This is a genomic window from Marinomonas algicola, from assembly GCF_014805825.1.
GTDB classification, from domain to species: domain Bacteria; phylum Pseudomonadota; class Gammaproteobacteria; order Pseudomonadales; family Marinomonadaceae; genus Marinomonas; species Marinomonas algicola.
On the sequence record NZ_CP061941.1, the window covers coordinates 4,267,692 to 4,325,362 of the forward strand.

The following is a 57,671-nucleotide window of genomic DNA, read 5'->3' on the forward strand; positions in this document are numbered from 1 at the left end:
AATAAGGTTAAATGGTTCGTACACCTCTTCCCATAGCTTCATGCCACCGCCATGGTAAATCCATGAATTGATTTCTTGTGCCGTTAAACCAAATGGTACAGCTGTAAAGAATTGAGCGGCGGGCGCTTTACCTTTCCAATAATAAGCGGCACTGTGTCCCATTTCAGCGGTACCACGAGAAACCGCATCAAATACTTCTAATGGCGGAACCAATTCACCGGCCGCATACACTTTAACATTCAAGCGACCGCCTGACATTTCCGTAATGTTTTTCGCTAAGTTTTCGGCTCCCGTTCCCAAACCAGGAAAGTTTTTAGGCCAAGTGGTAACCATTTTCCAATTAATAATTTCGGCTTTTTTTTCTACCTGTGCAGTGGCTTTTTCTTCAGATCCTCCGCATGCGACCAAAGTCGCTGCCGTCAAACCGACTAAAGCCAGTTTGCTCCATGTTGTTATTTTATTCATTCGTTATACCTCAGGAAGCTGTTACATTATTTTTATAATACTCAGCGAATAAGAAAAACATACAGGCCGTCATTTGGTAAAAATCAAATAAAGATCTGAAAACCACCCAATAAGGCCATTACTTCTTATACATAAGTACCCTAGATAGTATGAATTGCCGGCGCTTCTCTCAAGACCTTTTTTAGCTTTTCTGCTTGTTTCTTTCTATTTATTCATTAGGCATATCTTAAAAGCAGAAAAGCCCCTCCACACAAGTGGAGAGGCTTAACCAGTAAACGAATCTAACTGGTTATTTATTGGGTGGTGAAGCTACTCGCCAGATCGAGCATTAATGTATGCACGCTCAGAAATGTCATGCCACTCACTAACAGAGTCTAAAAACGTTTTGAATGAATCGTATACTCTTTGACTATCGGCGTCATTCGCCGCCATTTCTGCCAGAGTTTCATCCGATGCCTTTTTTAGCGCCGCTAGCAAGTCATTCGGGAACGCTTTCAAAATCACATTATGCTCGTTGACTAAGGTTTTTAAGGCTGAATTATTACTCGCCGTAAATTCATTGAGCATATCTTGGTTTGCCTGCTGTACAGCCGCACGCACTATATACTGTAAATCTTCAGGCAGAGCATTAAAGGCCTCTTTATTAAACAATGCTTCAATTGCAGAGCCTGGCTCCTGCCAACCAGGGTAATAATAATATTTAGCCGCTTTATATAAACCAAATGCTAAGTCGTTATAAGGCCCAACCCACTCAGTTGCATCAATTGTTCCTGTTTGCAGAGCTGTAAAGATTTCGCTTCCAGGTAAATTGATCGGTGTGGCGCCCACTTTTTTCAGAACTTCTCCACCAATACCCGGCATACGCATTTTCAAGCCTTTAAAGTCCTCTAAAGAGTTAATTTCTTTATTAAACCATCCCCCCATTTGTACACCAGGATTTCCAGCAGGCATTGGAACCAAATTGAATGGAGCATAAATTTCTTCCCATAATTGCAAACCGCCGCCATAGTAAATCCAAGAGTTAAACTCTTGCGATGTTAGGCCAAATGGGACCGTTGTGAAAAACTGCGCCGCGGGCACCTTACCTTTCCAATAATACGACGCTCCATGGCCCATTTCTGCGGTTCCGCGAGATACGGCATCGAAAACTTCTAAAGGGGGAACCAGCTCACCAGCCGCATACACTTTTACATTCAATCGACCGCCAGACATAATAGTAATGTTTTGCGCAAGCGTTTCCGCCCCCGTCCCCAGCCCTGGGAAGTTTTTCGGCCAGGTTGTCACCATTTTCCAATTAATGATTTCTGCCTTTGGTTGGATTGTTTCCTCTACTTTCTCTGATCCACCGCAGGCGACCAAAGACATTGCTAACAAACCAGCCACGGCTAATTTGATCCATAAAATTAGGTTTCGCATTTTTTTCCCTCAGGAAGTTAGTTATTCGATTAGTTAGAGTCTGTCAGTGAAATGGAAAGCGATGAAGTACATCGCAAAACATAGAAATTGATCTGATATTGAAAGCACTACAGAGTACGTTCAATAGCCTATTTTTATTGTAGGATCGGACAGAGATTCACTCGCTTTGATAAAAGAACATCAAAAGAGCGCAAGATAATAAGAAGTTCAGGCTCTTAGCTCAACCACTTTTTAATCGCCATAAAACATTATCCTGTAAATGAGCAACAACTATTGTCTTTCTAAAGCGCCTAAACAGAAACCGTATATTCCCAATTTAGGCGCTGACCTTCTATTGAGGACTGTTCAGCCAAGCATAAACCATAAATTAACTGACAAGCTTGCACCATGGATACAGGTGACTCACTCTGACCAAGAATAGCGCGTCTTAGCTGAGCATAAAATTGACCATAATCTCCCGCGCTCGTATTCTCAGAAATGCTTTCAATAGAATTCTGATTAGGAGCCACATAGCGAGTAATCGTTTGCTGACCACCTAATGATGGAAAATCTACATTGAACGGCATTTGGCCTGCTCGCAACGCATCTTCTTGAGGATCAAGCCCTATACATTGCCAACTCCCTTTAGTAAATCGGGCATTAAAACGACGCATTTCACCCGCTTCAAATGGGGTCGACCCCAGTCGAATACGTTTATCTTTATAACCTAATTCTAGCTCAAACCAATCCGCTGTCGTGCTTCCTTCACGCAAAGCATCAATACTCGCATGAAGCCAATTGGGAATACCAAATAAGCTAATTGCTTGATCGAGAATATGTGGGCCTAAATCCCAAAATATGCCCGTACCGACCCCAGGTTGTTCGCGCCAGCGAGATTGAGCCATCGGGCGAAAACGATCAAAGCGAGAATCCATATGCTTTAACTCACCCAACTCACCACTGTTTATCAGTGCTTTTAACCTTAAAAAATCTCCATCAAAACGACGATTTTGATAAACACAAAGCACTAAACCTTTTTGCTTAGCAAGAGAGCAAAGAGATTCAATTTCTATTACACTGGTGACGGACGGTTTTTCTAAAAGAACGTGTTTACCTTGCTCCAATGCCTCTTTCGCTTGAGCAAAGTGACATTCGTTTGGAGTGGTAATCACAACTAAATCAACATCACTCGCTCTGAAAACCTCATTTACTTCGGTAACAACTCGGGTATTCGGTAAAATACCTTTCACCACGTCAGCTTTGCTCGAACAAACACACACCAATTCCATTTGCGGATCATTAAGAATAAAAGGCACATGAAATATTCGACCTGATAACCCAAAACCAATCAGGCCTACTCGAATAACCGACATAGTTCTCTCCTCTTTATTTTATGTTTATATAGGATACACATGAAAAAAATCAATGTAAGTATAATAGAGTATAACAATCACCGCTCAGGATAAGGAATTAGACCTTTTACAACATCTATTGCCATTTTTCTAAACCATTCTACGGCCGGGTCATGTTCCATGGTTCTTAACCAACACAAATAATAATTTGTATCAGGAAAATCTAAAGGTAACTCCTTCATGATCAATCCAAACTGCTCTTTAAAACGTTCTCCCAACAATCCACTCGTACTCAGTAACAAAGAGGTTTGACCAACTGTTTCAAGTGCCGATAAAAAATAAGGCGTACGGAATACAAAACGCCGTTCTTGAGCTCGTTCACCTAATAACATATCACTCATGATCCTCCCCGACCCTCCCATATTGACTAAAACATGAGCGCAAGATAAATAGTCTTCTAAGGTCAATCTAGGCTTATCTGCCAAAGGATGATTTTTTGACATAATACAACGAAACTTTTCTCGCCCTAATAACGCTTTGCGAAAACTATTCGGGACTTGAATGTATTCACTGCATAAAACGACATCAATTATTTGATCAGACTGACTCAGTAGACTTGTTTCGGTCATGGTAGAGGTTTCTAAAGAAGCAAAAGGTGCTTCGCGATAAAATCGCTCGGCAATGGCCGGTACATAAGCCTGTGCCTGATAATGCGTTGTTTTAAGCCGAAACGTTCTCTGACTAGTCTGAGGTAAGAAGTCAGAAGACTGCTCTAGAGCAGACATATGCTCCAGCATGTATTTTACCGGAGACTCTAACTCTAACGCTCTATAAGTGGGTTCCATGCCTACTGAAGTACGAATAAAAAGAGGGTCTCCAAACGCATCACGTAAGCGGTTTAATAACCGACTCATGGCAGATTGGCTTAAAGATAACCGCTCAGCCGCTCTACCTACATGCCTTTCTTCTAATAAATACAAAAGCCCTGTAAGCGATTTCAAATCAAGTTGCTGCAAAGCATTCGATATCATCCTATCAAAATCCTATTTTCGCATAATTGTTAGAACCATTATGCATTGGATTAATTATAAGAGGAACAGCATGATCGAACTTATTAACTTTTTAAGAGAGTACGTCATGACAGCGTCCCGAACCTTTTTTTTATATGGGCTTTTTTTTAGTAGCGTAGCCGTTCTCTTCTGGGGAATGCTTCCAATTGCATTAAAACTCTCTACCCATTTTTCTGATCCTATAACACTAACCTGGTTGCGTTTTTTTGTTGCTGCGTTTGTATTAGGGCTTTGGCAGTGGCACAGAGGGAAATTAGTACAATTTAAAGCGCTCACAAGAAAGGACTGGGGCTACCTACTTGCTGCAGGTAGTTTTTTAATTGTGAATTACACAACCTTCGTTTGGAGCCTTAGCTTCTTGCTACCTGGTTCAGCACAGTTAAGCTTCCAAACCGCACCGATTTTTTTAACACTTGGAGGCTTATTTTTTTTGAAAGAGAAAATAAACTGGCAACAATGCTTCTTTTTTGTATTCATAGTCGTCGGTATTTTAATTTTTTTTCATCCCGTTTTTCATCAAAACAATCAATCAAGTGTTTGGGTTGGCTTCATCATTGTTCAGTTATCTGCTGTGGCTTGGTCTATGTATGCGTTATTACAAAAATCGTTATTCAGTCGCTTAGATCCATCAAATATTTTATTCGCTATCTATATCTATGCTACTTTTGTTATGCTGCCATTTAGTGACCCTAGCCGCTTATTAACCATATCAACTCAAGACTCTATGATTGCGTTATTTTGCTGTATTAATACTCTTATCGCTTATGGCTCATTCGCTCAAGCCATGCGTTATTGGCAAACGGTTCAAGTAAGTGCATCTATAGCGCTCACCCCCATAGCCTCTTACATTTTAACCGAGGTATGTGTTATAAATTTGTGGTGGAGCGATAGCATTTATTCATCCCATGCAGATTCTTTTAGCTTATTTGGTATGCTTCTCGTAATTGTAAGCGCTATCGCAATACAATTTATTAGCTCGTCTGTTCAACGCAAAAAAAAAGTACTACAAACTACCTAAAATGGTAACAGCCATATCGCCTTAAAAGCCAACCAAAGCTCAGCTCGGGATTCTATCTAGTAAGTGAGTTGTTTGAAATGTAGGTCGGCATTTATGCCGACAGCGAGGCGATCTTCTTGATGATTGTTGCGCTAAAGCACAACCTTTTCGCTTGATTTAACCTGACAAGGCGCACATTTTTCCGTCCTGTAGGTCACATTTATGCCGACAACGAGGCGATATCCTTGATGATTGTTGCGCTAAAGCACAACCGACTTTTCGCTTGATTTAACCTGACAAGACGCATATTTTGCCGTCCATATATGACCTACAGACGAAAAAAAGCCCTGACGGCGTGAGCCATCAGGGCTTTCTAATTGAAACTTGACGACGACCTACTCTCACATGGCGAATGCCACACTACCATTGGCGATGACGCTTTTCACTTCTGAGTTCGGGATGGGATCAGGTGGTTCAACGTCTCTATGATCGTCAAGCAAACCGGTTGCGTTCGTTCTGAGTGCCTGCGTTAAGCCCTTAGGCTTAATCCAGCTTCTTCACTCACAACACGCCAGTACGTGCTTGAATCTTTAACAATGCTTTTTTGAAATAGCGATAACCAAGTATCAAACCAGCCACATCATCGCTGATGCGCGTCGTAATCTGTGTCTCTATGATCTTTTCATGATGCGTTTGACCCTTCTCTTTTCGAGTTTTCTCAGTCTCTCTTTATCACTTAAAACCACTTTGGTGTTATATGGTCAAGCCTCACGAGCAATTAGTATTGGTTAGCTCAATGCCTCACAGCACTTACACACCCAACCTATCAACGTCGTAGTCTTCAACGGCTCTTTAGGGGACTTATGTCCCAGTGAGATCTCATCTTGAGGGAGGCTTCCCGCTTAGATGCTTTCAGCGGTTATCCCGTCCGAACATAGCTACCCGGCAATGCCACTGGCGTGACAACCGGAACACCAGAGGTTCGTCCACTCCGGTCCTCTCGTACTAGGAGCAGCTCCTCTCAAATCTCAAACGTCCACGGCAGATAGGGACCGAACTGTCTCACGACGTTCTAAACCCAGCTCGCGTACCACTTTAAATGGCGAACAGCCATACCCTTGGGACCGGCTTCAGCCCCAGGATGTGATGAGCCGACATCGAGGTGCCAAACACCGCCGTCGATGTGAACTCTTGGGCGGTATCAGCCTGTTATCCCCGGAGTACCTTTTATCCGTTGAGCGATGGCCCTTCCATACAGAACCACCGGATCACTAAGACCTACTTTCGTACCTGCTCGACGTGTCTGTCTCGCAGTTAAGCGCGCTTTTGCCTTTACACTCTTCGCATGATTTCCGACCATGCTGAGCACACCTTCGTGCTCCTCCGTTACTCTTTGGGAGGAGACCGCCCCAGTCAAACTACCCACCACACAGTGTCCTCGATCCCGATAAGGGACCTGAGTTAGAACCTCAAACATACCAGGGTGGTATTTCAAGTTTGGCTCCACTAGAACTGGCGTCCTAGTTTCAAAGCCTCCCACCTATCCTACACAAGTAGGTTCAAAGTTCACTGTGAAGCTATAGTAAAGGTTCACGGGGTCTTTCCGTCTAGCCGCGGATACACAGCATCTTCACTGCGATTTCAATTTCACTGAGTCTCGGGTGGAGACAGTGTGGCCATCGTTACGCCATTCGTGCAGGTCGGAACTTACCCGACAAGGAATTTCGCTACCTTAGGACCGTTATAGTTACGGCCGCCGTTTACTGGGGCTTCGATCAAGAGCTTCGCTTACGCTAACCCCATCAATTAACCTTCCAGCACCGGGCAGGCGTCACACCCTATACGTCCACTTTCGTGTTTGCAGAGTGCTGTGTTTTTAATAAACAGTCGCAGCCACCTGGTATCTTCGACCGATCAATGCTTACGGAGTAAATCCTTCACACTAACCGGCGCACCTTCTCCCGAAGTTACGGTGCCATTTTGCCTAGTTCCTTCACCCGAGTTCTCTCAAGCGCCTTGGTATTCTCTACCTGACCACCTGTGTCGGTTTGGGGTACGGTTCATGTATATCTGAAGCTTAGAAGTTTTTCCTGGAAGCATGGCATCAACTACTTCGTCCAAAAGAGGACTCGTCATCAGCTCTCGGTCTTAAGAAGGCCCGGATTTACCTAAGCCTTCAACCTACTACCTTAAACACGGACAACCATCGCCGTGCTAGCCTAGCCTTCTCCGTCTCTCCATCGCAATATACATAAGTACAGGAATATTAACCTGTTTCCCATCGACTACGCATTTCTGCCTCGCCTTAGGGGCCGACTCACCCTGCCCTGATTAGCATGGGACAGGAAACCTTGGTCTTCCGGCGGGGGAGTTTTTCACTCCCCTTATCGTTACTCATGTCAACATTCGCACTTCTGATACCTCCAGCCTGCCTTACAGCTTGACCTTCAACGGCTTACAGAACGCTCCTCTACCATGCAAGATAAATCTTGCATCCGTAGCTTCGGTGTACAGTTTTAGCCCCGTTATATCTTCCGCGCAGGCCGACTCGACTAGTGAGCTATTACGCTTTCTTTAAAGGATGGCTGCTTCTAAGCCAACCTCCTAGCTGTCTAAGCCTTCCCACATCGTTTCCCACTTAACTGTAACTTTGGGACCTTAGCTGACGGTCTGGGTTGTTTCCCTTTCCACGACGGACGTTAGCACCCGCCGTGTGTCTCCCGTAATTGCACTCATCGGTATTCGGAGTTTGCATGGGGTTGGTAAGTCGGGATGACCCCCTAGCCCAAACAGTGCTCTACCCCCAATGGTGAGATACGAGGCGCTACCTAAATAGCTTTCGAGGAGAACCAGCTATCTCCGAGCTTGATTAGCCTTTCACTCCTATCCACAAGTCATCCCCGGACTTTTCAACGTACGTGGGTTCGGTCCTCCAGTTAGTGTTACCCAACCTTCAACCTGCTCATGGATAGATCGCCCGGTTTCGGGTCTATTCCCAGCAACTAAACGCCCTATTAAGACTCGGTTTCCCTACGGCTCCCCTAAATGGTTAACCTTGCTACTGAAAATAAGTCGTTGACCCATTATACAAAAGGTACGCAGTCACGGAACTAAGTCCGCTCCCACTGCTTGTACGTACACGGTTTCAGGTTCTATTTCACTCCCCTCGCCGGGGTTCTTTTCGCCTTTCCCTCACGGTACTGGTACACTATCGGTCAGTCAGGAGTATTTAGCCTTGGAGGATGGTCCCCCCATATTCAGACAGGATACCACGTGTCCCGTCCTACTCGATTTCATTGATAAGGCGTTTTCGTATACGAGGCTTTCACTCTCTACGGCCAAGCTTTCCAGCTTGTTCTACTAACACCAAATCAACTTAAGGGCTAATCCCCTTTCGCTCGCCGCTACTTAGGGAATCTCGGTTGATTTCTTTTCCTTCGGGTACTTAGATGTTTCAGTTCCCCGAGTTCGCCTCATTAACCTATGTATTCAGTTAATGATACCCGCAAGCGGGTGGGTTTCCCCATTCGGAAATGTTCGGATCAAAGTTTGTTTATCAACTCCCCGAACCTTATCGCAGATTACCACGTCCTTCATCGCCTCTGACTGCCAAGGCATCCACCGTGCACGCTTGGTCACTTGACCATATAACCCAAAGTAGTTTTTTGATACCTAACGCTTCTTAAAGAAGAGCCAGTATCAAAACAACACTCAGATCACATACCAACGATGCTTTTGTGTCATCACTGGATTTTACGATTTTAGAAAGTCATCCAGGTTATTCTCAATAAAGAGAAAGATGCTTTCCACCGGTTTGACGCTTGATTATCGTCTATTTCAAAAAGTTACATTGTTAAAGAGCAAGTTTAGTGCAAAGCACTAAGTCAGACATTTATGAATAAGACAAACAATATGATGACAGGTCATCACACAATCACTTTCATCAACACCTTGCTTAGAACTCTATCCTAGTACAATTGCCGCTATAAAGTAGTCATCAGATAATTTGTGTGAACGCTCACCAGAGCTTCGTATCGTTTAAGGAGGTGATCCAGCCCCAGGTTCCCCTAGGGCTACCTTGTTACGACTTCACCCCAGTCATTGACCACTCCGTGGTAACCGCCCTCCTCGAAAGGTTAAGCTAGCTACTTCTGGAGCAATCAACTCCCATGGTGTGACGGGCGGTGTGTACAAGGCCCGGGAACGTATTCACCGTGACATTCTGATTCACGATTACTAGCGATTCCGACTTCATGGAGTCGAGTTGCAGACTCCAATCCGGACTACGACGCACTTTGTGGGATTCGCTTACTTTCGCAAGTTCGCCGCCCTCTGTATGCGCCATTGTAGCACGTGTGTAGCCCTACTCGTAAGGGCCATGATGACTTGACGTCGTCCCCACCTTCCTCCGGTTTGTCACCGGCAGTCTCCTTAAAGTTCCCACCCGAAGTGCTGGCAAATAAGGATAAGGGTTGCGCTCGTTACGGGACTTAACCCAACATTTCACAACACGAGCTGACGACAGCCATGCAGCACCTGTCTCAGAGTTCCCGAAGGCACTAAGCTATCTCTAGCGAATTCTCTGGATGTCAAGAGTAGGTAAGGTTCTTCGCGTTGCGTCGAATTAAACCACATGCTCCACCGCTTGTGCGGGCCCCCGTCAATTCATTTGAGTTTTAACCTTGCGGCCGTACTCCCCAGGCGGTCTACTTATTGCGTTAGCTTCGCCACTAAGTCATTACAACCCAACGGCTAGTAGACATCGTTTACGGCGTGGACTACCAGGGTATCTAATCCTGTTTGCTCCCCACGCTTTCGCACCTCAGTGTCAGTATCAATCCAGAGTGTCGCCTTCGCCACTGATGTTCCTTCCTATATCTACGCATTTCACCGCTACACAGGAAATTCCACACTCCTCTATCGTACTCTAGCCTGCCAGTATCGGGTGCCATTCCAAGGTTGAGCCCTGGGCTTTCACATCCGACTTAACAAACCACCTACGCGCGCTTTACGCCCAGTAATTCCGATTAACGCTTGCACCCTCTGTATTACCGCGGCTGCTGGCACAGAGTTAGCCGGTGCTTCTTCTGAGGGTAACGTCACAGCTATTGAGTATTAATCAATAACCTTTCCTCCCCTCTGAAAGTGCTTTACAACCCTAAGGCCTTCTTCACACACGCGGCATGGCTGGATCAGGCTTGCGCCCATTGTCCAATATTCCCCACTGCTGCCTCCCGTAGGAGTCTGGGCCGTGTCTCAGTCCCAGTGTGGCTGGTCATCCTCTCAGACCAGCTAGAGATCGTCGCCTTGGTGAGCCTTTACCTCACCAACAAGCTAATCTCACGCAGGCTCATCTAATAGCGAAAGGTCCGAAGATCCCCTCCTTTCCCCGTAGGGCTTATGCGGTATTAGCATGCGTTTCCACATGTTGTCCCCCACTACTAGGCAGATTCCTACGCGTTACTCACCCGTCCGCCGCTCGACGCCTGTAGCAAGCTACATCGTTTCCGCTCGACTTGCATGTGTTAAGCCTGCCGCCAGCGTTCAATCTGAGCCATGATCAAACTCTTCAGTTTAAGATCTTGTGCTGATAAATCAGCTTGCTTACTCAAATTTAACTCTAACTAAACTTAAATGTTTGTTTGATAAATCAAACAAACAAGAACGAATTGAAAGTGTTTGGACTCTCGTAAGACTTCAAATTTTTTCGAAGTCTCCAGCGAGCGCCCACACAAATTATCTGATTAACTATTTTAAAGAGCGTGCTGACTAAAGTAAGACAAGAAGAACACAGTATTTTGTTTCTTCTTGCTGGGCAGTCACTCGTTGTTCTGAGTGGTTGTCCGTGTCAGCGAGGGCGTATATTAAGGATCTACAGATTTAGTGCAACCCTTTTTTGGAATTTATTATAAAAAAAGGCAATTAAAGTGATCCAAGCAGGAAATCGTTCGTTTTCCACACAAAACCCATTGAGATCAGTACAATAAACATACAGAAACCAGCGAAACCACCTCAGCTCGCAAACAACAGACACAAAAAAGACGCCGAAGCGTCTTTTAACATCATTCAAGTCACAACACTTATAAAGCATGAGCCATTTTGGCCGCTGACACAATCTGCTTGCTTAATGACTGGCTTAGTAATGTTTTTATTCTCGATTGGTGCCAGAAAAGCGCAATGGCGACAGGTTTATCAGGTGTAAGAAGAACCAGTTCACCTGAGTCTAACATTTGCTGAACTTGCATTTTAGGAGCCATACCAAACCCCATGCCCAATTTTATCCATTCAATATAAGCCTCCGAAGATGGAATAAAGTGTTGTAACTGTTGGCTAGCATCAATGTCAAAATATTGTTGAAGATACAAAGATTGAAGCCGGTCTTTTTGATTAAAAACAACGGCTGGCGCTTTTTTAAAACGTTCTTTATTTATACCTTTAGAGAAATACTCTTTTTTAAAACTAGGGCTAACCACACAATGATAATGAACGACACCTAAAGATTCACTTACACACCCTTGAGAAGCTTGTTCTATAGAGCTAATACAACCAAGCACTTCACCTGTCTTAAGCAATTCATGTGTTTGATCTTGATCGTCGACTTTAAGATCTAATAGCACTTTATTCTCGGTGCACCAAGGCGCTAGGGTACCTAACAACCAAGTGGCCAATGTATCCGAGTTTGTTGCGATCGAAATTTTCAGCCAATCTAATTGTTGTTTTGGTGCAATTTCTCGAATCAACTCTCGTTCTATTTGCCCTAGGCTATGTGAGTACTTCAGAAGCGCATGCCCTGCTGCTGTTGCCTTTATTTGCGGGGACCGTATAACCAATGCTTTGCCAATGCTTTCCTCAAGATGCTTTAACCGTTGCGATACAGCGGATTGAGTAATGCATAATTGATTAGCAGCACGTTCAAAACTACTGTTTTCGATAACGGCTATAAAAGCAGATAATCCTTTAAAATCAATCATACGTTTACCTTTAATTAATTTTTCTAATGGAAGCTAAGAATCTTTAATTTTACTTATATATAACTTATCAGCATAGTGCACTTTCATTTAATGATACAGGGGATTGCAATGTGGGTTTTTCCGTTAGTAAAAGGCATGGCTATGGGTGGCAGCTTAATTATAGCCATTGGCTCGCAAAATGTGTTTGTCTTGAGTAACGCCATAAGAGGACAGCATGCTTTAGTGATTGGGACTCTTTGTATTCTGATCGACATCGTCCTAACCTTCAGCGGCGTATTAGGGTTAGGGGCGCTCATAAAAGAAACACCAATGCTGATCGATATCGCCAGTTACTTTGGCGCTGGATTTCTCGCTATCTATGGGGTCTTAGCTTTTCGTAGGGTTCTTTCTCCTCAGGGTTTAACCGTCAGTAAAGCAAAAAGAATGACCTTGTTAACGGCCATTACTACCACTCTCGCCATCAGCTTGTTAAACCCTCATGTCTATCTGGACACAGTGGTATTGCTTGGAAGTATTGGAGGTCAATTACCCGACCAGCAACCAATGTGGTTTGCATTGGGGGTCAGTATTTCTTCTATCATCTGGTTTTTAACGTTAGTGATCGGAGGCAAAGCCTTAGCACCTTGGTTTAAAAGCGATAAAAGCTGGCAAAAGCTCGATTTTATAACGGGTTGTACCATGTGGTTAATAGCAGGCACGTTATTGTACTCGGTATTATGAGAAAGCAATAAAATGCCTGAGGCAGAGCCTTTTTATTTTCACTTTGAATGCAACACTAATAAGTAGAGTTAGGAGAAATATCTGAGTTTATTTCTCCATCAACCTCATCAGGATCAATACCATTAATCAATAACGCCTCTCTTACCGTTTCTACATGCTTAAGAACCCATTGATACCTATCCCCATAATCATATTTATTCACTTCAATCGCTTTTGGCATATAAGTAAATGCGATTTTTAGTGCTTCTAGTGTGGCTTTTTTGTCTTCTTCTATCATAAGAATGCCTCGTTCTATACTAAGTATTTGATTTAGAAAGAGACTCTTTAGAAACCTGTAATAACGGTAACGCCCGGAGGGTTAACTCTATCTATATTAACAAGAGCCTCAATAGACTCTTCTAGAGTAATCGTACGCCCAAGCAGTCTCTCAGGACTTAATTTACCTGATTTGATCATCGCAAGCATAGCGTCATAGCGGAATGCTTGCATCCCATGACTGCCTATAATCTCTAATTCATGAGCAATGACTAAATTCATCGGAATGGCAGGTGTCGCTTGATTAGCAACAAGTAAACCAACTTGAATATGTTTACCTAACTTTTTTAAACTTTTAATAGAATTAACACAGGTTGTAGGGTGCCCTAATGCATCAAGAGAAACATGCACTCCACCACACGTTATTTCTTTAATGGCTTCAGCCACATCCGCTACTTTGGTTGCATTTATAGTGACATAAGCACCTAAAGACTTCGCCAAAGCCAATTTATCATCAGTCACATCGATAGCAATGACATTGGCCCCAATGCTGTTTGCAATCATAATCGCCGATAGGCCAACACCACCACACCCATGAACAGCAACCCATTGCCCAGCACTCACCTTACCTTGATCAACCACGGCTCTAAACGAGGTTACAAACCGACATCCAAGGCTTGCCGCTGTGGTAAAATCCATGGTTTCAGGTAAGTTTACTAAATTTACATCCGCGTGGTGAATCGCTACGTATTCAGCAAATGACCCCCAGTGCGTAAAGCCTGGCTGCGTTTGGTTACCGCAAACTTGATGGTTCCCTCCATGGCATTCTGGACAAGATCCACAACCACTAACAAAGGGTACGGTGACTCGATCCCCTATTTTAAAGCGCCTAACATCTTTGCCTACCGCTTCAATAATGCCTGCAAACTCATGGCCCGGCACATGAGGCAACTCAATATCAGGATCGTGCCCCATCCATCCATGCCAATCGCTGCGACAAACACCTGTTGCAGCGACCTTAATCACCACCCCATGATTTTCAGGTGCGGGGTCTTCTACATTCATAATTTTTGGAATTGAGGAAAAATTCTCATAAACAACTGCTTTCATAATTTGCTCCTTTAAGAGAGAGATACATTGAGTCATGTAGACTACTTAATGAGACAGAAATTACCTTGCTCTTTTCCTTGAATAACACAAAGACTAAGGAATACTATTTCATATAAATAATCAATTAGAGAAGATTCTTTCAATGGAAGCATTAGATAAGACAGACATTAATATTATTAGACGTATGCAGCAAGATGGAAAATTGACTAATGCAAAGTTAGCCAGTGAATTGTCATTAAGCGAAACACCTTGCTGGCGGCGACTTAAACGACTTGAAGAAGAAGGCATTATAACCGACTATCAAGCCAACCTTGACCGCCGTAGATTGGGCTTTGGTGTGATGGCGTTTGTACAGCTTACTTGCTATCAGCACGATGCCGAAACAACAAAAACCTTTGAAGAAATGATACAGCATTATGACAACGTTTTATCTTGTCACAACACAACGGGGGCTGCAGATTTCCTATTACAAGTTGTCGCAAAAGACCTAGACGACTACAGTCGATTTGTGGACCAGGAGCTCAGGAAGTTACCTGGAGTATCTGCCATTGTATCGAATATTTCATTAAGAGAACTGAAAGCATCAACGCGTTTGCCAATATAAACAACAATGAGCTTAGGTAAAAAAACAAGTCAGCCTATTATTTGATAACATCGTAATGTATTGATAATAGTAAGAGATTGAAATGAGCAATAATTTCTGTCTAACAATACCGCATAAAGAATAAACCACCACGTTTAAAAAAGGACTGATTCAGATGAACGACACGACTCAACCATTATCATTAGCCGAGCTATATCTTGATGAAATGCTGGCGGCCGAAAAAGCAAACGATTACGACGCGTGGATGCAACGCTTTGAAAAAGGCCATAATAACGGCCCAAGCAAAGAAGGGTTCCATAAAGACATACAAACTATGCAACAAGAGCTAGGCGCTTACCAAAGCCGAGAGTATTTTGGCTCAATCAAGATGTCTAATGAAAATAAATACCCGAATGGTCTAAGGTTTATTTGGAAAGGCATTTTTGAAAAGAAAGAAATATTAATCGTCGTTGGCACCCACAAAAAAAACGATGTCTGGTATGTAAATCATAATGTCTACAGCGGGTAAACAGGAATGACATGCAATGAAGAAATGTTAAGAAAAACTTGAAAACAAAAACTCAGTGTCTTTTATGCTTTTGATAACCTTGTAACGCGAGCAAAAAAGACACTATCATTTTTAGGTGTCACACTAAATGAGTATCACTATGAAGTAAAAGTCACAAAACCTCTAGTTTGGCAAACGCCAACACTAACCATTTCGTACCTTCATCATCAAAATTCACCTGCACTCGGGTTTGTGGGCCTTGTCCTTCACTGTTAATCACCAATCCCTCACCAAAAACAGGATGGTTCACTCTATCGCCCATACTGATGTCAATTACAGGCTTTTGCATACCGCTTAGTACAGAAGAACTTGTAGGGCGATTCACCGTAGGACGTTGCATGGATACAGGTCGGCTGACTTGAGAGCGTAAACGCACTTCTTCAATGCAACTGGTCGGAATTTCACTGATAAAACGAGATGGGCTATTAAAAGACTCACTGCCGTATAAACGACGGGATTCAGCGTAGGTAATATACAGTTTTTCCATCGCTCGGGTGATGCCAACGTAACAAAGTCGTCTTTCTTCCTCTAAACGACCTGGTTCTTCAAAGGACATTTTACTAGGGAACAGATTCTCTTCTACACCGGTTAAAAAGACCAGCTGAAACTCTAGGCCCTTCGCAGCATGTAAGGTCATAAGCTGGATAGAGTCTTGGTATTCATCCGCTTGAGCTTCACCCGCATCGAGCACGGCTTTGTCCAAAAAAGCCATGAGAGGAGAGCTAAATTCTTCATCATCAGCGCTCCAACTAAAGCTACTGGCAGCGCCTACCAGTTCTTTTAAGTTTTCAACACGCGCTTCGCCCTTTTCACCTTTTTCTTTTTCATGGAACGGAATTAAGCCCGCTTCCTGAATCAGTTGCTCGAAGACATCTCCTAAGCCAAGTTCTGGTTGTTGAATACAAGATGACATACCTTCAATTAACGCCAAAAAGCCCTTAATCGCATTACTGGCTCTGGCCGGTAATAACCCTTGTTGGACAACCACTTGTGCCGCTTTCCACATGGAATACCCTTGATCACGAGCCAATTCTCTCAAGGTACCGATACTGCGCTCACCGATCCCTCTAGGCGGTACATTAATGACTCTCTCCATCGCTCCATCGTCATTTGGGTCTATGGCCAATCGAGCGTAGGCTAATGCATTTTTAATTTCAAGTCGGTCATAAAATCTATGCCCGCCATAAATTCTATAAGGTACCTGTTCCCTAACTAAGCACTCCTCTAAAATACGAGATTGGGCATTAGAGCGATATAAAATCGCCATTTCACTCAGTTTAGAACCTTTATCCTGCCATTTTTTAATGATATCAGTAATAAAGCGTGCTTCATCCTGTTCATTAAACCCTGCATACAAAGAAATGGGTTCACCATCACCACTGTCAGTCCATAACTCTTTGCCTAAACGATCATCATTATTACTGATTAAGCCATTCGCCGCTTTTAGAATATGACCCGTTGAGCGGTAATTTTGTTCCAAGCGAATGGTGTTTACGTTAGCAAAATGTTTGGTGAAATTATGAATATTTTCAATTTTAGCCCCACGCCAACCATAAATGGATTGATCATCATCACCCACCGCCGTGATAGAGCCTTCTTCACCCACTAAAATACGTAACCATGCATATTGAATGCTGTTGGTATCTTGGAATTCGTCCACCAGCACATGCGCAAAACGCTCTCGATAATGTTTTAGTAATAGGGGGTTTCCAAACAAGAGTTCATGAGCCCTTAATAACAATTCTCCAAAGTCCAACAAGCCACCTTGCTCGCAAGATTCTTCATAATGATAATAAAGCTCTTTCATGCCTTTAGTAAAAGGGTCATGGCTGTCAGCCACGTGTGCGGCACGGCGACCCTCGTCTTTTTGAGCATTAATAAACCAGCAAACTTGCTTTGGTGGCCATCGAGTATCATCAATATTAAACGCCTTCATTATGCGTTTAATCAGACGTAGTTGGTCATCACTGTCCATTATTTGAAAGTTTTCTTTTAAACCCGCATCACGCCAATGGGAACGTAAAAGCCGATGAGCCAAACCGTGGAAGGTACCGACCCACATTCCTTGCGGTGGAACGCCTACAAGCTGCTCTATACGCGCTTGCATTTCTTTTGCGGCTTTATTCGTAAAGGTTACCGCCATTAAACTGTAAGGTGATAATTCATAAGCATGCATCAACCATGCGATACGATGAACCAGTACTCGGGTTTTACCACTGCCCGCTCCAGCTAAAATCAGGGTATTTTGTAACGGAGCTGCAACAGCGTCTCTCTGCTTGTCATTTAAATCATCTAAAATAAAAGAAACGTCCATTCATTGCCCACCGTATTTAAACTGTCATAAAAGTTACGTATAAAGATTATATTGCTTTAAAAAAACAGGTTGATTTTTGATCAATAATAGTGTTTTTTAATCATATTACTTGTTGTATGCCTATTTTGGCTTTTTTCACTGGTCGATGACAGTAATCAATACAATCTCTGTCATCTTGATAGGTTCAGAGAGGAAACGCGATGAGCAAGTCTACTGAAATGTTAAGCGAAGTTAAAACAAATATTCTTTATGCTTCTATGAGCATAGATAATGAAAAAAGTGAAAAGCATCAAAAAGAGGACAGTGTCCGAATGCTTAAAGCCAGACGATCGATTGAAGATTATTTGGAAGAAAAGCGCCTACATAAATGTATTTCAAATGGCTGGGATATAAATTAGTCATTTTAAATTACGTTAAATAAGGGTTACCCAAGACGTGATGCATTCTCTCTATGCCACCTTGCTTACATGGTGGGTAACCCTTGCGCGCCTTTGTTTCTACTGAGATGTGTGTTACTGAGATGTGTGTTGATGCCCTTCGTCCAAATTTTGCCCTATCCTTACCGTCCGCACTCAGATAACAATCTCTCAAGGTAGCAGTGTTAGACTGCATCGAGTAATATATGCGCGAGATTTTTAATCACCTCACTATCATAATAAAAAAACGGTAAATAACCCTATTGGGGAGTCACCATGTTTGCACACATACCAGCTGCTCCAGCTGATCCAATTCTTGGCTTAAACGACGCTTATAATAACGATAACAACCCACATAAAATCAATTTAGGGGTGGGTGTTTACAAAGATGAGCAAGGCAACACACCTATTTTGCAATCGGTAAAACAAGCAGAAGAACGTTTATTAACAGAAGAATCAACCAAAAGCTATTTGAGCATTGAAGGAACTGAAACGTACAGACAATGCGTTCAAGCACTGCTGTTTGGTGAAGATCATCCTATTCTCGCTAAGAAATTGGCACATACGGCACATACACCCGGAGGAACTGGGGCGTTACGAGTAGCCGCTGAATTCATTAAGAAACACTTACCCGAAGCGACGGTTTGGGTGAGTAACCCGACGTGGGCTAACCATCAAGCTATTTTCCAATCTGTTGGTTTAGAAGTAGGCAGCTACGCCTACTACGATGCGGCGACCAAAAGTCTTGATTTTGAATCTTTATTGGCGAGCCTATCGCAAATTCCTGAAGGTGATGTCGTTCTCTTTCACGGCTGTTGCCACAATCCCACAGGTATCGATCCAACCAAAGAGCAATGGCAGCAATTAGCAAAATTATGCGGCAAGCAAGGATTCTTACCCTTATTCGATTTTGCGTATCAAGGCTTCGGTGTCGGTTTAGAGGAAGACGCTCAAGGACTACGTACCTTTACAGCACAAGTGCCTGAGATGCTAATTGCCAGTTCATTTTCAAAAAACTTCGGTTTATACAATGAACGTGTTGGCGCATTAACCATTGTTTGTGAAACCTCTGATCATGCCAATGCGGCCTTCACTCAAATTAAACGTGCCGCGAGAACAAACTATTCTAATCCACCAGCACACGGTGCTTCTATTGTGTCCGAAATTCTGTCAAACAAAGTACTACGTAGTTTGTGGGAAATGGAATTACAAAGTATGCGAACCCGTATACATGATATGCGAGGGCTCTTTGTTAGTACATTACGCTCAAAAGGTGTTGAACAAGACTTCTCCTTTATTTCAAAACAACAAGGCATGTTTTCTTTTTCAGGCTTAAACCCTGAACAGGTATCTCAATTAAGAAAACAATTTGGTATTTATATTGTTGGCTCTGGACGTATCAACGTTGCAGGCATGACACATGAAAATATGGATCCTTTATGTTCAGCTATTGCGGAAATACTCAACCAGAGTTAGTCTGAATAAGTATCACTATTTTTATCAGAGGGGTAGATCGTTGATTTATCTCTCTAATTTCAAAATACTAATTTATTGAGAGCGAAGAATGTCAGCCACATTAATTTATTGTTATGACCCTATGTGTAGCTGGTGCTGGGGCTTTAAACCAACATGGACAGCACTGCAAAAAGCGCTGCAGCCAATGATTGAATCGAAAGAAATTTTAATCGATTACATGCTGGGAGGCTTAGCCGTTGATTCAAATGAACCAATGCCAATGCCTATGCAAACCATGTTACATGGCACTTGGGAGCGCATTTCAGATCAATTAGGAACCGAATTTAACTTTAATTTTTGGACGGAATGTCAACCAAGACGTTCAACTTATCCGGCATGCAGAGCCTGTTTTGTTGCAAGAGATCAAAACCTTGAGGCAGAAATGGTACTCGCTATACAAGAAGCCTATTATCTCAAAGCAAAGAACCCTTCGGATGTAGACACATTGAGTGATTGTGCTGAACACATTGGACTGAACCCAATTGAGTTTCAAAAAGCCATGCAACATACAAAAGACCAAGGTTTATTAGAAAAAGAGATCAGCAGTGCTCGTAGCTTAGGGCTGAACTCATTTCCATCTCTAGCGGTGTTAAAAGGCGACAAATTAACCCATATCCAAATTGATTATAAAGACCCAATGACTATGCTAAACAATATTAAAGCGGCGATACAACCCACACCCAGATAAGCCGTATCGTCACCCAGAGCCACTCTTTTTCAACGCCGTATAGTCCAAACAAGTAAGTTAACCAAAGTCATGATTAATAAGATCTAACATAGGGTTATAAACAGGCTCTATTTTTTCTTTTGACGATTCGGTCGTGGTGTTATCACTTTCTTTTTGTAACACGTCTTTTTGAATATCATCTGCAGGAGCCGCTAACGCTTGTTCAGGGGTTTCTTCTTCAGGTAAAACTGCGTTTTCCATAGAGTCTTGATGCAGCTCGAACCCTCTAACGCCTTCGATTAACCACAAGAGCGTTTTATCTACCTCATTACAGCTCACATTGACGCCTAGCCATTCACCTGCATCTGGCTCATAAAAGACTCTCTCTCCTAATAACAAACCGGCCTTAGCATCCACGTCGGTAAATAATGTTTGCAGAGCCTTGATTAAGGACGAATCGAATTGCAACCAGAGGAAATGTCCTCCTTTTGCTGGCATCAAGCTTACTCTATCTGTAAATTCAGCCTCTAATAGCGCTTTTATACTTTCTGACTTCCGCCAAATGGCACGAGTGAAACGATTCAATTTACGAGTAATGTTTTTTCCTAACCCGTAAGACAGTGCGGCTTGCACATTCAATGCAGGCGTCAAGTTAGACACAAAAAGGGCGTCTTTGCAGGCTGCAAACTGACTTCCTAAAAGTGACCACGCCACATCATTACCATAGGAATCAAAATGCTCAAATGCACCAATATAAAAAATACGCCCCTGAGTATCTAACGATTTATAGGTCATCGGGAACTTACCTTTATAGCTTAAGTAAGACACCATATCCCATTCAATCGCCAGCACATTCATTTCATCAAGTAGAGCAATACAGCGACGTAGGCTTAAATTGCTAATTAATTGGCCTGCAGGTAAAGCGAATTGCCCAGGTAAAACGACTAAATCAATTTTCTGTTCCTCGATACATTTTCTTACTAGATCTAAATCAACACCGTGGTCACCAGACGCAATAACAACCGGAATTCTACCAAGTGACAATACTGTTTGTGTAAGCCTATGATCACAAGGGGTTATAACCAGTACCTTATCTTGTCTCTGGGTTAATAGTTGAATCGCTTGAGTAAACATACCTAAGGCGCTATTACCCAGCCACAATGAATCCGAGTTTCCCTGAATTCCCAGCAAATGAAGATAATCTATCACCCCTTCTCGAGTGTCTCTTTCTCCTGGTCCAGTGCTCTTCTGTCCATTCGCAGTGAGAGTAAATAGATCCGCTTGCATTAAAGGTGGAAATTGACCCGTTAAAGACATCTGATCCTGCATTTTTGCCCGCATCGAAAGAGAAAATAACGTTGATAATGTTTGATAATTTTCCCCAAGTATAGGAATCGCAGTGCGCATTTTTGAGCGATGACGAACAAAGTATCCCGACTTCGGTCTAGACTCTATCCAACCATCTTTTGCGAGCAGTTCATAACCATGTATCGCCGTATTTAGACTGACGCCCTGCTCCTTTGCTACCGAACGCAATGACGGCATTTTATCACCCGCTGCCAAGGTCCCCTTTGTCAGTTGCTCTTGAAACCAATCGATTAGGCTTTGATAAAGAAACTCTGCCACAGTGTGTACCTTTTCATGCTATGAATTATATTTCTGTAACTAATAATGGTATTGAATCATAGAATTACCAAGCAAAATAAAAAATAAATAGCAAAAGTCTGCTTTTTTAAAGACTTAAGGTACAATTATAGTCACTAGGAGCAGTTAGCATGAGTCTATTTATGGCGTTTGATCCTCACACTATTCGACAAGAATTTTCTATTTTGCAGCAGCCTGCGTACGAGCATGAGCTTACGTACTTAGATAATGCCGCCACCACCCAAAAGCCTAATGTCGTCCTAGAACGTATTCTTGGGTATTACCAAACAGCCAATGCTAACGTTCATCGAGGAGCGCACTTTCTCAGTGACAGAGCCACCTCACAGTTTGAACACGCTCGCCAAACCGTATCTCGCTTTATTCAAACGCCTGAAGGCGGTCAAATCATTTGGACCAAAGGTACGACAGAAGCCATTAATATGGTGGCTTACGGTATAGAGCACTTAATAGACCCCGGCGATGAAATACTGATATCGAGCCTTGAACATCATGCAAACTTAGTGCCTTGGCAACAGCTGTCGTTTCGCACTGGGGCTCGATTAAGAGTGATTCCGTTTACGTCTGACGGAACATGGCAGGCTGAATACGCGAATTACTTTTCCGATAGAACCAAAGTGGTAGCCTGCACCCAAGTATCAAATGCCATTGGCGTACAATTACCTGTCAAAGAAGTGATTCAACACGCTAAAAACGTCGGGGCCCTGTCATTAATCGATGGCGCTCAAGCCATTGCTCATTACCCTATTGATGTCAGTGAACTGGATTGTGACTTCTTTGTTTTTTCTGGTCACAAAATGTATGGCCCAACAGGGATAGGCGTGCTTTATGGTAAAACAGATGCTTTAGAAAGTTTATTACCTTACCAGACAGGTGGAGAGATGGTGCTGCATGTCACCTATCAAGCCACTGAATTTAATACTCTTCCATTTAGACTCGAGGCTGGAACACCAAATATTGAAGGCGCCCTAGGGTTAGCGGCCGCCTGCGATTTTTTGCAACAGCAAAACCAAGAAGCCATGCTGCAATGGGAACAATCCCTAGCCGAAAAAGCCTACTCCATACTAGAGAATACCAGTGAGATTGAAATTTTTTCCCCAAAAAAGAACTCAACTTTGATTTCGCTGGCGGTAAAAAACATACACATTATGGATTTAAACGGTTACTTAGACAGTAAGGGCATCGCCGTTCGAGGAGGCAGTCATTGCGCGCACCCTTTGATGGCTCAATTAGGTGTATCAGGCACGTTAAGAGCATCGTTCGCTTGTTATAACACCATGCAAGAAGCGGAACACTTTGCTCATTCATTATTAGAAGCCATAGAGCTTTTATCAGAGGATTAAGCGCCACAATGCAAACTCAATCACACCTAGACATAACGTCTCAATTAGGTTCTTGCAGGAGTAAAGAAGAGACGTTCAAATCCCTAGTTTCCCTAAGTAAAACCTTACCCAGATTACAAACAGCAGAAAAAAATGATCACAATAAGATCAAAGGTTGTGAAAGCGCAGTATGGCTCATTATAGAAGAAGGTAATGGCATTCGTTACTTTAAAGCCGACAGCGACGCCAAACTAATGAGAGGCGTCTTAGCCGCTTTATTAAGCTTAGTACAAGGCAAAAGCGTTCAAGAGATACAGAATATGGATTTAAAAAGGGAGCTGGCGGAACTTAACCTATCCAGTTACCTTACTAGCTCAAGAACCAACGGGGTATTAGCGATACTAGACAAAATTTCTGGCCGATAGCATCAGGGTCACTTTCTCATAACAGCACAATCGTTGTTAAATTCAATCATCGACTGGGCAACATTACGAATGGTTTCTGTCAGGCTATACAAAGATTTATGTTGGCGAGTATTCGTCGGATACGCTAAACCATAAGGGTAAAAAATGGCGGGATCAAAAGGTCGAATGACCACATCATTTCCTTTCCAAACACGAGCGGCAAAAGGTTCCAGCACTCCAACAGCCATACCCGCTGCAATCATGGCATAACCTGTGTGGGATGTATCAATCATAATATTCTGTTTTATAAGAGATTTTACGGAGCTCAAAGCTCCGCCTAATTCGCTCCAGTAAATCGGAGAATTATCAACCACAGTTAACACAGATTCGCCTATCAAATCCTGTGCCGTAATGACTTCCTTTTTAGCAAGAGGATGATCAGATCTGGCCGCAAAAACAAAACGAGCATTGCCTATAAACTCCCTCTCAATACCTATCAATTGAGGCAGTTCTAAGCCAATCGCTAAATCCACCGAGTTAGTTTGCAACTTCATAACAAGCTCTGACATAGAATCAGTATGTATCGTCACACGTTCATCAGGAAAATATTTTTTATGCTCTTGCAACGCCAATGGTAACAAAGTGCTTGCGATGGCCGAGGTGCTGGCAATTTTAATCTCACTGGGCGTTCGAGTACGTATTTTTGCCGCCACGGACTCCAGTTTTTCTAAACCTAAAAAACTCTCTTCCACAGAGCGGAAAAATTCAGCCGCCTCATGAGTTGGGTATAAACGACCTTTACGACGATCAAACAAAGAAAAACCCAATGAATACTCTAGATCGCTCAATAAACGACTTACAGCAGGTTGAGAAACGTGCATTTCTGTCGCGGCGGCGGCGGTTGTTCCTCTTAGCATGATGTAACGAAAAGCCTCTATTTGCCTGAATTTCATACAGATAATCTCCTACTAAATAACATTTAGTTATCAACTATACGATAATATAAGTGGAAGTCATCGAATTAAATTAACATTATTGAAATAGGCAAAAAATAAGAACTTTTAAGCGATGGGATTTTTTTATAACAAACGCTTAATTAAACGGGCTTCGATTAGATTACAGTGCCTGTAACCAAACGCATCTTGATAGTAAGGATTATTTAGTGACAGACATTGCATCCTCCCCAATACTGACAGTCGAAAATCTTTCTGTGGAATTCGGTCATTCTCGCGTTATCGATAATCTCAATTTTTCAGTTATAGCGGGTCGAACACTTGCCATTGTTGGGGAATCAGGTTCAGGTAAATCCGTCACATCGCAGTCGATCATGCGACTCGCTGAAAGTGCAGGTGCTAGCTATCCATCAGGGCGCATTTTATTCTCCGGCGAACAAGGAGAAGTAGACCTACTGTCCCAGTCTCAAGAAGCCATGCGTTCGATTCGTGGTCAAGATATTGCCATGATTTTCCAAGAACCAATGACATCGCTTAACCCCGTTTTCACTATCGGTGACCAGATTTCGGAGTCTCTTTCTTTACACAAAAAATTAACTAAATCCGCAGCGCTCGATGAAAGCATGAAACTGTTAAAAATGGTTCGGCTACCAGATGCAGAAGATATGCTCAATCGCTACCCTCATCAGCTATCAGGCGGAATGAGACAAAGAGTCATGATAGCGATGGCCTTGGCCTGCCGTCCAAAGGTTCTTATTGCCGATGAGCCAACCACAGCATTAGACGTAACGATTCAAGCTCAAATTTTAACCATATTGAATGACCTTCAAAAAGAATTAAATATGGCCGTGATTTTTATCACTCACGATATGGGCGTTGTTGCCGAAATAGCCGACGACGTTGTGGTTATGTGGAAGGGTAAAAAAGTTGAACAGGGTCCTGTTAAAGAATTATTCGCACACCCTCAACACCCCTACACAAAAGCATTATTAGCCGCCGTTCCAAAACTGGGAAGTATGGCTGGAGAACCCTTCCCTAAGCGCTTTCCTATCACCGTAATGGATGGTGAAAGCACCCGCTTAGTCGGTGAAGAGAAAAGCCAAGCGACCGCTTGTTATGATAAAAGCCCTTTATTATCAGTACGAAACCTTGTCACTCGTTTCGATAGCAAAAAAAGCTTTTGGGGTCGTGTCACCCACAGAGTGCATGCCGTTGAAAATGTCAGCTTTGATATATATCACGGTGAAACACTGGCTCTTGTGGGTGAATCTGGCTCCGGTAAATCCACTATTGGTAGAACCATTCAACAATTACAGCAAGCAACGAGTGGCGAAATTAGCTTTGAGGGCAATCCTTTTTCCGATATGAGTAAAGCGGATAAACAGAGATTGCGTCAGGAAATTCAGTATATTTTTCAAGACCCTTTAGCTTCTTTAGACCCTAGAAAAACCATTGGATTCTCTATTTCTGAGCCAATAAAAACCCATAATTTAATTCGTGGTGAACACAAAATTCAGCAAAGAGTACATGAGTTATTAGAACGTGTTGGGTTAAGTGCTGAACATGCCGATCGCTATCCACATCAGTTTTCAGGTGGGCAACGTCAACGAATCTGTATCGCTAGAGCATTGGCATCTAATCCTAAATTAATTATTGCGGATGAAGCTTTATCCGCTTTAGATGTTTCTATTCAAGCCCAAATTATTAATCTCTTCATGGAGCTTCAAGAAGAACATGGCATTGCTTACTTATTTATTAGCCATGACATGGCTGTCGTTGAGAAAATGAGTCACCGAGTGGCTGTTTTGTACCTAGGTCAAGTCGCCGAACTAGGAACTCGTCAACAAGTTCTAGAAACACCATCCCACCCTTATACACAACGTTTACTAAGTGCGGTGCCAATTGCTGACCCAACGATTACCCGTAATCTTGGTCGACTAAGTGGAGAGATCCCTAGCCCTGTACGCCGTGTAGGAAATGAGCCCTGTATTGTTCCGCATCGAGAAATCGCTCCGGGACATTTTGTCGCAGATGCACCATAAGAAGAATAATTTTCACAACGATCACAAAAGAACGGAGAGTTGAAAGATGAACAAAAAAAACACCTTCAAAACAGCCTTAAAAACCTTTGCTGTAACCAGTAGTTTGGCCATGGCAAGCTTTAGCTTTGCTAGCACATTAACCGTCTCTTCCCCACAAGACCCTGGCAGTTGGGATCCTATTGATACTTTTTTGGTCAATTGGGCCGCTGTTGCCACTAATATGTACGATGGTTTGACCTATCGAGGTCCAGATTTAAAGTTACAACCAGGTTTGGCTACATCATGGGAGCCGTTAGATGAAGGTAAACGCATTCGCTTTACTTTACGAGAAGGCGTGACATTTCATAACGGTGAAGCATTTAACTCAGCGTCAGTAAAATTTACCTTTGATCGCTTAATGGGTGATGAAGGAAGAAAAGGCCCTCAACGATCTAACTATTCAGCCATAGATACCGTTGAAATTATTGATGATTACACGATCGACTTTCATTTAAAGGCGGCCGACCCCGTCTTGCTAACAAAGCTCGCTGGTTACGGCGCCATGATAGTGCCACCAAAATACATTCAGGAAAATGGTGAAGACTTCTTCAATACTCACCCAATGGGAACCGGTCCATTCAAATTTTCTTCTTATGAACCAAAAGTCGGAATTAAGCTAGAAGCATTTGGCAATCATTGGGGCGGAGCGCCAAAACTGACCAATCTTAATTATCGTTTTATTAGCGAGCCATCTACTGCCGTTGCAGAGCTTCAGTCTGGACGTGTCGACTTAGTCATTCCACCAACGATTCCAATAGGAATGATTACCACCATAGAAAAAGACCCAAACCTAACGATAGCCACAACGATCAGTCCAACGGTTTATGCTTTACGTTTCAATACCAGAGATGGCATCACCAAAGATGAACGTGTTCGTAAGGCGTTAATTTATGGCGTGGATCGCCAAGCCATTATAGATTCTATTTTAGGTGGACAAGCGGCACCTATTGCAAGCTTCCAAAGTGCTATTTCATTTGGCGAAGACCCTACCATGAAGCCGTTACCTTATGATCCGAGCAAAGCCATGCAGCTATTAAAAGCAGCAGGAATCCAGCCAGGAACCAAATTGCAAATAGATATTCGTGGTAATAACGCGACTTTTAATGAAGTATCTCAAGCCGTTGCAAGTTACCTACAAGTTATTGGCTTAAATGCGACCATCAAACCTTATGAAACCAATGTTTTATTAAATGACATTATCCCAGCGGGTAAAACGGGTGAGATGTTTCAACAATCCTGGGGAGGTTGGACGCTTGATTATGATAATACGGCTTACTTCATGTATCACACTGGAGAAAAGTGGAATCCATATGACAGCGATCCAGAGTTAGATGCATTGCTTGAGTCTCAACGCGCCATTACAGATAGAGATAAACGCGAAGAAATTTTGAAAAGTATTGCAAACTACACATCAAATCGTGCTTTAGAAATGCCTCTATATAACTTAAATGCCATTTTTGGTGTATCTAAAAGAGTTAAAAATTTCACGCCTGTACCTGATAGCCGCTTACGTTTAACAGATGTAACGGTTGAATAGGTCTATGTTCTAACTTTACTCAAATAAACCGCATTGCTCTATTCATTAGCTCTTTTATCAATAGAGCAATGCTAACTTTTTTGAAAGGCTATCTTTTTAAAGGAAAAAGTCATGGCGAACTTTTTAATAAAACGATTTCTGCAAGCTATTTTCGTACTGCTGGCAGTAACTTTAATCGTGGCTTTTGCAATACGTCTAACAGGGGATCCAGCCCTTATGCTGACTCAAGGAGCCGGCAGTGTTACCGAAGCGGACCTCATGATGATTCGTGAAGCATTAGGTATTAATAAACCCTTTTTCATTCAATATTATGAATTTTTAAAAGGCTTATTCGTTTTTGACTTTGGCCGTAGTTTTATGGGCGGAACACCCGTTGCTGACTTGATCAGTAAATCATTGCCAGCCACATTAATGTTGGCCGCATCCGTCATGTTTGTTTCTATCGTTATCTCCATTCCTTTAGGTATAAAAGCCGCGGTATCAAAGGGAAAATGGGGCGATCAAACCATCAGAATCCTCTCTCTAATTGGCTTATCCTTTCCCAATTTTTGGCTCGCTCTCATGTTGGTTTTAGTCTTTTCAATTGGACTTCAGTGGCTTCCACCAAGCGGCATGGACGGTTTCACTAGCTTCTTAATGCCCGCCTTTACCATGGCCATCATTCTAACGGCAACCAATGTTCGACTCGTCCGCTCTTCCATGCTGGAAACGTTACAGGCGCAATACATTATGGTAGCGAGAGCAAAAGGCTTGAGTGAAAACACCGTTCTGTATAAGCACGCATTACGAAACTGCGCCATCCCTCTTATTACCTACTTCGGTTTGCAATTTGGCGGGCTATTAGGGGGGATTGTTGTTATTGAACGTGTTTTCAATTGGCCAGGACTTGGCACTCTTGCTTTCGATGCCGTCAGTGGCCGTGATTACCCAGTACTACAAGCCGTTATTACCATTCTATCCATGCTTATTGTTGGCGTTAACCTCTTGGTTGATATTGCCTATGGCTTGATCGATCCACGCATTCGTACGGAGTAATAAGATGTCAGCGAATCGTTTTAGTGTAAATCTATCTAATTATAAGAGCCTTGAATTTATTCTTGGCGCTTTATTAACTGGCGGCATTTGCTTCTTAGTCGTCTTTTCCGATTTTTTATTTCAAGGAGCCGATAAAATTAATTTGTCCGCTCGTTTATTAGAGCCTTTTACTCATCCAGATCACTTCTTTGGAACAGACCCCCTTGGGCGAGATATTATTGCAAGAGTGGTTGCTGGCGGCAAAGTATCACTTCAAGTCGGGTTTTTATCGGTTGCTGGGGCGGTTGTCCTAGGTGTCATTATGGGGCTTATTTCTGGTTACTATCGTGGTTTCTGGGACGTCATTGTAATGCGGTTTGCCGATGTGCAATTAGCCATGCCATTTATTTTATTAGCCATTACTTTTATTGCTATTGTTGGAGGTGGATTAGCGAATATGATTTTTTTGTTGATCATTTCTCAATGGGTACAGTATGCAAGATTAGTTCGAGGGTCAGTACTGTCACTACGTGATCGTGAATTTATCCAATCCGCAGAGGTCATCGGAGTCAGCCATTTTAATATCCTCTTCCGTCATCTTTTACCAAATTTAATTGGGCCTGTTATTGTGCTTACAACACTTAATGTCGCCAATAATATTTTACTAGAAAGTAGCTTAACGTTTCTCGGTCTTGGCGTTGATCCATTAACTCCAAGCTGGGGTGGTATGTTAGCAGACGGACGCACTTATATTCAAAACGCTTGGTGGGTGAGTGTCTTTCCTGGATTAGCAATACTGTTAACCGTTCTGGGTTTAAACCTATTGGGTGACTGGCTTCGCGATAGCCTTGATCCTACAGGTAGGACAGCACGATGAGCCATATTTTTTCGACGACCATCGAACCAACAATACAGCAATTAATTGAGCAGTTTGGCAAAATAGACTATCAAGAACACCTAATAGAGGCGTGGGTATTTGGCGATAAAGCGCATCGTCAAATGGCTGAAGCCACTCTGTTAAAACAAGGAGTCAAAGCCAAATTACGCAGTGCTTATAAGCCCTTATTGCACTTTTTTATGGAAGATATCGACTTAGTCACTAATCAGATTAGTCGCATAGAAGTCCATTATCCGTTACATCCCGAAGCATCAGAAAAACGCTTTCTACTGGAAACCTACCCTCTTTCTGCTTTGCTTGGTAACGCTCAGGTTTATTACATTGCGAATACGCAAGCAACAGACTTTTACAATGTCATTCTCCGTTCAGAATCCGGAATCCAGACTCAATATAAAGTGTTTGCACCTAATAATCTCCATCTTGACCTGATTAAACAATCTCACCTATCCCCAACGGGTTGGCTGAAAGTCACTAATCCAGAAGGAAAAGTCACTCATAACGAACGACTGCTAACGGATTATGAGACCCTTTTTAGTCTAGGTATGGGCGCTATTTCTGAGCATTCATGGAAAGACACTGAACCTTACTTCGAAGAACTGAATATCAACGTTACCTTGCCTTGGCAAGATCAGCCTCTACCCTATAAGCACGAAGTACTCAGCCTGAGTGAAGCCCTACATGAAGACTTTTATTTTTCGATACAAGAATGGTTTAAGGTAAAAGCGGGGCATAACCCTAATGATCGCGAAGGCCAGCCAGGGCAAATCGTTCCAGAAATCCATTATCGAGATGATGCTAGTTTACGTATTACGATAGAAACCCGCTGTTATCAGACTCAAAACAGCCAAGGGAAACAAATCCTCGAATTTGCCAACTCCCCTCTGAGTATGGTTCAGGTTCAAACAGAGTTAGCAACCATTAGCGGGGCTCTATTTAATGCAAAAACGGTTACTGGAAGAACCATTAACGCGTGTTATCACCAAGGAGCAGACTTTCCTGTAATGATCAGCGGAGGACAACATGCAAATGAAACAACAGGCGTTATTGGAACCTTACGTGCCGCTCAACTATTACAGCAAAAGCAAGGTAGTCACTTTACTATTTCTCCTCTTGAAAACCCAGATGGCTATGCTCTGCATCAGCGGCTCATCTCAGATAACCCCCATCATATGCATCATGCGGCTCGATACACGGCATTAGGCGATGATTTAGAATACCGCTCTACAGAACCCTTCTATGAAAAAGACATTCGCTATCAAGCAAGAGCCATCAGCCAAGCGGATTTACATATCAACTTGCACGGTTATCCATCTCATGAATGGACTCGCCCTCTCTCAGGTTATGTGCCTAGAGGTTTTGACATGTGGACCATTCCCAAAGGTTTTTTCTTGATTTTACGTCACAGTGAAGAAGAGAAGTGGTCTCAATACGCGGAAGATTTCATCCATCTAGTGACCCAAAAGTTGATCAAAATCCCAGGGGTAATGGCGTTTAACAAAGAACAAATCGAGCTTTATCAGTTACATGCTGGGGAAGCAAATTTCCGTATTATCAATGGTTTTCCTTGCTTAATCTCACATGGAAAACCTGGGGACATCCCGATACAACTCATCACTGAATACCCAGATGAGACCCTTTACGGTAAACATTTTATCACTGGGCATAATGTTCAAACAGAGACAGTTCTGGCGGCTTATGAAGCACATCAAGTTTTGTCAGCACATTTAACACCTTACTACTTACCGCAGTAGAATATACTTTTAGGAATATGAAATTCTACTGCCACATCCCTTACCTCATTAATCGGCCAATTTTGTCAGTTTTTCTAACACTCGCCCTGCCGCTACTAGGCCGAAGGTAGCGGTGACGACGGTACTTGACCCAAAGCCTGAATCACAACCAAGTTTGGTGTCAGCACCCCAGTCAGGACGTTGTAGACTAATGCTTCCATCTTCATGCTGATATCTCAGCTGCTCCGTAGAGTACACACACTCAATTTCAAAGCGCCGCTTGGTATTCTTCGGAAAATTATTATGGCGTCTTAAAAAGTTCCTTAACTTAGCGGCCAATGGATCCCTTTCTGTACGGGATAAATCGGCAATTTGAACTTTTGTCGGGTCAATTTGACCGCCAGCACCACCGATCGTAATAATTTTAACTTTATTCCGACGGCACCATGAGACCATCGCGGCTTTGGGTTTTAGACTGTCGATTGCATCGATCACATAATCGTATTGATTGTTGAGCAATTCAGCGACATTCTCTGGTGTCACAAAATCTTCAACAAGGTGCACTTGGCAATCAGGATTAATCAACTTAATACGTTCCGCCATCACATCTACCTTTGCTTTACCAACGTTGCCATCTAAAGCGTGTATCTGACGATTGGTATTGGTAATACAAACATCATCCATATCAATCAATGTAATCTGACCGATTCCCGAGCGCGCCAACGCTTCTGCAGCCCAAGCTCCCACTCCGCCTATACCAACAACACAGACATGTGCTTGAGTAAAATATTCATACGCTTTGATTCCATATAAACGTCTGATTCCACCAAAACGTTGCTCTTCTGACACTTAACACACCCCAAACATAAATCTAGTACTCAGTTAATTAAAATGGTTTGTTTAAAGTAAAAATCGCATCTTTAAACTAACTTGATTAAAATCATAGGCTAGTGAATTCAAACAGTTTTGCTTCTAGGCAATCCCACCCATAAAAAGGTTTTAAACGGTATGATTCAACAAGCATTTGAACAACTTGGCTTAACACCACGAGAAACCCAATTGTACCAAACCTTATTGCAACTTGGTCATGCCTCTATTCGGGATATAGCAGAAAAAAGCGGTATCAATCGAGGCGCCGCCTACGAATCGCTTAAACAATTACAAGTAAAGGGGATTGTGAGCTATTTTCCGAAAGGCAAACGCCGCTTTTTCTCAGCAGAAAGTCCAGATATTCTTTTAAGACTAGCGGAAGAAAAACAACAACGATTAGAGAAAACCATAGAATCTCTGAAAACAACGATTATTCCCAGCCTACAACAACAACAGCCGGACTATAATCAAGCTAACGTTCGTTATTATGAAGGAGATGATGGTATTGAATGGGTACTAAGAGATATATTAGATGTGGTATCTCAACAAGAAAAAAAAGAATACTGTGTGTTTTCATCCAAACCAATACGGCCTTATTTGTACCGACCTTTTCCTACCTATACCAAGCATCGAGTGAAATTAGGCATTAATGTAAAAGTTATTGCTATCGGAGATGGTGGTGAAGAGGCTGAATTATCACAACGTAAATGGATTAAAACAGATGGCGCGGTAGATGCCAGCTACATTGCTATTTACCCACCTAAATGCGCCATTATTTCTTTGGCTAATAATAACTTCCCTTCTGCTGTTGTGCTTGAGTCAAAAGACATAGCCAAAGCCCAACAAATCATTTTTGATACTTTATGGAAACTGTTGTAAGCAAGGTTCACTCCTAGAACCATAAAAAAACCACCTAGGCTTTCACAAAGGTGGTTTTTTGGACTCGCAACGTTTAGAGAATTACTTATGACGTAATTGACTAATTGTACGTAAACGAGCAACAGCTTCAGCAAGTTCAGCCGATGCACGAGAAAAATCAATATCTGAGTTTTGTTGACTCAATAATTCTTCTGCATGTTTTTTAGCTTCTAGTGAAGCCGCTTCGTCCAGATCATGAGCACGAATAGCGGTATCTGCCAAAACAGTAATACGATGTGGTTGCACTTCTAGGAAACCACCCGACACGAAGATAATCTCTTCTTCACCATTTTGTTTAACCACGCGAACAGGGCCTGGAATCAGTGGAGTCAATAATGGCGCATGCCCAGGTTTAATACCTAGGTCACCAAAACTACCGGCTGCCACAAGAGTCTCTACCGATCCAGAGAAAATCTCTTGCTCAGCGCTTACGATATCGCAGTGTACTGTGATAGCCATAAGATGCCTCTCTTGTTCAGGCTTAACCGAAACTCATTTTAATGGGTTTCGGTTATGCATGGTTAAAGTTTTTTAGCTTTCTCAACGGCTTCGTCGATGCTGCCAATCATGTAGAACGCTTGCTCTGGTAAGTCATCAAACTCACCATCTAAGATGCCTTTAAAGCCACGAATAGTATCTTTCAAAGAAACATACTTACCAGGCGCACCTGTAAATACTTCCGCTACGAAGAAAGGCTGAGACAAGAAACGCTGGATTTTACGAGAACGGTTAACCGTCTGCTTATCTTCTTCAGATAACTCGTCCATACCCAAAATTGCGATGATGTCTTTCAATTCTTTATAACGTTGCAATACCGTCTGTACACCACGAGCGACATCGTAATGTTCTTGACCGATTACAAGAGGATCCAACTGACGTGACGTACTGTCTAGAGGATCAATCGCAGGGTAGATACCCAAAGCAGCGATATCACGAGACAATACAACTGTTGCATCCAAGTGAGAGAAAGTGGTTGCTGGAGATGGATCTGTCAAGTCATCCGCCGGTACGTATACCGCTTGGATAGATGTGATCGAACCCGTCTTAGTAGACGTGATACGCTCTTGAAGAACACCCATTTCTTCAGCTAGAGTTGGCTGGTAACCTACAGCAGAAGGCATACGACCCAACAAGGCAGATACTTCCGTACCCGCCAAAGTATAACGATAGATGTTATCTACGAAGAACAATACGTCACGACCTTCGTCACGGAATTTCTCCGCCATCGTCAAACCAGTCAAAGCAACACGTAAACGGTTACCTGGTGGCTCATTCATCTGTCCGTATACGAGAGATACTTTATCGATTACGTTCGAATCCGTCATCTCATGGTAGAAATCGTTACCCTCACGAGTACGTTCACCAACACCAGCGAATACAGAGTAACCACTGTGTTCGATAGCGATGTTACGAATAAGTTCCATCATGTTTACAGTTTTACCAACACCGGCACCACCGAACAGACCAACTTTACCACCTTTTGCGAACGGACAAACAAGGTCAATTACCTTGATACCCGTTTCTAAAAGTTCATTACCAGAAGATTGCTCCGCGTAGCTTGGTGCTGAGCGGTGTATAGACCAGTTTTCTTCTGCGCCAATTGGACCTTTTTCGTCAATTGGGTTACCTAGAACGTCCATAATACGTCCTAGTGTTTTTGTACCTACGGGAACACTTACAGGATGATTCGTGTTGTCTACTACTAGACCACGTTTCATACCTTCTGTGGATCCCATTGCGATAGTACGTACGATACCATCACCAAGTTGCTGTTGAACTTCCAACACCAACTCTTTGCCCTCGATTGTTAGGGCATCATATATCTTTGGCACACTGTCACGTGGAAATTCCACGTCAATGACCGCACCTATAATCTGTACGATTTGTCCGCTACTCATGTTCGGATCCTCTTAATACCAAAATACCTTAAACCGCTGCCGCGCCGCTTACAATCTCAGAAATTTCCTGAGTAATCGCAGCCTGACGAGCCTTGTTGTACACCAACTGTAGTTCATCGATGATATCACCAGCGTTATCTGTTGCGTTTTTCATAGCCAACATTCGAGCGGCTTGTTCACACGCAATATTTTCAACAACTGCTTGATATACTTGAGACTCGATGAAACGAACTAATAAACCATCAAGAATATCAATGGCTTCAGGTTCGTAGATATAATCCCAGTGGTGTTGTAATTGTTCATTCTCTTCTGCATTAAGCGGTAAAAGCTGCTCAACCGTTGGTTTCTGAGTCATAGTATTTACAAACTCGTTAGAAACCACATATAAACGATCAAGACGACCTTCATCAAATGCATCCAGCATAACCTTAACACTGCCAACTAGAACAGATGCTTCAGGCGCGTCACCTAAACCAGTAACCGCAGCTGCTACATTACCGCCGTAGTTTTTAAAGAATGACACAGCTTTACTTCCGATGGCACAGATATCAATCTCGATACCTTCATCAGAGTACTGCTTCATATCTCTTAATGCTGCTTTGAATATATTGACATTCAAACCACCACATAAACCACGATCAGATGAGACTATGATATAACCAACACGCTTCGCCTCACGATCGGTAAGGTAACGGTGTTTATACTCAGGATTAGCATTGGCCAAATGACCAATAACTTGGCGAATTCGCTCCGCATACGGACGAGAAGAAGCCATACGATCCTGAGCTTTACGCGTTTTACTTGCCGCTACTTTTTCCATAGCACGAGTAATTTTACGCGTATTGTTAATGCTCGCAATCTGTGTGCGTATCTCTTTTCCGACTGCCATAATGAACTGCCCTTGTGAGAATGTTAATTCACAAACAACAGAGATGGATTGGTGGCGTTTGGTTCTAAACCAACGCCACCAAAGCCATTACCAAGTTTGTGTCGCTTTAAACTTCTCGATTGCCGCTTTAAAAGTTGCTTCAATCTCGCCGTTATAATTACCAGTTTTGTTGATGTCAGCCATCAAATCTGCATGCTCGCTGTGCATATAGCCCAACAAAGACACTTCAAAACTGCCAATTTTGCTTGTTTCAACATCTGCAAGGTAGCCATCATTAGCAGCGTAAAGGATAACGCCCATGTCAGCGACAGGCATTGGACTAAACTGCTTTTGCTTCATCAGTTCAGTAACCTGCTTACCATGTTCAAGCTGCTTACGAGTTGCTTCATCAAGATCAGAAGCGAACTGAGCAAAGGCAGCCAATTCACGGTATTGCGCTAATGCTAGACGAATACCACCGCCTAGTTTTTTAACTATTTTAGTCTGAGCTGCACCACCAACACGAGATACCGAGATACCAGCGTTCATTGCAGGACGAATACCTGCGTTGAAAGCACTTGCTTCCAAGAAAATCTGGCCATCCGTAATCGAAATTACGTTAGTTGGTACGAACGCAGAAACGTCACCACCTTGAGTTTCGATGATAGGTAAAGCGGTCAAAGAACCTGTTTTACCTTTCACTTCACCTTTTGTGAATGCTTCTACATAATCTACGTTTACACGAGATGCACGCTCAAGAAGACGAGAGTGTAAATAGAATACATCACCAGGATACGCTTCACGACCTGGCGGACGACGTAATAGCAATGAAATTTGACGGTAAGCCCAAGCTTGTTTCGTCAAATCATCATATACGATCAACGCATCTTCACCGCGATCACGGAAGTATTCACCCATGGTACAGCCAGTGTATGGAGCTAAGAACAACATTGCAGCAGGGTCAGATGCACCCGCAGCAACTACTGTTGTATATTCCATTGCACCCGCTTCTTCTAATTTGCGAACTACGTTCGCAATAGTAGATTGTTTTTGACCAACAGCAACATAGATACACTTAATACCACTGTCTTTCTGAGCAATGATAGTATCAATAGCAAGTGCTGTTTTACCAATTTGGCGGTCACCGATAATCAACTCACGTTGACCACGACCTACAGGAACCATAGCATCTACGGCTTTATATCCTGTTTGAATTGGTTGATCTACTGATTGACGCTCAATTACACCAGGTGCAACTTTTTCAACGGCATCAGTAAGTTCTGCATTTATAGGACCTTTGCCATCGATTGGATTACCCAATGCGTCAACAACACGACCTAATAGTTCTGGACCAATTGGAACTTCCAAGATACGGCCAGTACATTTAACTTTTTGACCTTCTACAAGGTTTTGGTAGTTACCCAATACTACAGCACCTACGGAGTCACGCTCCAGGTTCAATGCCATACCATAGACACCACCAGGGAATTCAATCATTTCCCCGTACATTACGTCAGCTAGACCGTGAATCAACACGATACCGTCTGCTACGCTGACAATTGTGCCCTCATTTTGGGCATCAGAAGAAACATCAAGATTGTCAATACGCTTCTTAATGATCTCACTGATCTCAGATGGATTCAGTTGCTGCATGCTAAATTCCTCAACCCTGGTTTCGATTTTTTCAAAACACTAGGAGTTTATCGCCTCGGCCAGTTTCGCTAATTTACCGCGTACTGAACCGTCGATGATTAAGTCACCTGTTCGGATAACCACGCCACCAATTAGGCTTGCGTCTGTTTCACTGGATAGCTTGATCGTACGATCTAACTTCTTGCCTAGTGAAACGGCTAATGTATTTTCCTGCTCAGCTGTCAAAGGAAAAGCAGATGTAACGACAACGTCCACCGCTTTTTCACTTTGCAATCTGAATTCGTTAAACAACGTAGAAATAGCAGGCAATAATGACAAACGATCATTTTCTGCTAAGGTAAGCAAAAACGCTTTCCCTTCAGTTGTTGCAACTTCAGTACATACATTCGCTAGAGCACCTGCCTTTTCTTCCGCACTAAAAGAAGGGTTTGCCAGAGCCTGTGAAAATTTCTTATCGTTTGCTGAAAGAGCAAATACGCTTAGCATATTGTCCCATTCAACAACCAGATTTTTTTCACGTGCCACGTCAAACGCTGCTTTTGCATACGGGCGCGCGACTGTCTTTAATTCAGCCATTGGACCCTCGCTTAAAGCTCTGCTGCGAGTTTTTCAACTAGCTCGCTATGGGCTTTTTCGTCAACAATGGCTCCCAAAATTTTCTCAGCGCCAGTTACTGCAAGTAGAGAAACTTGAGAACGTAATGCTTCTTTAGCACGCATAACGTCTTGTTCAATCTCTGCCTGAGCGGCTGTACGCAAACGTTGACCTTCAGTCAATGCTTGCTCTTTCGCTTCATCAATAATTTGGTTTGCACGTTTGTTGGCTTGTTCAATAATCTCGGCTGCTTGAGCTTTGCTTTCCTTCAATGCTTGAGTAGCTTGTTCTTGTGCTAACTCAAGATCTCGTGAAGCACGGTTCGCTGCTTCTAAACCATCTGCAATTTTCTTGCTGCGCTCTTCTAGCGCAGCAATTACTGGTGGCCACACATATTTCATGCAGAACCAGACGAAAATGGCAAACGAAATAGCTTGGCCGAAGAGTGTGAGATTCAAATTCACGCTAATGTCCTCGCTCTAAGTCGTTTAAAAAAGTTTTTACGAAATATACGCAAGAACTTAGCCAGCAACCTGAGCAACGAATGGGTTAGCGAAAGTAAAGAACAACGCAATACCAACACCGATCATAGTTACGGCATCAAGAAGACCCGCTACGATGAACATTTTAACTTGCAGCATTGGAACCATCTCAGGTTGACGCGCAGCGCCTTCCAAAAATTTACCACCTAGCAGACCAAAACCAATCGCAGTACCTAAGGCACCTAGACCGATTAGAAGGGCTACAGCGATCGCAGTAAGACCAACTACAGTTTCCATTTTAACTCCTACATTTTCACAGTTTTAGATTCAAGGTTTATAAAAATTTTACTCAGTAACACAATTGCTTTTATTTAATAAACAATTAATGTTCTTCGTGAGCCATACTCAAGTAAACAATTGTTAGCATCATAAAGATAAATGCTTGCAATACAATTACTAGAATGTGGAAAATTGCCCAAGGAACTGAAAGTGCCCATTGTACCCAAAAAGGTAAAATAGCAATCAAGATAAAGATCAGCTCACCTGCATATAAGTTACCAAACAATCGAAGAGCTAGAGAGATTGGTTTCGCAATCAAGCCAACACCTTCTAAAAGCAAGTTAAACGGAATCATCCATTTACCAAATGGCTGCAACGTCAACTCACCGATAAAGCCACCAACACCTTTCACTTTAATGCTGTAATAGATAATTAAAGCGAAGACAGAGAATGCCATACCTAAGGTCGCATTCATATCAGTTGTTGGTACCACTTTCATGTATTCAATGCCCATCAAACCCGCTAGGGCAGGAAGGAAATCGACAGGTATTAAGTCCATGGTATTCATTAAGAATACCCAAACAAAAATAGTTAATGCTAATGGCGCAATAACTTTGCTTTTTCCATGGAAGGTTTCTTTAACGCTACCGTCAACAAACTCAACCATTAACTCTACAAAGTTTTGAATCCCAGTTGGTACACCTGCATGCGCTTTTTTCGCAGCTGATCTAAACAACCAAAGAAACAACACACCTAAAGCAATGGAGAACCCCATTGTATCTAAATGAATTGCCCAAAACCCCATTTCTGCTGCTTCTGCTGCACCATGTGCAATTCCCCAGCTACCATCAGGATGTTGACCAAAAGTCAAATTCTGTAGGTGATGCTGTATATATTCAGAAGCTGTTGGATTTTCACTAGCCATATACTATCCACGCCCTTTTAATGATAAAAACTGTTACCCACATCATAGATTCAATGTCGTATGAATGCTGGGGTGAGCCAATGGCTCAAAATCGCTAACCCGAAACCGCTAAAAAAAGCCCCTGCAACTAAGGGTTTTACCAAAATAAAAACTAAAGACAAAATAATGGAAGTCATTACCAACTTCCCCGCTTCACCTCGGTAAAAGGATTTCACTATCTCATTAGCAGGCCTGACACCTGCTTTGCCAAAGACTCTAAAGGCAAAATACAAGCTTGGTACAATACTCGATAAAGCCCCTAATAAAAAAGAATAGGAAACGATCAAATCTAAGCACAACCAAACTGTCATTGCAGCACAAAAAGCAAATAAAATTTGCGCAAAAAGAAATTGAAATACGGATTTCTTTTTCGCTGCAATCAACTCTTTTGAACTAAGAGGTTTATTACTTACCATAGATACCATTGCTCCAATAACTGTTAGGTAATTAAGCCTAACAGCCAAGTTTCATTTACAGCTTGGCAAATACTTAACCTAGAATTTTCTAAAATCCGACGCATTATAGGGGGAATAAGTCTTTCGTTCAACTTAAAGTGATTCAGGATTGGTCATATAATCCAAGAATTGCACCATAAACGACTTATTAACCTATATCGACTTTAATTCTTATTAAACCATTCATTTATTAGCAATTCTAAATGTTCAGGGTTGCGATAATCAATAATTAACTTTCCTTTACCTTTTGCTGTTGCTTGAATCTTAACATCGGTATTTAAACGCTGGCTTATTGTCGATTCATAGTCACTGTAACTCACCACGTTCGGTTTCTCATTTAATTGGTCTGGTTGTTGTAATGATTTAACCAGACGCTCAGTTTCCCGAACCGATAAACTTTTTGTAACGACTTGAGAGGCCGCTTGAATTTGTAAATCATGCTCCAAGGGTAACAGCGCTCGAGCATGACCCATTTCCAAATCACCATGCTCTAATAATCGCCGGACTTCAGTTGTTAACGTCAATAAACGTAATAAATTTGCCACTGAAGAACGAGATTTACCGACCGTATCCGCGACTTCTTGTTGAGTTAAATGAAACTCTTCAACTAAACGTTGTAAAGCAATCGCTTCTTCTACAGGATTGAGATCTTCGCGTTGAATGTTTTCTATTAAGGCAAGTACAATAGCATCACTGTCTTCTACGTGCCTAACAATAACGGGGACCTGTGTTAAATCCGCTAATTTAGCGGCTCGCCAACGTCTCTCACCCGCAATAATTTCGTAATTATTATGATCAATAGGTCGCACAACAATAGGTTGCATAATACCCTGTGTTCGAATAGAGGCCGCCAATTCATCCAATTGAGCCGGATTCATATCTCGACGAGGTTGAAACTTACCTTTATGAAGCCAATTCAATGGAAGATAAGTAAGACCCGTAACTTGCTCAGAGGAAGACGAAATTTCATCTAGGGTATCTGAGGAAGAGACTTTAGGCGCTAATAACGCATCTAACCCTCTGCCTAAGCCACGTTTTTTTATAGTCATGATATAAACCTTAAATTGATTTTCTAAATCATTGTGTAGGGAATGGACTTTATTTCGCTTTATTTTTACGAATAAACTCGGCGGCTAACGCTAAATAGGCCATTGCACCACGAGACTGTTTCTCATAATGTAATACAGGTACACCATAACTAGGCGCTTCTGCCAAACGAATGTTTCTTGGAATAACGGTGTCATAGACCTTGCTTTCGAAGTGTTTAACCAATTGCTGAGAAACATCGTGCGTTAAACTCGGACGAGGGTCATACATGGTTCTTAATATGCCTTCGATGACTAATGAGGGATTTAAGGATTCTGTAATTCTTTCGATGGTTTGTAACAACGCCGTTAACCCTTCTAATGCATAATATTCACATTGAACAGGAATCAAAACACCTTGAGCAGCGGACATGGCATTAATAGTCAACATATTCAATGATGGAGGACAATCAAGCAGAATATAATCGAATTCGTTGTCTACTTCATAAAGCGCAGCCCGTAAACGAGTTTCTTTACTTGGTAAATCTAATAAAACGATTTCAGCGCCGGTTAAATCAGAGTTTGCAGGGAGAATAGAATAACCAGCAGGATCCGTAGCCAGCATAACTTCTTTTACGCCATGAGTACCAATAAGTACATCGAAAACACTGGTAGTTAGCACGTCTTTTGAAATACCACTACCTGTAGTTGCATTACCTTGAGGGTCAAGATCAATAACCAATACCCGTCGCTTCATAGCCGTTAAAGAAGCCGCTAAGTTAACGCAAGTGGTCGTTTTACCGACGCCACCTTTTTGATTAGTAACGGCTATGATTTTTGCCATTATTTATTCCCTTTACGAACCATTCTAACTAAATGACGTTCGGCCTCAACATTCGTTACTTTTAACGGGAAGATGTCTTGAATTTCTACACCTTCGGGTAGTTGCTGAATTTCAGATTCAGGATAAACGCCTTTCATTGCCAAAAAATTACCTTTTTCATTCGGCAAAGGTAATGTCCAATTAATCATGTCCGTTAGGGACGCAAATGCTCTTGAGATGACATGGTCATAATGCCCCTGTAAAGCGTGCTTTTCCACACGCTCATTTAATACCGTAACATTTGTTATCCCTAATTCCATTTTAACTTGGGTGAGAAACCGTGTTTTTTTGCCATTACTATCGAGTAAGGTAAAGTTTTTTTCCGGCAAACAAATAGCCAAAACCATTCCAGGTAAACCAGGACCAGTCCCGACATCAATTACATCATTACCCTCTATGAAGGGCAAGGTTGCAAGACTGTCGAACAAATGCAGATTAATCATCTGTTCAGGATCTCGGATTGCCGTTAAGTTATACGCTTTATTCCATTTCTGAAGTAATTCAAGATAACGAACTAACGTTAAAATAACATCGTCAGACAGTTCAGCGCCCATTAAATGAGCGCCTTTTTTTAAAGTTTCGAAGTGTGTCACAATTGAATCCGTTGGTTAATCGCCAGTTGGGGTCAGATTCTAGGCACTTTTACGCGCAATCGCACGTTTTTTCAAACTGATTAGCAATAAAGATACAGCCGCAGGTGTTACACCTTGAATTCTTGATGCGGCAGCAAGTGTTTCGGGCTTCATTAGCATCAACTTTTGTTTTACTTCGTTAGACAAGCCTTCTATTACGCTATAATCCATATCGTTAGGTAACGGCGTATTTTCTTGACGACGCATGCGTTCTATATCTTCAGCTTGTCGGGAAATATAACCCGCATACTTCACCGCGATCTGAACTTGCTCTGAAACTTGATCTGATACAACGGATTCAGGTGCATTTTTCAGATTTGCCACGTCTGAATATTCAATACCTGGACGACGTAATAAATCCATCAAACTGTATTCATGCGATATCGGTGTTTCTAATTTAGGGTTAATTATTTCAGATTCGGGAGAATTTGGAACAATCCAAGTTGACTTGAGGCGAGCCGTTTCTAATTCGATGGCCTCACGTTTTTTACAAAAAGCGTCCCAACGAGCATCAGACACCAAGCCTAATTCACGACCTTTTTCCGTTAAACGTAAATCAGCATTATCTTCGCGTAAAATCAAACGATATTCAGCTCGACTTGTAAACATTCGGTACGGTTCTTTAGTCCCCATTGAAATAAGATCATCGACTAATACGCCTAAATAAGCCTCATCACGACGTGGGCACCAAGAGTCTTTTCCTTGAGATAGTAGAGCCGCATTTAATCCAGCCAACAAACCTTGAGCACCCGCTTCTTCATAGCCTGTAGTACCATTAATTTGTCCAGCAAAAAACAGTCTTGGCATATGTTTTGTTTCTAATGAGTATTTAAGATCTTGAGGATTAAAGTAATCGTACTCTATTGCATAACCAGGACGAGTGATATGAGCGTTTTCAAAGCCTTTCATGGAACGAACTAACTCTAATTGTACATCAAACGGCAGCGAAGTTGAGATGCCATTTGGATACAATTCGTGCGTTGTTAAACCTTCAGGTTCAACAAAGATTTGATGTGAGTTCTTATCTGCAAAACGAACTATTTTGTCTTCTATAGAAGGGCAATAGCGTGGCCCAATTCCATCAATCACTCCTGTGTACATAGGAGATCGATCCATGCCAGAGCGAATAATGTCATGCGTTTTTTCATTTGTATGGGTAATGAAACAATTAATTTGAGTTGGATGCAGTGCTTTGTTCCCCATATAAGACATAACAGGCGTAATAATGTCTCCAGGCTGCGCTTCCATGACACTAAAATCAACCGTGCGAGCGTCTATGCGTGGTGGCGTTCCTGTTTTCAATCGATCTACGCGAAATGGTAATGAACGTAATTTTTCAGCAAGACCAATTGAAGGTGGATCACCGGCACGGCCACCAGAGTGGTTTTCTAGCCCAACATGAATTAAACCACCCAAAAATGTTCCTGCGGTTAACACTACGGTATCACTTAAGAAGCGAATGCCTGTTTGAGTCACAACACCACGAGCTTCTCCAGATTCAACAATCAGATCTTCACAAGATTGCTGAAAAAGCCAAAGATTCTCTTGATTTTCCAATGTATGTCGAATGGCGGCTTTATATAAAATACGATCGGCTTGCGCTCTTGTTGCTCTGACTGCAGGACCTTTGCGAGAATTTAAGGTTCTAAATTGAATTCCTGCTTTATCCGTTGCTAACGCCATAGCGCCATCTAACGCATCTATTTCTTTCACTAGATGCGACTTGCCAATACCACCGATGGCCGGATTACAGGACATTTGGCCTAACGTTTCAATATTATGAGTCAATAACAGTGTTTGAACACCCATACGCGCTGAAGCTAGCGCCGCTTCTGTACCTGCATGACCACCACCAACAACAATTACGCCAAAACGACTAGGGAAATTCACAAAAACCTCATACCGATAAATGAATAAAAAACGAACAATCTGATTCGAAGGCCGCCTAGTATATCTTCAAATATTGAAAAAGAAAGGCTCTCAGAAAGACTAACCCCGGTCATCATTAATATATAAATAAGAGTATTACTATGTAATTCTTATTATGTTTATATCTATATAGTAAGACAATTTCTGTGTATAAATATAATAAACATAATTATATCAATTATTTATTGGTTTTAATTCCTGTTATGAACACATGGTACATCATGTGCTGTGGATAAGCTTATTCTGTGGATAAACTGGCAACTTATACACGTGTGGAAAAAGTATCCAATGTTGTTAAATTCTGTGCAAAACATTTAGCCAAGCTGTCACCAAAGTTATGCACATGCGAGATGAGTAATTGTTTTTTTCTTATCTATTTAATTTTAAAGAAAAAAAATGAGTTTTCCTGAGTGTTTTAGATTTTTTCATAAGAAAATTACCCACAAGTAAAAAACTCAAAAAAAGTGTTTTTTTGAGTTTTTTTTATTATTTTTTGTGAAAAACAACGCTTTACAGCGTAAACAGTGAATAACTTATATAAGGATAATTGTTGATAGAGTGATTAGTATGAAAATCATATTTTATGTGAATAAAGAATAGATGAGGTTGATTTATAGGCAGGCTGTTTTTTGTCAATTTGTGAAAAATGCTGAATAGAGAATGTATCTTTATCCAGCATAAAAGTAATTGGCTGCTATTTAATGCTTATTTACCAATACAGAACGAGCCAAAAATACGACCTAAGAGATCGTCACTGGTGAAAGCTCCGGTTATTTCACTTAACGCATTTTGAGCTTCTTTAAGGTCTTCGGCGAGTAACTCGCCAGCACCGAAGTCATGAAGTTGCTCACTGCCTGTGATGAGAAATGTATTGGCTTTATTTAAGGCCTCTATATGACGGCGGCGAGCAATAAAACCGCCCTCTGTTGTACTGTCATATCCCATAATGTCTTTTAAATGTTGCGTTAAATTTTCTATACCAGTATGCGTTTTAGCAGATAATGAAATAACAGGAATGCCGTTCATAATTTCAATCCCGGTACTTTCTTGAGTAAGATCAATTTTGTTACGGACTATGGTCAAATGATGGTGACTCTTTAGTTGACTAACAAACTCAGGCCAAATATTGATTGGATCTAAATTTTTAGTATGCTCACTATCCACCATCAATAAAATACGGTCGGCTTTTTGAATCTCTTGCCATGCTCGTTGAATGCCAATTTGTTCTACTTCGTCTGGGCTTTCTCGAAGTCCAGCAGTATCTATAATATGTAACGGCATGCCATCAATATGAATATGCTCTCTTAAAACATCTCTGGTTGTCCCTTCAATACTTGTGACAATAGCTGAGTCTTTACCAGACAAAGCGTTTAATAAACTTGATTTTCCTGCATTAGGTCTACCTGCAATGACAACATTCATGCCTTCACGAATAATAGAACCTTGTTTTGCTTCTTTTAATACCTTGTGTAAATTGTCCTGTATTCCTGCTAAGTCATTGGCCACTTTACCATCACTGATAAAATCAATTTCTTCTTCTGGAAAATCAATCGCGGCTTCAACATAAATTCGCAGATTAATCAGGGATTCAAGAAGTAGGTCAATACGTTTTGAAAAAGCCCCTTGTAGAGATCGCAATGCGCATTTCGCGGCTTGTTGAGACGATGAGTCAATCAGATCTGCAATGGCCTCCGCTTGTGTCAGATCCATTTTATCATTTAAAAATGCTCTTTCAGAAAACTCACCCGGACGAGCTAATCTTGCCCCCAATTCTAAAGCTCTTTCTAATAACATATCGATAATAATAGGTCCTCCATGCCCTTGTAGCTCAAATACATCCTCTCCAGTAAAAGAGTTTGGACCAGGGAAATAAATGGCGATTCCCATATCAATTTGCTCTTTATCCTTACCTTTAAAAGGCACATAGTGAGCGTGTCTTGCCGTTGGGATAAAGCCAATTATCTGTTCCGCAATAGTAAGACTTGCCGGACCTGATAAGCGTACTATCCCAACCCCTCCTCGTCCTGGTGGTGTGGCTTGGGCGACAATAGTGTCTTTATCAATGGATTGGCTAAAGTCTGTCATATTGTTGAAATTTCCTGAGGTAAGAGTTGTTGCTTAGATTGTCCCTTAGTCTGAAAATAAGCGCAATAATTCTAATGTTCTATAAGGTGTGTTGTAGTAACTAGAGCTATTACTGATTAACAATGGATGCGGCGATTAATCTAGGGAAAGACGAACTTTAGAGATAAAAAAAGGCCAGCCCCATTATTTTAATGGATCTGGCCTATCAATAGACATGGCTAATGATAAAACGTTAGACGTTGCTGTTATACAAGTTACCCCATGACTTTATTCGGTAACCACATCACCATTTCTGGGAACAGCATACACAGTATTAACACACATAATTTGATCAGAACAAATGGTGTCACCGACTTGTATATATCCAGCATGGTAATACCTGGAGGCGCTATACCTTTCAGATAAAAGAGTGCAAAGCCATAAGGCGGCGTTTGTACGGCAATTTCAATATTTAATATCATCAATATACCGAACCAAATAGGGTCGAAACCTAAGGAGACGGCTATTGGTGTAAAAATGGGGGCACACATTAAAACAATAATAAATTCATCAATAATAAAACCAAGTAACAACATAATTACTTGGAATAAGATGATGACCATCATTGGTGATAATCCTAGGTCTTGGGTAAACCCTGCCACCATATTTTGCACACCCATTAATAAATGGAAGTTACTAAATACAGAGGCACCAAAGATAATCCATAAAGCTACACTGACTAATAAAGCGGCCTGCATTCCGGCTTTTCTAACCATACGAGGTTTGAATCGTTTAAATAATATGGCCAGACAAACCGCACCGACGACCCCAATAGCGCCAGACTCTGTTGGCGTAGCGATACCAAAAATAATACTGCCTAAAACCGCCACAATTAAGAGTAAAGAAAGTAAACCATCACGCGCGGTAAACCATTTTTCTTTTAATGTCGGTGCCACATCAGGTACTTTATCTAGAGGTGCTTTGGAGTGGTCCAATTTACAAGAGATAACAACATAGGTAATCAATAGAACAATAGTAATCGCCGCGGGTACCAGTGCTGCAATGAACATACGACCGACTGAATTCTGTGTTGCTGAAGCAAACATGATCATCGGAATACTGGGCGGAATTAAAATCCCCAGACCACCACCAGCCATAATAACGCCCAAAGCTAAACGCTTGTTATAGCCTCTTTCTAACATAGGACGTAATGCAATACTGCCAGAAGTCATGATGCCCGCACCAATAATACCTACCATGGCACCAATCATAGAACAGACTATGATAACGCTAATGGCTAAAGAGCCACGTACACGGCCTATCAACATTTGACTTGCATTGAACATAGCATCGCCAATGCCTGAACGTGTTAGTAGCTGTCCCATGTAGATATACAATGGAATGGCTAACAGAATAAAACTAAAATGCGTTGCTTCTAAAGTGGACGGTATTACGTTAAATAGAGCGTCCCCCCAAGTAACATAGCCAACGGCCATAGCGATGCCACCAAGTGCCAACCCAACTGGTGCACCCAATGCAAATGATATTAAAATACAGAACAACAATATGCCTGTGAGAACCTCAATACTAATCATTTGCTATTTCCTCTTCTTCGCCTCTGATGAGGTCAGGTAATAAAATCTTACCTGTAAACAAATTGTACCCATCTTCAAGGATGTCACTTAACAGTTGTAATACTAATATGCCACTAGCAACGGCCATCATGACCCAGTAATGGTGCATGTGCGGAGCCCACTCACTTTGACGGCGATAATCAAACTCAATTGATTCGAAAAACTTTTCTAAACTCATTTTAAAAATGATGGCGACAAAGAAAATCGCTAACATAAATGAGAAAATATTAAATGCGCTACGAACTCGCGGAGAGACTTTATTATATAAAATATCGACATTGATATGAGCACGTTGCTGTTGAGCATAAGCTCCACCTAACGCAGCAATGTAACCAAAGCAAAATAAAGAAAGGTCATACGCCCAAATGGTTGGTTTATTAAGGAAGTAGCGAGAAAAAACTTCAAATGCGACTACAAATGCTAAAAATGGCATGGCATAGGAGATAGATTTGCCAATAAAAGTCACAAGAGCATGAGTTCCTAGGCAGTAACGTTTAATTAAGGTTACTAACATGATTTTTTACCTTTGATCGTTAACATATAAAATTAAGGAGACCGAAGTCTCCCTAGTTTTATCTGTATATGGCTATAATGAAATAGACATTAACCTATATTATTGATTATTCTGCTTCTGCACGAAGAACATCAATTAACTGCTTGCTGTATTTATCGGCTTCAGCGTACTCATCCCAAAGGTTAGCTCCAGCCGCTTTCCAAGCCGCTACGTCAGCCGCACTTGGTTCAGGACTCCATTCTAGACCTTTAGCTTGCATTTCTTTAAGCGCTTGCGTTTCCCAAAGAGTCGATTTATTTAGCTGATCTTGAGCATGAACGGTTGTGGCGGCTTTAACAATCGCTTGTAGATCTGGAGACAGTTTAGCCCAAGCACCTTTATTAACAATGATGGGTAATACTTGTGCGCCCGCTAGAGGAAGTTTGTACATGTATTTAGCGACTTCAACGTGGTTACCATCGCGGTGATCAATTAGGTTTGAACCAATTGAACCATCAATAACGCCTGTTGAAAGACTTGTGTAAATTTCACCCCAAGCTAAAGATACTGGAGAAGCGCCTAGATTACGTAAGAATTTGCCGTAAGCGCCTGGAGCACGAATTTTCATGCCCTTAAAATCGTCAATTGAGTTGATTTGTTTTTTAGAAATAACGTAAACAGCTGGTTGGATGTAAGGATCTAACCAAACAAGACCTTGATCACCGTATGCTTTTTCTAGAATCGGAGCCCAACCTTTTTCATGGAATAACGTACTCAATTCTGCTGCGTTGTCAGTGCCACCAGGTAGGCCTATTTCAACGATACCTGCTGGCAGTTCACCCGCATTGAGTGATTGGAACGTGGCTCCCATGGTGACCAGACCGGTTTTAACTGCGCCAAAAATACCAGTAGATCCAACCCCTTCACCTGAGTACAAAACTTGAACCTTGATGCGTCCATTGGACATGGTTTCAATGTTTTTACCTAGACTTTCGTAAACTTCACCAAACGCTGAACCACGGCTATATAGGTTGGCGAAACGCCAGTTGTGTTCAGCGGCTTGAGCGGCCGTAGATGCAACAGCGCTTAAACCCAGAGCAACAGCAAGAGAACTGACTACCAGTTGCTTTTTAACTTTTTTTATAGTCTTTAACATGAACCACCTCGTGAACCATTATGATAAAACATCATATTCTTTACGAATATAACACCTTGTGCTATCGATACTTTCAAAAAGGCCACGCCTATTAAAGCGCGCAAAATACATCTAAAGTTTTGTTTTCGTCAAACAAATTAATATTCAAAAGCCCTTATAAATCAGCTAAATAGATATTTTTATACGCACTGATAAAATGCCAAATATTTATTTCTTGCGCTATTTTATTATTTTCTTTTTCTTTTTAATAAAAATGAAGTGTGCCTATGGTATTGAAAAAGTACACTTTTTTTACACTTTTAAGGTTTTTTATAGGGATTTAAATGACTGAAAAAAACGCACCTTAACGGTGCGTTGGTTTCTATAGAATGCGTAAAGGTGATTTTTTTTGCCGTGAAAGTTACGAAATTTCGAATTGTGAAATCTGCTTTGTCAGTTCGATGGCTTGATTATGAACATTTTTATTTGCGGTTTTCATTGATTGAATCGCTTGATAATTGTCTTTTATCTCAAGCGCTATTCCATCCATATCGTGAGCCATTTGCGATGTGGTTGTTGCCACTTCTTTTATGGATTGACTGATTTCTCTGGTATTGTTCATAGCATCTTGGGTATTTTGTTCCACCTGGTGGATTGTGGTTACCGCATTTTTACCCAATACCTTACTTTTCTCTACTTGTTGTAAGCTAAGAGTCATAGACTGAATAACGTCTTGAGTTTCTTGCTGAATGGCTTCGACTCGAGAGGTAATATCTCCCGATGCCTTTACTGTTTGTTCTGCTAATGCTTTGACCTCATCGGCCACCACCGCAAACCCTCTACCTGCTTCTCCTGCGCGTGCGGCTTCAATTGCCGCATTAAGAGCCAATAGACTGGTCTGTTGGGCAACTCCTACAATGAGATCAATGACCAGATCAATTTCTTTTGATTGAATGCCTAATTTAGAAACACTTTCATTGGTATTACTGATCGTACTGGAGACATGGCTAATACTGGTCATGGCGTCTTGCATGGCCGTTACGCCTAGACGAGCGGATTCATGCGCGGTTTGGGTTGCGTCTTGTACCGCTAACGTCATATTAAGAACATTGTCTGCTGTGACCGAAATTTCTTCTGTTGATGACGCTAAAGTATCACTTTTTATATTAATTCTTTCACTGCCTCCAATAATGGTTTTAATACTGTGATCAAGCTCATCTGCTGTCGCCACCAGTTTCTTATTACTCCCTAAAAGGTGGCCGATTAAATCTCGTAGCCCGTTAGACATAGTATTTGAAGCAATCAGTAATTGTTGAAATTCATCTTTATCAGAGCGATTCGTCTCTATTTTGTGATCTTTTAACTTCCCTTGAGCGACTTCGGTTAATACTTCTAATACGGCCTTTAAATTGCGGTTTAAAGAACGAATGACAGTAGCCAAAACGAAGCCAACAATCATGGCGAGTAGCAGACAACCAATAACCAAAGATTGTCGAGCTTGTTCTGCTGTACTTAACGAACGGTCCTGTGCTTTTGAGAGCAAATTATTTTGCAAATACAACACGCTTTCATAGATGGATTTGGTTACCTTATTACTCAGATGAATAAGGTTTTTTTGATGATTATTCAAGCGAATTGAGAGCTCAATAACCGGGGCTAATGCGTCTTCGTATGTTTGAATCATGGGATTAAAGACATCCCCAAAACCGATATTATCAATGTTGCTTTTTAACGTGTTAATAGACTCTTTTAATTTGTTTGCGTGGTTCTCATCACTGTAAGCCAGAAAGTCTTTTTCAAGGTTGCGTACTTCTTTAAAGCCTGCCGCAAAGTTCGCTAAAGGCTTAAGTTGCTCTGCCAGTAATGCGGCCGATTGATTTAGCTCCCCTAATGCTCCAGTGTCTCCACTGAGACCTAAGCTTTTTTGAGTAGTTAAGTTATTGTTAATGAGCTCAAGGTAGTTTGGTAAGACGGTTTGATTTTGAAAAAGTAATTCTTTGCCTACTTTGTCAATTAGATCGGGTCTAATTAGAAAGCCTTTAGCAATACTGTTTTCTATAGCAATGAGCTCTTGGCTTAATAAATCAATATTGTCTTTATTCAGTTGTGTCATTTCTCTTTCGAATTTAAGCAATGATACTTCTAGGTTTTTGACTTGATTTGTGAGTTCATTGAGCTCTCTTGCGTCGTTTGAGGCATGCGATATTTGCGCTAAGTTATAGACAGAATAAGCACCAAAACCAGCGTAACCGATGCAAACTAGGAGAGCGATAGAAATGAGTTTTTGACGTACGGATAAAGCAATGGTCATGTTGATATCCTCTAGACAGATACTTATTCACAAAGGAATAAGCTAACGGAACATAAAAAAAGGCCTGTTTAAATTTCACGAGATAAACAGGCCTAAAAAGTATGCTGGAAGCATTAAGATAACCTGCAAGAGAACAGTTTAACTTAAGGGTTTTCAAACGAGCTGATTCGTCCTAAATCCAGTATGGATCGACTGCTATGGTGTCGTACTGTACTCGCTTTATTTACAGTAAAGGACTCTGAAGAGCTATAGAATCGTTAAGAATCAATGTAAAGTTAGACGACAAACAAACTAATCAAGGTTAATTGCCATGTATTACCTTGTTGCGATGTATTACTTTGTCCCAACGTGAAAAGAAAACCTTTATAACGCATTGCTAACTGGGTAATTTGAGTGTCCTATTTGCAAACATGAGTGGTGCTTTCTTAATTTTAAGATAGTCTGGATAGATTAGGAGAAATGATGAGTATCAAGAATTATTCACTGGGTCAGGTAGGCGATTACGAAATTAAGCAATTAAAAGTGTTTAAAACCGTTGTCGATTGCGGTGGCTTCTCTGCGGCTGAAACCTCACTTAATATTGGTCGTTCAACCATTAGCTTACATATTTCTAATCTAGAATCTCGTCTTAACTTGGTTTTATGCAAGCGAGGACGAGCGGGCTTTTCGCTTACAGAGGAAGGTGTCATTATCTATAAAATGACAGAAAACCTAATTGAATCTCTGGATGAGTTCCGCACGACAGTGAATAATTTGAACTCCAGTTTGACCGGTAAGTTGAGAATCGCTCTTTCAGATAAAGTGAGTCTTGATCCCCGTAGTCATTTTCCAGAATTGATTCAACGTTTTTCGATTGAAGCATTGGATGTCTCAATTACGACCAATATTTCTTCCATGTCGAATATTGAGCGTATGATTTTAAATGATGAGGCTGATGTTGGTTTTATTCCTTATCATCGCAAGTTGGATGGTTTGGATTATGTTCACTTATACAGTGATAACTGCTATCTGTATTGCGGTAAAAGTCACCCACTCGCGTCTCTTTCAGAAGTCGAGCAATCCGAACAAGCTGATATTTTTCCTGCTACTCATGCTGGCTTAAAACCCCATGAAGCGGTTAGCCATCAAATCTCTCATATGAATTTAACGGCTATTTCATACTTTTATGACAGTCGGTTAGCGCTTATTCTATCGGGCCAGTACATAGGCTTTTTACCAGAAGCCTATGCACAACCTTATTTAGAAAAGGGTGACATAGCGGTCGTAGCCCCAAATGAACGATCCTATACGTTGGGAGTGGCGGTTATTTCGAAAAAAACAGCACAACCCAATAAACCTAGGGAGCTTTTCCTCAAGGTATTGCATCAAACTGTGGATGAGCTGGTGGTTGCGCCTTATTAAGTCGGTCGAAACAGGCTTATCCACTATTTATCTTTAGGGTGAGCAAAAATATAGCCATCAAATTCTGGGTCATCTGTGTCAGATAATGTAAATAAGGTTTGCTTTACATTTTCTAAATGTTGCCACATGGCTTTTCTAGCGCCTTCAGCGTTGCGTTTTCGTAATTGTAAAAGGACCTGTTTATGATCTTCTATCCATTGACCGTGGTATGACGAGTCGTTAATTCTTGCATGTAATTTTTGCCACATTGGGTTGCCGTCTCGCATATCCCAAATTCTGGTAACCGTATCGAGTAATAAGGTGTTCTGAGTGGCTTTCGCGATTAATAAATGGAAGTCTCTGTCCGCTTTATTGGATTTTTCTACTGAGCTAAGCTCTGCACCCTCAAGATCAAGCGTTTCTTGCAACTGCTGGATATCTGCTTTGGTAATTGAAAGAGCCGCTTGAGCGGCAATGGTGCTTTCTAGAACTTGCCTTGCTTGGAGTAATTCGAAAGGACCGACATCAGAGACTTTATCGACGGTTTGTGAAGACAAATTATTTTTCAAATAGCTTCCAGAGCCTTTCCTTACTTCTATAAGTTCTTCTATTTCCAACATAATAAAGGCTTCTCTAACTAAGGTTCTGCTCACCCCAAATAGTTCTGCATAAACTCGCTCAGTGGGAAGTTTATCGCCAATATTAATATCTGATTTTGCAATTTCTTGTTTAATTTTCTCGCCAATTTCTCTGTAGAGTCGTTCTGCCATAGGATGATTCTTAGTGATGGTATTGTAAATTATCTGGTATGCCATTTTCCTGCAACCCCATTAAAAAGTCGATATTTTAATGACGAATAGACAAAAAAACATTTAAATGGCATGCCAATTTAGTTAAATAGACTTGTTTAAATCATTTTTTCGCGTTATTTTACGCTTTAATGTGTATTTTGGTATGCCAAAAATAATAATTAGGTATCTTTTCATGATAATTCGATCTGCAAAAGTGATAGTGACATGCCCTGGACGTAACCTTGTCACCTTGAAAATAGAAACGGATGAAGGCGTTCATGGCATCGGTGATGCGACATTAAATGGGCGTGAAAAATCAGTCGTCTCCTATCTTGAAGATCATGTTATACCCACTCTTATTGGTAAAGACCCACAACGTATTGAAGATATTTGGCAATATTTATATCGCGGTGCTTATTGGCGTCGAGGTCCTATTTCTATGACAGCCATTGCGGCTGTTGATGTCGCATTATGGGACATCAAAGCAAAGCTAGCGGACATGCCTCTTTATCAATTATTGGGCGGTAAAAGCCGAGAAAAAGTGATGGTGTACGGACATGCCACAGGAATTGATATTGATTCTTGTCTTGAAGAAGTTCGAAAACATGTCGAATTGGGTTACAAAGCGGTTAGAGTTCAATGTGGCATACCAGGTGTTGCTACGACCTATGGTGTAACAAAAGAAGTGGGTAAGCCTTATGAACCTGCGGACTCTGATTTACCTGATGAGCATGTTTGGTCAACGGAAAAATATTTAAACCATGTGCCTTCTTTATTTGCGGCTGTGCGAGAAGAATTCGGTGAAGATTTGCATATATTACATGATGTTCACCATAGATTGACTCCGATACAGGCGGCTCGATTAGGTAAAGCCGTCGAGCCCTATCATCTATTTTGGCTTGAAGATTGTACACCGGCAGAGAATCAATCGTCGTTTGAACTGATTCGCCAACATACAACAACACCGCTGGCTGTTGGAGAAGTTTTTAATAGCCTGCATGACTGCCAAGACCTTATTCAAAAACACCTTATTGATTACATTAGAGCCCCTATTTCTCATGCTGGAGGCATTACTAATGTGCGTCGTATCGCGGACTTTGCGGCTATTTTTCATGTTAAGACAGGCTTCCATGGTGCGACAGACCTCTCTCCTGTTTGTATGGGCGCTGCGCTGCATTTCGATACTTGGGTGCCGAACTTTGGCATTCAAGAGCACATGCCTCATACCAAGGAAACCGATTTAGTTTTTCCTCATGCTTATGAATTTAAAGATGGCTTTTTCACGCCTGGCGAGGTTCCTGGTCATGGTGTCGATATAGATGAAGAACGTGCCGCGAAATACCCTTATAAACCTGCTTATCTTCCGGTCAATCGCCTAGAAGATGGCACCTTGTGGAATTGGTAGAAAATTATGAAAGCGTTTCAAGTAGAGAGTGTTAATAACTATGCTTTGATTGATACCAAGCAGCCTACCGCAGAGGCTGGAGAAGTATTGATTAAAACCGCTTTTGCCGGAATTTGCGGATCGGATCTGCATATCATTCATGGGCAAAACCCTTTTGTTCAGTTTCCTCGAATTACGGGGCATGAGTTTTCTGGGGTTGTCGCCGCCGTTGGCGAAGGTGTCAGCCACGTGAAAATCGGCGATCAAGTCTGTGTTGATCCCGTTATTAGCTGTGGTGAATGTTATGCCTGCCGTGCTGGTCGTTTTAACGTTTGTGCGAATCTACAAGTGTTTGGCGTTCACCGTAATGGCGGCTTTGGAGAATTCACCAGTGCACCTGCAAGTAATGTCTTGGTACTTCCTGACAATGTCACGCTTGAGCAAGCGGCCTTAGTCGAGCCTTATTCTATTGCGACGAATGTGTTGTCTCGAATGGAGCCAATTCCCGGCGATAGTCTACTGGTGTATGGCGCTGGTGTGATTGGTTTGACCATAGTGCAAGTGGCGAAAGCCATAGGAATAGAGCGAATCATTGTGACTGACATTGTTGATGAACGCTTAGAAAATGCAAAATCCTTAGGGGCAACCGATGTCATTAACAGTCAGCGTGACAATGTCGAAAATTGTATCCAAAAATTGACGAAAGGAGAAGGTGTACCCCTTATTGCCGATGCGGCTTGTATACCCGCTTTACTCCCTGAAATTCTAAGAATGGCTTGCCCTGCAGGACGTATCGGGCTGCTTGGCTTTAGTTCAACACCAAGTGATTTAGCTCAAATTGAAGTGATTAAAAAAGAATTAACGATTGTGGGCTCCCGCTTAAACAATCGACGTTTTCCTCAAGTACTCGATATGATCGCTTCAGGCCGTTTAGACCCTTTGGCTTTGATTAGCCATCGAATTGGACTAAATGACATGGGTGATGGCATTCAACTTATGGAAAACCACCCAGAATTGACTCGCAAAATTC

Annotated in this window: 48 protein-coding genes and 3 rRNA genes (2 of these 51 cut by a window edge); 18 read left to right on the forward strand and 33 right to left on the reverse strand. The window is 41.8% G+C overall.

From position 1 onward, the window contains the following. From IEZ33_RS19605 to IEZ33_RS19620, 4 genes are all read right to left on the reverse strand, one after another. On the reverse strand, positions 1 to 465 hold the 5' portion of the coding sequence (locus IEZ33_RS19605) for a TRAP transporter substrate-binding protein (protein WP_191601660.1). It extends 645 nt beyond the left edge of the window; 465 of the gene's 1,110 nt are visible here — the first part of the coding sequence; its start codon is at positions 463 to 465; the stop codon falls past the left edge of the window. A gap of 309 nt (positions 466 to 774) precedes the next feature. Beyond that, complete coding sequence (locus IEZ33_RS19610; protein WP_191601661.1) at positions 775 to 1,881, reverse strand: TRAP transporter substrate-binding protein; 1,107 nt, start codon at positions 1,879 to 1,881, stop codon at positions 775 to 777. A gap of 290 nt (positions 1,882 to 2,171) precedes the next feature. Beyond that, entirely contained in the window at positions 2,172 to 3,233 is a 1,062-nt protein-coding gene (locus tag IEZ33_RS19615) for a Gfo/Idh/MocA family oxidoreductase (protein WP_191601662.1), read from the reverse strand. 77 nt (positions 3,234 to 3,310) lie between these two features. After that, a complete protein-coding gene (locus IEZ33_RS19620; protein WP_191601663.1) occupies positions 3,311 to 4,243 on the reverse strand; it encodes a LysR family transcriptional regulator in 933 nt (310 codons plus the stop codon). A 70-nt stretch (positions 4,244 to 4,313) separates the two neighbouring features. On the opposite strand from IEZ33_RS19620, the gene IEZ33_RS19625 reads away from it, so the two are divergent. Next, positions 4,314 to 5,300: a DMT family transporter gene (locus tag IEZ33_RS19625; protein WP_240009582.1), complete on the forward strand. Its 987-nt coding sequence runs from the start codon at positions 4,314 to 4,316 to the stop codon at positions 5,298 to 5,300. Between the two features lie 361 nt (positions 5,301 to 5,661). Here IEZ33_RS19625 and rrf read toward each other — a convergent pair. The 4 genes from rrf to IEZ33_RS19645 form a co-directional block, all read right to left on the reverse strand. Next, positions 5,662 to 5,776, reverse strand: a 5S ribosomal RNA gene (gene rrf, locus IEZ33_RS19630). A 260-nt stretch (positions 5,777 to 6,036) separates the two neighbouring features. Further along, a 23S ribosomal RNA gene (locus IEZ33_RS19635) occupies positions 6,037 to 8,924 on the reverse strand. 394 nt (positions 8,925 to 9,318) lie between these two features. Next, positions 9,319 to 10,855, reverse strand: a 16S ribosomal RNA gene (locus IEZ33_RS19640). The 16S, 23S and 5S rRNA genes sit together here, the layout of an rRNA operon. Positions 10,856 to 11,359: 504 nt before the next feature. Continuing rightward, entirely contained in the window at positions 11,360 to 12,250 is an 891-nt protein-coding gene (locus IEZ33_RS19645) for a LysR family transcriptional regulator ArgP (protein ID WP_191601664.1), read from the reverse strand. Between the two features lie 108 nt (positions 12,251 to 12,358). On the opposite strand from IEZ33_RS19645, the gene IEZ33_RS19650 reads away from it, so the two are divergent. Beyond that, positions 12,359 to 12,970 carry a LysE/ArgO family amino acid transporter gene (locus IEZ33_RS19650; RefSeq protein ID WP_191601665.1) on the forward strand — a complete coding sequence of 204 codons (612 nt, stop codon included), beginning with the start codon at positions 12,359 to 12,361 and terminating at the stop codon, positions 12,968 to 12,970. 55 nt (positions 12,971 to 13,025) lie between these two features. Here IEZ33_RS19650 and IEZ33_RS19655 read toward each other — a convergent pair whose 3' ends face one another. Both IEZ33_RS19655 and IEZ33_RS19660 read right to left on the reverse strand, forming a co-directional pair. Then, positions 13,026 to 13,247, reverse strand: coding sequence for a penicillin-binding protein (locus IEZ33_RS19655; protein ID WP_191601666.1), 222 nt, complete (start codon positions 13,245 to 13,247; stop codon positions 13,026 to 13,028). Between the two features lie 47 nt (positions 13,248 to 13,294). After that, positions 13,295 to 14,335: a zinc-dependent alcohol dehydrogenase family protein gene (locus IEZ33_RS19660; protein ID WP_191601667.1), complete on the reverse strand. Its 1,041-nt coding sequence runs from the start codon at positions 14,333 to 14,335 to the stop codon at positions 13,295 to 13,297. A gap of 142 nt (positions 14,336 to 14,477) precedes the next feature. Here IEZ33_RS19660 and IEZ33_RS19665 point away from each other — a divergent pair, with 142 nt between their 5' ends. Together IEZ33_RS19665 and IEZ33_RS19670 are read left to right on the forward strand one after the other, a co-directional pair. Continuing rightward, positions 14,478 to 14,939, forward strand: coding sequence for an Lrp/AsnC family transcriptional regulator (locus IEZ33_RS19665; protein ID WP_191601668.1), 462 nt, complete (start codon positions 14,478 to 14,480; stop codon positions 14,937 to 14,939). A 154-nt stretch (positions 14,940 to 15,093) separates the two neighbouring features. After that, the gene (locus IEZ33_RS19670) at positions 15,094 to 15,447 is read left to right on the forward strand and encodes a hypothetical protein (protein ID WP_191601669.1); all 354 of its coding nucleotides are present in this window, start codon (positions 15,094 to 15,096) and stop codon (positions 15,445 to 15,447) included. A gap of 151 nt (positions 15,448 to 15,598) precedes the next feature. Here IEZ33_RS19670 and uvrD read toward each other — a convergent pair whose 3' ends face one another. Next, the gene (uvrD, locus tag IEZ33_RS19675) at positions 15,599 to 17,800 is read right to left on the reverse strand and encodes a DNA helicase II (protein ID WP_191601670.1); all 2,202 of its coding nucleotides are present in this window, start codon (positions 17,798 to 17,800) and stop codon (positions 15,599 to 15,601) included. A gap of 200 nt (positions 17,801 to 18,000) precedes the next feature. Here uvrD and IEZ33_RS19680 point away from each other — a divergent pair, with 200 nt between their 5' ends. The 3 genes from IEZ33_RS19680 (at position 18,001) to IEZ33_RS19690 (ending at position 20,419) form a co-directional block, all read left to right on the forward strand. Continuing rightward, positions 18,001 to 18,198 (forward strand): PA3496 family putative envelope integrity protein, encoded by a 198-nt coding sequence (locus tag IEZ33_RS19680; RefSeq protein ID WP_191601671.1) that lies wholly within the window; start codon positions 18,001 to 18,003, stop codon positions 18,196 to 18,198. A 294-nt stretch (positions 18,199 to 18,492) separates the two neighbouring features. Next, positions 18,493 to 19,692, forward strand: coding sequence for an amino acid aminotransferase (locus tag IEZ33_RS19685; RefSeq protein WP_191601672.1), 1,200 nt, complete (start codon positions 18,493 to 18,495; stop codon positions 19,690 to 19,692). An 88-nt stretch (positions 19,693 to 19,780) separates the two neighbouring features. After that, positions 19,781 to 20,419: a DsbA family protein gene (locus tag IEZ33_RS19690; protein WP_191601673.1), complete on the forward strand. Its 639-nt coding sequence runs from the start codon at positions 19,781 to 19,783 to the stop codon at positions 20,417 to 20,419. Positions 20,420 to 20,476: 57 nt separating this feature from the next. Here IEZ33_RS19690 and IEZ33_RS19695 read toward each other — a convergent pair whose 3' ends face one another. Further along, complete coding sequence (locus IEZ33_RS19695) at positions 20,477 to 22,024, reverse strand: GntR family transcriptional regulator (RefSeq protein WP_191601674.1); 1,548 nt, start codon at positions 22,022 to 22,024, stop codon at positions 20,477 to 20,479. Positions 22,025 to 22,173: 149 nt separating this feature from the next. On the opposite strand from IEZ33_RS19695, the gene IEZ33_RS19700 reads away from it, so the two are divergent. Continuing rightward, entirely contained in the window at positions 22,174 to 23,403 is a 1,230-nt protein-coding gene (locus IEZ33_RS19700; RefSeq protein ID WP_240009583.1) for an aminotransferase class V-fold PLP-dependent enzyme, read from the forward strand. Between the two features lie 8 nt (positions 23,404 to 23,411). Continuing rightward, a complete protein-coding gene (locus IEZ33_RS19705; protein WP_191601675.1) occupies positions 23,412 to 23,807 on the forward strand; it encodes a SufE family protein in 396 nt (131 codons plus the stop codon). A gap of 8 nt (positions 23,808 to 23,815) precedes the next feature. On the opposite strand, the gene IEZ33_RS19710 is transcribed toward IEZ33_RS19705, so the two are convergent. Beyond that, the gene (locus IEZ33_RS19710; RefSeq protein ID WP_191601676.1) at positions 23,816 to 24,739 is read right to left on the reverse strand and encodes a LysR family transcriptional regulator; all 924 of its coding nucleotides are present in this window, start codon (positions 24,737 to 24,739) and stop codon (positions 23,816 to 23,818) included. A 218-nt stretch (positions 24,740 to 24,957) separates the two neighbouring features. Between IEZ33_RS19710 and IEZ33_RS19715 the strand changes: the two genes are divergently transcribed. The 5 genes from IEZ33_RS19715 (at position 24,958) to IEZ33_RS19735 (ending at position 32,020) form a co-directional block, all read left to right on the forward strand. Further along, complete coding sequence (locus tag IEZ33_RS19715; RefSeq protein WP_206696977.1) at positions 24,958 to 26,781, forward strand: ABC transporter ATP-binding protein; 1,824 nt, start codon at positions 24,958 to 24,960, stop codon at positions 26,779 to 26,781. A gap of 46 nt (positions 26,782 to 26,827) precedes the next feature. Beyond that, a complete protein-coding gene (locus tag IEZ33_RS19720; RefSeq protein WP_191601678.1) occupies positions 26,828 to 28,357 on the forward strand; it encodes an ABC transporter substrate-binding protein in 1,530 nt (509 codons plus the stop codon). A gap of 111 nt (positions 28,358 to 28,468) precedes the next feature. Further along, on the forward strand, positions 28,469 to 29,392 hold the full coding sequence (locus IEZ33_RS19725; RefSeq protein WP_191601679.1) for an ABC transporter permease: 924 nt from the start codon (positions 28,469 to 28,471) through the stop codon (positions 29,390 to 29,392). 4 nt (positions 29,393 to 29,396) lie between these two features. Further along, positions 29,397 to 30,248, forward strand: a complete 852-nt coding sequence (locus IEZ33_RS19730) for an ABC transporter permease (protein WP_191601680.1) — start codon at positions 29,397 to 29,399, stop codon at positions 30,246 to 30,248. Beyond that, entirely contained in the window at positions 30,245 to 32,020 is a 1,776-nt protein-coding gene (locus IEZ33_RS19735) for a M14 family metallopeptidase (RefSeq protein WP_191601681.1), read from the forward strand. The genes IEZ33_RS19730 and IEZ33_RS19735 overlap by 4 nt, the downstream gene beginning before the upstream one ends. Before the next feature lie 48 nt (positions 32,021 to 32,068). On the opposite strand, the gene tcdA is transcribed toward IEZ33_RS19735, so the two are convergent. Beyond that, on the reverse strand, positions 32,069 to 32,848 hold the full coding sequence (gene tcdA / locus IEZ33_RS19740) for a tRNA cyclic N6-threonylcarbamoyladenosine(37) synthase TcdA (RefSeq protein ID WP_191601682.1): 780 nt from the start codon (positions 32,846 to 32,848) through the stop codon (positions 32,069 to 32,071). Positions 32,849 to 33,007: 159 nt separating this feature from the next. Here tcdA and IEZ33_RS19745 point away from each other — a divergent pair, with 159 nt between their 5' ends. After that, positions 33,008 to 33,748, forward strand: a complete 741-nt coding sequence (locus tag IEZ33_RS19745) for a TrmB family transcriptional regulator (RefSeq protein WP_191601683.1) — start codon at positions 33,008 to 33,010, stop codon at positions 33,746 to 33,748. A gap of 81 nt (positions 33,749 to 33,829) precedes the next feature. Here the strand turns inward: IEZ33_RS19745 and IEZ33_RS19750 are convergent, their stop codons facing one another. The 18 genes from IEZ33_RS19750 to IEZ33_RS19835 form a co-directional block, all read right to left on the reverse strand. After that, entirely contained in the window at positions 33,830 to 34,246 is a 417-nt protein-coding gene (locus tag IEZ33_RS19750; protein WP_191601684.1) for a F0F1 ATP synthase subunit epsilon, read from the reverse strand. A gap of 62 nt (positions 34,247 to 34,308) precedes the next feature. After that, entirely contained in the window at positions 34,309 to 35,685 is a 1,377-nt protein-coding gene (gene atpD, locus IEZ33_RS19755) for a F0F1 ATP synthase subunit beta (protein WP_191601685.1), read from the reverse strand. A 28-nt stretch (positions 35,686 to 35,713) separates the two neighbouring features. Continuing rightward, positions 35,714 to 36,574 (reverse strand): F0F1 ATP synthase subunit gamma, encoded by an 861-nt coding sequence (gene atpG, locus IEZ33_RS19760; RefSeq protein ID WP_191601686.1) that lies wholly within the window; start codon positions 36,572 to 36,574, stop codon positions 35,714 to 35,716. Positions 36,575 to 36,661: 87 nt separating this feature from the next. Next, positions 36,662 to 38,206: a F0F1 ATP synthase subunit alpha gene (atpA, locus tag IEZ33_RS19765; protein WP_191601687.1), complete on the reverse strand. Its 1,545-nt coding sequence runs from the start codon at positions 38,204 to 38,206 to the stop codon at positions 36,662 to 36,664. 39 nt (positions 38,207 to 38,245) lie between these two features. Next, positions 38,246 to 38,782, reverse strand: a complete 537-nt coding sequence (locus IEZ33_RS19770; RefSeq protein ID WP_191601688.1) for a F0F1 ATP synthase subunit delta — start codon at positions 38,780 to 38,782, stop codon at positions 38,246 to 38,248. Positions 38,783 to 38,793: 11 nt separating this feature from the next. Further along, positions 38,794 to 39,264, reverse strand: coding sequence for a F0F1 ATP synthase subunit B (locus IEZ33_RS19775; RefSeq protein ID WP_191601689.1), 471 nt, complete (start codon positions 39,262 to 39,264; stop codon positions 38,794 to 38,796). Positions 39,265 to 39,321: 57 nt separating this feature from the next. Further along, positions 39,322 to 39,579 (reverse strand): F0F1 ATP synthase subunit C, encoded by a 258-nt coding sequence (gene atpE, locus IEZ33_RS19780; protein ID WP_009834415.1) that lies wholly within the window; start codon positions 39,577 to 39,579, stop codon positions 39,322 to 39,324. Between the two features lie 85 nt (positions 39,580 to 39,664). Continuing rightward, positions 39,665 to 40,486: a F0F1 ATP synthase subunit A gene (gene atpB, locus IEZ33_RS19785; RefSeq protein ID WP_191601690.1), complete on the reverse strand. Its 822-nt coding sequence runs from the start codon at positions 40,484 to 40,486 to the stop codon at positions 39,665 to 39,667. 50 nt (positions 40,487 to 40,536) lie between these two features. Then, the gene (locus tag IEZ33_RS19790) at positions 40,537 to 40,941 is read right to left on the reverse strand and encodes an ATP synthase subunit I (RefSeq protein ID WP_191601691.1); all 405 of its coding nucleotides are present in this window, start codon (positions 40,939 to 40,941) and stop codon (positions 40,537 to 40,539) included. Between the two features lie 203 nt (positions 40,942 to 41,144). Then, the gene (locus IEZ33_RS19795; RefSeq protein WP_191601692.1) at positions 41,145 to 42,029 is read right to left on the reverse strand and encodes a ParB/RepB/Spo0J family partition protein; all 885 of its coding nucleotides are present in this window, start codon (positions 42,027 to 42,029) and stop codon (positions 41,145 to 41,147) included. Positions 42,030 to 42,078: 49 nt separating this feature from the next. Continuing rightward, the gene (locus IEZ33_RS19800; RefSeq protein WP_191601693.1) at positions 42,079 to 42,849 is read right to left on the reverse strand and encodes a ParA family protein; all 771 of its coding nucleotides are present in this window, start codon (positions 42,847 to 42,849) and stop codon (positions 42,079 to 42,081) included. After that, on the reverse strand, positions 42,849 to 43,481 hold the full coding sequence (gene rsmG, locus IEZ33_RS19805) for a 16S rRNA (guanine(527)-N(7))-methyltransferase RsmG (protein WP_191601694.1): 633 nt from the start codon (positions 43,479 to 43,481) through the stop codon (positions 42,849 to 42,851). Before rsmG ends, IEZ33_RS19800 begins: the two co-directional genes overlap by 1 nt. Before the next feature lie 39 nt (positions 43,482 to 43,520). Continuing rightward, the gene (mnmG, locus tag IEZ33_RS19810) at positions 43,521 to 45,410 is read right to left on the reverse strand and encodes a tRNA uridine-5-carboxymethylaminomethyl(34) synthesis enzyme MnmG (protein ID WP_191601695.1); all 1,890 of its coding nucleotides are present in this window, start codon (positions 45,408 to 45,410) and stop codon (positions 43,521 to 43,523) included. Positions 45,411 to 46,154: 744 nt separating this feature from the next. Next, a complete protein-coding gene (gene mnmE, locus IEZ33_RS19815; protein ID WP_191601696.1) occupies positions 46,155 to 47,534 on the reverse strand; it encodes a tRNA uridine-5-carboxymethylaminomethyl(34) synthesis GTPase MnmE in 1,380 nt (459 codons plus the stop codon). Between the two features lie 254 nt (positions 47,535 to 47,788). Next, positions 47,789 to 49,108 carry a TRAP transporter large permease gene (locus IEZ33_RS19820; RefSeq protein ID WP_206696882.1) on the reverse strand — a complete coding sequence of 440 codons (1,320 nt, stop codon included), beginning with the start codon at positions 49,106 to 49,108 and terminating at the stop codon, positions 47,789 to 47,791. Continuing rightward, positions 49,101 to 49,661, reverse strand: coding sequence for a TRAP transporter small permease subunit (locus tag IEZ33_RS19825; protein ID WP_191601697.1), 561 nt, complete (start codon positions 49,659 to 49,661; stop codon positions 49,101 to 49,103). Before IEZ33_RS19825 ends, IEZ33_RS19820 begins: the two co-directional genes overlap by 8 nt. A 106-nt stretch (positions 49,662 to 49,767) precedes the next feature. Continuing rightward, positions 49,768 to 50,796: a TRAP transporter substrate-binding protein gene (locus tag IEZ33_RS19830; protein WP_191601698.1), complete on the reverse strand. Its 1,029-nt coding sequence runs from the start codon at positions 50,794 to 50,796 to the stop codon at positions 49,768 to 49,770. A 400-nt stretch (positions 50,797 to 51,196) separates the two neighbouring features. After that, entirely contained in the window at positions 51,197 to 53,086 is a 1,890-nt protein-coding gene (locus IEZ33_RS19835) for a methyl-accepting chemotaxis protein (protein ID WP_191601699.1), read from the reverse strand. Between the two features lie 462 nt (positions 53,087 to 53,548). Here IEZ33_RS19835 and IEZ33_RS19840 point away from each other — a divergent pair, with 462 nt between their 5' ends. Continuing rightward, a complete protein-coding gene (locus tag IEZ33_RS19840; protein WP_191601700.1) occupies positions 53,549 to 54,487 on the forward strand; it encodes a LysR family transcriptional regulator in 939 nt (312 codons plus the stop codon). A gap of 23 nt (positions 54,488 to 54,510) precedes the next feature. Here IEZ33_RS19840 and IEZ33_RS19845 read toward each other — a convergent pair whose 3' ends face one another. Further along, a complete protein-coding gene (locus IEZ33_RS19845) occupies positions 54,511 to 55,281 on the reverse strand; it encodes an FCD domain-containing protein (RefSeq protein WP_240009584.1) in 771 nt (256 codons plus the stop codon). Between the two features lie 169 nt (positions 55,282 to 55,450). Between IEZ33_RS19845 and manD the strand changes: the two genes are divergently transcribed. Together manD and IEZ33_RS19855 are read left to right on the forward strand one after the other, a co-directional pair. Next, positions 55,451 to 56,662 carry a D-mannonate dehydratase ManD gene (manD, locus tag IEZ33_RS19850; protein ID WP_191601701.1) on the forward strand — a complete coding sequence of 404 codons (1,212 nt, stop codon included), beginning with the start codon at positions 55,451 to 55,453 and terminating at the stop codon, positions 56,660 to 56,662. 6 nt (positions 56,663 to 56,668) lie between these two features. Further along, positions 56,669 to 57,671, forward strand: the 5' portion of a protein-coding gene (locus IEZ33_RS19855; protein ID WP_191601702.1) for a Zn-dependent oxidoreductase. The gene runs 20 nt beyond the window's last position; only the first 1,003 of its 1,023 coding nucleotides appear in the window; the start codon lies at positions 56,669 to 56,671; its stop codon lies off the right edge, out of view.

What these genes read in the sequence shown, in the direction of transcription:
- IEZ33_RS19830 (WP_191601698.1), bottom strand. Translation starts at nt 50,796, where the DNA reads ATGTTAAAGACTATAAAAAAAGTTAAAAAGCAACTGGTAGTCAGTTCT.
- IEZ33_RS19615 (WP_191601662.1), bottom strand. Translation starts at nt 3,233, where the DNA reads ATGTCGGTTATTCGAGTAGGCCTGATTGGTTTTGGGTTATCAGGTCGA.
- mnmE (WP_191601696.1), bottom strand. Translation starts at nt 47,534, where the DNA reads ATGACAGACTTTAGCCAATCCATTGATAAAGACACTATTGTCGCCCAA.
- atpD (WP_191601685.1), bottom strand. Translation starts at nt 35,685, where the DNA reads ATGAGTAGCGGACAAATCGTACAGATTATAGGTGCGGTCATTGACGTG.
- IEZ33_RS19825 (WP_191601697.1), bottom strand. Translation starts at nt 49,661, where the DNA reads ATGTTAGTAACCTTAATTAAACGTTACTGCCTAGGAACTCATGCTCTT.
- IEZ33_RS19795 (WP_191601692.1), bottom strand. Translation starts at nt 42,029, where the DNA reads ATGACTATAAAAAAACGTGGCTTAGGCAGAGGGTTAGATGCGTTATTA.
- IEZ33_RS19670 (WP_191601669.1), top strand. Translation starts at nt 15,094, where the DNA reads ATGAACGACACGACTCAACCATTATCATTAGCCGAGCTATATCTTGAT.
- IEZ33_RS19750 (WP_191601684.1), bottom strand. Translation starts at nt 34,246, where the DNA reads ATGGCTATCACAGTACACTGCGATATCGTAAGCGCTGAGCAAGAGATT.
- IEZ33_RS19835 (WP_191601699.1), bottom strand. Translation starts at nt 53,086, where the DNA reads ATGACCATTGCTTTATCCGTACGTCAAAAACTCATTTCTATCGCTCTC.
- IEZ33_RS19730 (WP_191601680.1), top strand. Translation starts at nt 29,397, where the DNA reads ATGTCAGCGAATCGTTTTAGTGTAAATCTATCTAATTATAAGAGCCTT.
- IEZ33_RS19745 (WP_191601683.1), top strand. Translation starts at nt 33,008, where the DNA reads ATGATTCAACAAGCATTTGAACAACTTGGCTTAACACCACGAGAAACC.
- IEZ33_RS19790 (WP_191601691.1), bottom strand. Translation starts at nt 40,941, where the DNA reads ATGGTAAGTAATAAACCTCTTAGTTCAAAAGAGTTGATTGCAGCGAAA.
- IEZ33_RS19840 (WP_191601700.1), top strand. Translation starts at nt 53,549, where the DNA reads ATGAGTATCAAGAATTATTCACTGGGTCAGGTAGGCGATTACGAAATT.
- IEZ33_RS19800 (WP_191601693.1), bottom strand. Translation starts at nt 42,849, where the DNA reads ATGGCAAAAATCATAGCCGTTACTAATCAAAAAGGTGGCGTCGGTAAA.
- atpE (WP_009834415.1), bottom strand. Translation starts at nt 39,579, where the DNA reads ATGGAAACTGTAGTTGGTCTTACTGCGATCGCTGTAGCCCTTCTAATC.
- IEZ33_RS19700 (WP_240009583.1), top strand. Translation starts at nt 22,174, where the DNA reads ATGAGTCTATTTATGGCGTTTGATCCTCACACTATTCGACAAGAATTT.
- IEZ33_RS19645 (WP_191601664.1), bottom strand. Translation starts at nt 12,250, where the DNA reads ATGATTGATTTTAAAGGATTATCTGCTTTTATAGCCGTTATCGAAAAC.
- IEZ33_RS19625 (WP_240009582.1), top strand. Translation starts at nt 4,314, where the DNA reads ATGATCGAACTTATTAACTTTTTAAGAGAGTACGTCATGACAGCGTCC.
- IEZ33_RS19720 (WP_191601678.1), top strand. Translation starts at nt 26,828, where the DNA reads ATGAACAAAAAAAACACCTTCAAAACAGCCTTAAAAACCTTTGCTGTA.
- IEZ33_RS19820 (WP_206696882.1), bottom strand. Translation starts at nt 49,108, where the DNA reads ATGATTAGTATTGAGGTTCTCACAGGCATATTGTTGTTCTGTATTTTA.
- uvrD (WP_191601670.1), bottom strand. Translation starts at nt 17,800, where the DNA reads ATGGACGTTTCTTTTATTTTAGATGATTTAAATGACAAGCAGAGAGAC.
- IEZ33_RS19770 (WP_191601688.1), bottom strand. Translation starts at nt 38,782, where the DNA reads ATGGCTGAATTAAAGACAGTCGCGCGCCCGTATGCAAAAGCAGCGTTT.
- IEZ33_RS19705 (WP_191601675.1), top strand. Translation starts at nt 23,412, where the DNA reads ATGCAAACTCAATCACACCTAGACATAACGTCTCAATTAGGTTCTTGC.
- IEZ33_RS19845 (WP_240009584.1), bottom strand. Translation starts at nt 55,281, where the DNA reads ATGGCATACCAGATAATTTACAATACCATCACTAAGAATCATCCTATG.
- IEZ33_RS19665 (WP_191601668.1), top strand. Translation starts at nt 14,478, where the DNA reads ATGGAAGCATTAGATAAGACAGACATTAATATTATTAGACGTATGCAG.
- IEZ33_RS19610 (WP_191601661.1), bottom strand. Translation starts at nt 1,881, where the DNA reads ATGCGAAACCTAATTTTATGGATCAAATTAGCCGTGGCTGGTTTGTTA.
- atpB (WP_191601690.1), bottom strand. Translation starts at nt 40,486, where the DNA reads ATGGCTAGTGAAAATCCAACAGCTTCTGAATATATACAGCATCACCTA.
- IEZ33_RS19650 (WP_191601665.1), top strand. Translation starts at nt 12,359, where the DNA reads ATGTGGGTTTTTCCGTTAGTAAAAGGCATGGCTATGGGTGGCAGCTTA.
- IEZ33_RS19710 (WP_191601676.1), bottom strand. Translation starts at nt 24,739, where the DNA reads ATGAAATTCAGGCAAATAGAGGCTTTTCGTTACATCATGCTAAGAGGA.
- IEZ33_RS19620 (WP_191601663.1), bottom strand. Translation starts at nt 4,243, where the DNA reads ATGATATCGAATGCTTTGCAGCAACTTGATTTGAAATCGCTTACAGGG.
- atpA (WP_191601687.1), bottom strand. Translation starts at nt 38,206, where the DNA reads ATGCAGCAACTGAATCCATCTGAGATCAGTGAGATCATTAAGAAGCGT.
- manD (WP_191601701.1), top strand. Translation starts at nt 55,451, where the DNA reads ATGATAATTCGATCTGCAAAAGTGATAGTGACATGCCCTGGACGTAAC.
- IEZ33_RS19735 (WP_191601681.1), top strand. Translation starts at nt 30,245, where the DNA reads ATGAGCCATATTTTTTCGACGACCATCGAACCAACAATACAGCAATTA.
- IEZ33_RS19725 (WP_191601679.1), top strand. Translation starts at nt 28,469, where the DNA reads ATGGCGAACTTTTTAATAAAACGATTTCTGCAAGCTATTTTCGTACTG.
- atpG (WP_191601686.1), bottom strand. Translation starts at nt 36,574, where the DNA reads ATGGCAGTCGGAAAAGAGATACGCACACAGATTGCGAGCATTAACAAT.
- IEZ33_RS19655 (WP_191601666.1), bottom strand. Translation starts at nt 13,247, where the DNA reads ATGATAGAAGAAGACAAAAAAGCCACACTAGAAGCACTAAAAATCGCA.
- IEZ33_RS19685 (WP_191601672.1), top strand. Translation starts at nt 18,493, where the DNA reads ATGTTTGCACACATACCAGCTGCTCCAGCTGATCCAATTCTTGGCTTA.
- IEZ33_RS19680 (WP_191601671.1), top strand. Translation starts at nt 18,001, where the DNA reads ATGAGCAAGTCTACTGAAATGTTAAGCGAAGTTAAAACAAATATTCTT.
- IEZ33_RS19690 (WP_191601673.1), top strand. Translation starts at nt 19,781, where the DNA reads ATGTCAGCCACATTAATTTATTGTTATGACCCTATGTGTAGCTGGTGC.
- IEZ33_RS19660 (WP_191601667.1), bottom strand. Translation starts at nt 14,335, where the DNA reads ATGAAAGCAGTTGTTTATGAGAATTTTTCCTCAATTCCAAAAATTATG.